Source organism: Cognatishimia activa (assembly GCF_026016445.1).
In the GTDB taxonomy this organism is placed as follows: Bacteria; Pseudomonadota; Alphaproteobacteria; order Rhodobacterales; family Rhodobacteraceae; genus Cognatishimia; species Cognatishimia activa_B.
Window position 1 is genome coordinate 816,523 of the sequence record NZ_CP096147.1, and the last position, 57,671, is coordinate 874,193.

Below are 57,671 nucleotides of genomic sequence, written 5' to 3' on the forward strand. Positions count from 1 at the left end.
TGGCTTTCACGGTGCACACGTTCTGATCGGCACGATCTTCCTGTTCGTCTGCCTGCTGCGCCTGCAGCGTGGTCACTTCACAAAAACCCAGCACGTTGGTTTCGAAGCAGCAGCTTGGTACTGGCACTTCGTTGACGTGGTATGGCTGTTCCTCTTTGCAGCTGTCTACATCTGGGGTCAGTAAGACCACTCAAAAGGTTGCACCTTTTGCTGAGATAAGATTATAGCAAGTCGCGGCGAATATCATTCGCCGCGATTTCGTCTTTCAGGGGCCAGCGCATCGTGCGTCGTTTATTCCTTCCATTGTTCTTTGGCATCGTCGGCACAGCAATTCTGCTGAAGCTGGGCTTTTGGCAGGTGGATAGACTGGCGTGGAAAGAGGCGGAACTTGCGCGCATTGACGCAAAGATCGCTGACGCACCCATTGCCGTTCCTAAAGCACCCACCGAGGCACAGGACGAGTACCTGCCGGTAACTGCGACTGGCCAAACCGGAGCAGAAGAGCTCCATGTTCTTGCATCCAGCAAACAGACGGGCGCGATCTATCGTGTGGTTACGGCCTTTGAAACAACGGATGGACGCCGCCTGCTACTGGACCGAGGGTGGGTCAAACCCTTCGCTAAGGACGACGTGCGCGGGACTGTTTCGGCAACCATTGTCGGCAATCTACTTTGGCCTGACGAGCGCAGCAAACACACGCCTGAAAACGATGTCGCCGGCAACACTTGGTTTGCTCGGGATATTGCCGAAATGGCCGCCATATTGAACACAGAACCTCTGCTTGTCGTCCAGCGCGATATCGTAGAAGGCTCACCCGAAATTACTCCCATGCCGGTGACATCCACCGGTATTCCAAACGATCACCTGCAATACGCCGTGACATGGTTCGGACTGGCTCTGGTCTGGATCGTCATGACGCTGTATTACCTGCGCCGCATGCGCACACGAGAAAAGGTCTAAACGCCGTGAAATACATCTCTACCCGGGGGAATGCCCCAGAACTGAGCTTTGCCGAGGCGATGCTAACCGGTCTTGCACGGGATGGTGGCCTCTATGTGCCAAAGAAGATTCCGACTCTGAACCAAGAAGACATCGCTGCGATGGCAGGTCTTTCCTATGAAGAGATCGCGTTTCGTGTGATGAAGCCTTTCATTGGCGAGAGTTTCACCGACGACGAATTCCAAGGCATCATTGCCCGCGCTTATGAAGGTTTCCGTCACGATGCACGCGCGCCATTGGTGCAGATGGGGCCAAACCACTATCTGTTGGAGCTGTTCCACGGCCCAACGCTGGCCTTCAAAGATTTCGCTATGCAGCTCATTGGTCAGCTATTCCAGTTTGAGCTGGAACGCCGCAAAGAGCGCGTGACTATCGTAGGTGCCACCTCTGGTGACACCGGCTCGGCGGCGATTGAAGCCTTCCGTGGTCTGGACAATGTAGATGTCTTCATTCTCTTCCCGCATGGCCGTGTGTCTGACATCCAGCGCAAGCAGATGACCACGCCTGATGATGCCAACGTGCATGCACTGGCGCTGGAAGGGGACTTCGATGACTGTCAGGCCCGCTTGAAGGACATGTTCAACGACTTTGACTTCCGTGATGGCGTGAAGCTTGCAGGCGTGAACTCCATCAACTGGGCGCGGGTTCTGGCGCAGGTGGTTTATTACTTCTCTTCCGCTGTGTCTCTGGGTGCTCCGCATCGCAAGGTCAGCTTCACCGTGCCAACCGGCAACTTCGGTGACATCTTTGCAGGCTTCATCGCCAAAGAAATGGGTCTGCCGATTGAAAAGCTGGTCATCGCGACCAACCAGAACGACATCCTGCACCGCACTATGGAAACCGGCGCTTGCACAAAGGCTGGCGTGACCCCGTCCATCAGCCCATCCATGGACATCCAGGTCAGCTCCAATTTCGAGCGCGCCTTGTTCTTTGCCTATGACAAAGATGGCGATGCAGTGTCTCAGCTGATGGAAGAATTCAAAGACGGTTCCTTCACCATCAGTCAGGGCGCCATGGAATGGCTACGCGAGCAATTCGCGAGCGGTCGGGCGTCTGAAGAAGAAACCAAAGCCACCATCAAAGCAGAATTCGCAAACACCGGCGAAGTCCTTTGCCCGCACAGCGCGGTTGGCGTAAAAGTTGCAAATGAGCAGCTTTCGGAAACACCTATGATCACTCTGGCAACAGCCCATCCAGCGAAATTCCCGGATGCGGTCGAAGATGCTATGGGCGCACGTCCAGGCCTGCCACCGCATATGGCGGACCTGATGGAGCGTGAAGAGCGTGTCTGCAAAGTGCCAAACCAGCTGGCGCTGCTTGAAACCATTATCAAAGACCGGATTGCCGCACGTTGACAGTTAAACTTCACACACTCTCCAACGGGTTCCGCATTGTGACCGAGCATATGCCCGGTCTGCAATCTGCGTCGATCGGCATCTGGGTGACCGCAGGTGGGCGTCATGAGACGCCTCAGCAGAACGGCATTGCGCACTTTCTGGAGCATATGGCCTTCAAAGGCACAGAACGCCGCAACGCGCTTCAGATCGCTGAGGCCATCGAAGATGTGGGCGGCTATATCAACGCCTACACTAGCCGCGAAGTCACAGCTTACTACGCGCGTGTTCTGAAGAACGATGTGCCACTGGCACTGGATGTCATTGGTGACATCCTCCTGAACCCTGTGTTCGACCAACGCGAGATTGAGGTTGAGCGCGGTGTGATCCTGCAAGAGATCGGGCAGGCGCTGGATACACCCGACGACGTAATCTTTGACTGGCTACAGGAGCGCGCTTACCCGGATCAGCCGATGGGCCGTACCATTCTGGGCCCAGAAGAGCGCGTGAAAGCTTTCGGTCGCGATGACCTCAGCACCTTTGTAGGCCAGCATTACGGCCCAGAGCGCATGGTGCTCGCCGCTGCTGGTGGCGTGGATCACGATGAGATCGTGAAGCTGGCTGAGCAGATGTTTGGCGGTATGAAACCGGGCAATGTCCTTATCGATATGCCAGCACGTTTTGCAGGCGGTGAGTACCGTCAGGAGAAGTCACTGGAGCAGGCGCATTTCGCGCTGGGTCTGGAAAGCCCGGATTATCGCAGCGACGACATTTACACGGCCCAGATTTACTCCGTTGCGCTGGGTGGCGGCATGTCTTCGCGTCTCTTCCAGGAAGTGCGGGAAAAACGTGGTCTTTGCTATACGATCTATGCCTCCACTGGCGCCTATGCCGATAGCGGCATGACGACCATCTATGCTGGCACATCAGGCGAGCAAATCGGCGAACTCGCGGCGATCACCATCGATGAGCTGAAGCGCGCTGCGGATGATATGTCCGAGAAAGAAATCGAACGCGCGCGCGTTCAGATGAAAGCAGGCATGCTGATGGGTCTTGAAAGCCCATCAAGCCGCGCAGAACGCCTCGCGCGCATGGTTGCGATCTGGGGCAGGGTGCCTGGTCTTGAGGAGACAGTTCAGAAAATCGACGCCGTGAGCAATGAGGACGTGCGCAAATTTGCCGAGCATATGGCCGTGCAGGCTCCAGCTGCACTGGCTCTTTACGGCCCTGTGTCTTCTGCGCCCGCTCTGGATCAACTGCAGGAGAGGCGCGCGGCTTGATGCTTCTCACCCGGAAGAAAGTCCGCCTAGAAACCGAACGTCTGACGCTTCGGCCACCGGTGCATTCTGACTTTCGGGAATGGGCTTGGCTGCGCGAAAGCAGTGCGCAGTTTCTGGTGCCATGGGAGCCCGTTTGGGCGCATGATCACCTGAGCCGCAAAAACTTCACCAACCGGGTCTATTGGGCACAGCGCTCGATCAACAGTGGCTCCGCCGTGCCTCTATTCATCGTGGATCGCGCGCAGGACACTTTGCTTGGAGCCATTACGCTGGACAATATTCGTCGCGGCCCTGCACAGTCCGGCACGCTTGGCTATTGGGTGGGCGAGAAATACGCCCGCAATGGATTCATGCGCGAGGCCATCGAGGCTGTGGCGCATTATGCCTTTCACCAGCTTGATCTCAGCCGTCTTGAAGCCGCTTGTCTGCCAGAGAATGCGGCCAGCCGTGGCTTACTTGAAAAGTCCGGGTTCAAATACGAAGGCGTCGCGCAAAGTTACCTTCAGATCAATGGGCGCTGGCGCACCCATGTACTTTATGCCTGCCTGCGCAACGACCGGCGTGGGCGGACAAGCGCTGGCTGATCTCGCAATTCGCTGATTTGTGATATCCTCCTGCGAGGAGGATCGATTATGCGCGCGTTTACTGTCTTTCTACTGTCCCTCTTTTGGGCCCTTCAGGTCTCTGCTCAGGAGCGGCAACCCAGCCACTGCATCGCCATTGCCGATGCCATGCCTGAGGCGAGATATATTCACCGGGCGGCCTTTGATGACCCGGTGGCGCAGGACAGTATCCGCGTTCGATATATCAACCACGCGGCTTTCCTGTTGCTCACCGAGGGCGGTGTGTCGGCGGTGACGGACTTCACTGGCTTTATCGGGACCGCACCTTTTCTGCCTGATATCGTCACCATGAACCATGCGCATGAAAGCCATTGGACACCTTTTCCTGACCCCGCCATCACGCATGCCTTGAAGGGCTGGGGAAATGGCACTGAAGGTGCAGATCATCATTTGACGGTCGGCGATCTTCTGGTGCGCAATGTCCCAACAGATATCCGACGTGGCACCGGCGTTGAGATCAAGGGCAATTCTATCTTCGTCTTTGAAGCTGCGGGGCTTTGTGTTGGCCATTTGGGGCATTTGCATCATGAACCTGACGATGCTCAATACGCTGCGCTGGGGCGCTTGGATGTGGTCATGGCGGCGGTGGATGGCGGACGCACTCTGGACCTGCCTTCGATGAAACGCGTGCTCACGCGACTAAAGGCTTCGGTTGTGATCCCGATGCACTGGTTTGCGACAGGTACGCTCAATCAGTTTCTGGACGATATGTCAGATACCTATGTGATTGAAAACAAAGGGGCACATGCGCTGGAAATCTCGATAGCATCACTACCCGATCGGCCTACCATTGTTGTTTTGCAGCCAAAATACCTGACCGCACCATAAACCACTCGACCTACGCGATGGGCGTGGTAGGCCTTAGCCATGTCTGATCACACTTACATCCTCCTTTTGCGCGGCGTGAACGTGAGTGGTGCGGGAAAACTGCCCATGGCTGAGCTACGCAGTCACCTTGCGAAGGCGGGCTATGAGGGTGCCAAAACCTATATCCAATCTGGCAATATCATTCTGAAAAGTCAGCAAGACCGGGACGAAGTTGGGACGCGTGTTCAAACGCTCATCGACAATGAGTTTGGGTTTAGACCGCCTGTCATTGTGTTGAGCATGAGAGACCTGGAATGCGCCATTCAAAACAATCCATTTGAGGTTGCTGAAAAGAGATTTCTGCACCTGATATTTCTCAGTGAAAATGCGGCTTTGGATGCGGAGGGGCTAACGTCGTTTTGTACAGCAGGCGAAGAGTTCCACCTCGACGGTTCGGTGTTTTATCTTGCGACGCCCAATGGTCATGGTCGATCCAAAGCCGCTGAAAAGCTGGACAAATTCCTGACTGCAGACGTAAAAACAGCGCGCAATCTGAATTCTATTGAGAAGATATTGGCCTTAGCCAAGTCCCTCTAGCGACGCCTACAAGGACAAACATGACGTTGAAACCGGCCGATCAAAGCTTTCTCACTGCGCTTGAGGCTCAATTGCCCGCAGGTTCTTTGAAGGCACCAGAGCCACGCTATCTGGAGGAGCCGAGAGGGCGCGCCAGAGGGCAGGCGGGTGCGGTGGCCCTGCCGAGGTCCGTCGAAGAGGTCAGCACGATCCTGAAGGCCTGCCACGCCGCCAGTGTTGCAGTGGTGCCCTATGGCGGCGGAACCGGGCTTGTGGGGGGGCAGCTCAGTGAAGAGCTGCGGGCCCCTCTAGTAATTTCGCTAGAACGCATGAAGCGGGTCCGGTCGGTCGACGCGCAATCCAACGTCATCGAAGTTGATGCGGGCTGTATCCTTGCGGATATTCATACCGCAGCCGAAGAAGTGGACCGCTTGTTCCCGCTCTCCCTTGCGGCCAAAGGCTCAGCGCAGATTGGGGGCAACCTTGCGACCAATGCAGGGGGCGTGAATGTGCTGCGTTATGGCAACGCGCGTGATTTGTGTCTGGGGCTAGAAGCGGTTCTGCCAAACGGTGACATCTGGCATGGGCTTTCGCCATTGCGGAAAGACAACACGGGCTATGACCTGCGCAATCTATTGATTGGCTCTGAAGGAACGCTTGGCATCATCACGGGTGCTTCGCTCAAGCTTTCCCCGCAGCCTTCCGCGCATGAAACCGCGTTGATGGTGGTGCCAAGCCCAGCGGCTGCTTTGGACCTTTTAGCACTTGCACGTGATATGGTCGGAGAAGCGGTCAGTGCCTTTGAGCTGATGTCAAAACAAGCGCTGGAGTTTCTGGCTGAAAAGATGCCAGAGGTGCGCCAGCCTTTTGCGGAGTTCCCCGAATGGTTCGTGTTGATCGATTTCGGCCTAAGCCGCGCGCAGGCGGGGCAAGCGGCGATGGAAAGTCTTTTCGAAGCGGCTCTGGAACAAGAGCTTGTCAGTGATGGCTTCATTGCATCGTCAGACAAACAGCGCGATGAATTCTGGGAACTGAGGGAAACCATTCCTTTGGCCAATCGCGCCGTCGGTTCGATCAGCAGCCATGATGTGTCATTGCCTTTAGATAGGCTGCCTGAATTCATCGACGCGGGTCAGACGTTGATTTCCAGCTTTGAAGGCCTGCGCCTGAATTGTTTTGGCCACCTCGGAGACGGCAATCTGCATTTCAATGTTTTCCCACCCAAGGGCATAGATAAGAAAGAATTCAGCCACTTACAGTCTGAAGTTAAATCTTCTGTCCACGATCTTGTTGCCCAGTTTGGCGGCTCGTTCAGTGCAGAGCACGGTGTTGGAAGATTGAAGACCGACGATCTGCTGAAATACGGTGATCCAACAAAAATCGCCGCCATGAAAGCCATTAAGGCGGCGTTGGATCCGAAGGGGATTATGAACCCCGGTGCAGTGCTGAAGGCCTAGAGGCCTTCAAACTCGCAAAGCACATTCACGTCCATACCCATCTCTTCGAGCCGCTTGCGACCTCCAAGATCGGGCAGGTCGATGATAAAGCTACAGGCGACAATCTCACCGCCCAGGCGCTCGACCAGCTTGATGCCCGCTTCTGCGGTACCACCAGTCGCAAGCAGGTCATCGACGACAAGGATTTTCTCGCCCGGAGAGATAGCGTCGTCATGCACTTCGACAATCGCTTCGCCGTACTCCAGTTTATAATCCTGTGAAATCGTGGTGCCCGGGAGCTTGCCCTTCTTGCGGATTGGCACAAAGCCCACGCTCAGCTGGTGTGCAATGGCGCCGCCAAGGATGAAGCCACGTGCTTCTAGGCCAACAACTTTGTCGATCCGCTCCCCAGCATAGGGGTGCAGCATCTGATCAATGGCCATCCTAAAACCACGTGGGTCAGCGAATAGGGTGGTCACGTCACGAAACAGAATACCCTCGTGCGGAAAGTCCACAATGGTGCGAATGTAGTCTTTTACGTCGTTGGATTTACGCATCTTTATCCCCGAGATAAGTTTCCTTCGGTTTGACCTATGGCGTTTCTGAAGGCAAGGGCGAAGCTCTGCAGAACTTCGCTTCGTGCGACCACTTCACTGTTTATGAACTGCGACGCAATGTGGCCGTCAAACCGGCCATGGCGATCAAAGTTGCCCCTCCAGCGCGTGTCAGCCACATCTGGATATTCGGACGGCTGATCTGTGACCGCATTGCGTTGGCTCCTAACGCAAAGAGCAGCGCGTTCACTCCAGCAATGCCTACAAAAGTGGCAATCAGAATGGTCGCCTGCGGGGCGAAGGCTGCCTCTGGCTGAATGAACTGCGGGACGAAAGCGATGAAGAAGGTGTTTGATTTCGGGTTCAGCGCGGTCACCATCGCCAGATCACGAAAGACCCGCGCAGGTGGTTGGTCGGCCGGTTTTTCCGCAAGCATCGGTTTGCTGGCAGGGCTGCGTAGCATTTTGATGCCAAGATAAAGCAGATAGAGCGCACCGACCCATTTCAACACCGTGAAGGCGGTGGCTGAAGCGAGAAACAGCGCGCCAAGACCGATCACCGAGCATGTCATGGCGATCAAATCGCCAGCGGCTACACCAAGCGCAGATGCCACCGCAACGCTTCGGCCTTGCGTCATCGCGTAGCTTAGCACCAACAGTACTGTAGGGCCGGGAATAATCAGGAGTGCGGTAGACGCTGCCGCAAAGGCCAGCCAAAGATCAAATGCCATCTGAACCTCTTAAATAAAGTTACCGAAAGCAAAGACAGCCGATTGCGGCAGCGTCAAGAGTGGTTAGCCAAGAACACGGCCCGCGACCGCATCGAGTTTCGCGACAACTTCCGGATCACGGGCATCTGGAGCTGTCAGGATCGCAAACTCCAGAGCCTTGTCACAGCCATGAGGGCAATCTTCGCGCTCGGCGCCCAATAGCTCTGGCAGGCGTTTCACCATATCGCGGGCTTTGTCAGCATTGCCCATCAACGTTTGGATGATCTGGGTGACGTCGACTTCGCCGTGATCCGGGTGCCAGCTATCATAATCTGTGATCATCGCGACAGAAGCGTAGCAAAGCTCTGCTTCGCGCGCGAGTTTCGCCTCAGGCATATTGGTCATGCCGATCACGTCACAGCCCCAGCTTTCACGGTACATTTTGCTTTCCGCCAAGGTGGAGAATTGCGGGCCTTCCATCGCCAGATAGGTGCCGCCGCGGTGCATGTTGATACCTGCTGCCTTTCCGGCGGTTTCGCAGGCATCCGACAGGCGCGGGCAGGTTGGATGTGCGACACTTACGTGAGCGACGCAGCCCGTACCGAAGAAGGATTTTTCGCGTGCAAAAGTGCGGTCAATGAATTGATCTACAACGACAAAATCGCCTGGAGCCATTTCTTCCCGAAACGAGCCGCAGGCGGAAACAGAGATCACATCGGTTACGCCAAGGCGTTTCAAAGCGTCGATATTGGCGCGATAAGGCACTGTGGTTGGCGAGTGCTTATGACCACGGCCATGGCGCGGCAGGAAAGCCATTTTAACGCCATTCAAAGACCCGGTTAGGATCTCATCAGAGGGGGCGCCCCAAGGGGTCTCGACCTTGGTCCAAGTCGCGCCTTCAAGTCCGTCGATATCGTAAATGCCCGAGCCGCCGATCACGGCAATCATTGTGTCTGTCATGACAAATCCTGTCCTGTTGGTTGCCTCATTTGTGGCGAGCAATCTGCCCGGATGCAACCTAATCGATCTTTAAAGTCCGCGATTTTCGCTTTGTTCTGAAAAGTCTGCCATAGCGTCGGAAAACCCATCAAGCGGCCAGGTCAAATCCTGTGGGTTGCCGTTGCGATCGCGGAAGGTAAAGCGGAAGTCCGTGCCGTTTTGCATGGCTTGCAAAAGAACATCGGCGTCATCGCCATCAAAAGTGCAGGACAAACCGGTCAGGCAACCCACACGGCGGGTTCTCCAGATGTCTTCACCTTTGTCTTCGATGCGAAATCCATTTGGGGAAAACAACGTTCCAGGCTCAAGTCCAAAGTCGACTTCTAATCCGTCATCTCCGTTCACGACAAAGAAAAATTGCGCGGCAAATTCTGGGCGAGGGGAGAAAACATCAACATAGCGAAGATAGCACCGCTGCTTCAGCCCGTCAGCTTCTTCGCGTTCATCACAAGATGAAAGGTAAATCCCAAATTGCTCGAAATGCGTCACCTTCCAATTGCTGGCCGTGTCATTGCCCTCTAGGTCCTGAGCTGCCGTAGAGGTCGCCAGGACCATAGTAAGAGCTGTTATCAGGTGTCGCATCGCCGTCTCCGAGTTTTTGCCAAATCTTTGGGCGCAGCTGGGCAACAGAGCAAATCACGTTCGCGCGAAAGGGGCGTGAGGCTTGTGAACTAAGGGGATTTCCGATACGTGGCGGGCAACGAAGCTTCCTCCCGATTGGATTATCCGATGAAACGCGCTGCATTGGCGAATTTCGCCAAGAATATCTCTCCGCCCAACCTGTCGATCATGCAGGATGAGGGCTGGTCCATCCCTCGTGTCCGTACCGAACTGCTCTCTGGTCTGACAGTGGCTTTGGCGCTGGTGCCAGAGGCGGTGGCCTTTGCCTTTGTGGCAGGCGTGCACCCGTTGGTGGGCCTTTATGCAGCCTTCCTGATCGGTCTGATCACGGCGATTTTTGGCGGTCGTCCGGGCATGATCTCTGGCGCGACGGGGGCCTTGGCCGTTGTCATGGTGGCCTTGGTTGCGGAACACGGGGTTGAGTACCTCTTCGCAACCGTGGTTCTGATGGGTATTTTACAGGTCGTTGCGGGGGTGATGCAGTGGGGCAAGTTCATTCGCCTTGTCCCGCATCCGGTGATGCTTGGCTTTGTGAACGGTCTGGCAATTGTGATCTTCCTCGCACAGCTTACACAGTTCAAAGATCCAGCGGATACATCACTTTGGCTGCAAGGTACGCAGCTTATCAGCATGTTGGGGCTTGTAGGTCTGACCATGCTGATCATCTGGGGCCTGCCTAAGATCACCAATGTAATCCCGGCGCCTTTGGCGGGGATCGGTGTCGTTGCACTGCTCGTGATTGGTTTTGGTATCGACGTGCCAACCGTGGGTGATATGGCGTCAATCAAAGGCGATCTGCCACAGTTCCATATCCCGTTTGGTGAAGGCCTTGGTATCTATGGCACGCCTCTGGCACCATTCAACCTAGAGACGCTTCAGATTATCCTGCCATACGCCATCATTCTGGCGGCGATTGGCCTGATCGAAAGCCTTTTGACCCTGAACCTAGTGGGTGAAATCACAGGCAAGCGTGGCGGTGCCTCCCAAGAATGTATCGCGCAGGGCGGGGCAAACATCGTGACCGGTTTCTTCGGCGGTATGGGTGGTTGCGCCATGATTGGTCAGTCGATGATCAATGTGAAATCTGGCGGTCGTACACGGATCGCTGGCATCGTTGCCGCGCTGTTCCTGCTTCTGTTCATCGTGGCCGCGAGCCCGCTGATCGAGCAAATTCCTCTGGCGGCACTCGTCGGTGTGATGTTCATGGTGGTGATCGGTACCTTCGCGTGGAATTCGATCAAGATCATGACCAAAGTGCCTCTGACTGATGCCTTCGTGATTGTGCTGGTGACCGTTGTGACTGTGGCGACCGACCTTGCGATTGCCGTGGTTGTGGGTGTGATTGTCTCTGCATTGGCTTACGCGTGGAATAATGCGCGCCGCATCCATGCGATTGAGCGAGAGTCCGTCACTGACAAAGGCGCGAAGGTTTACGAAATCCAAGGGCCGCTGTTCTTTGGTTCCACAGATGGTTTTGTCGAAATTTTTGACATCGAGAATGACCCTGAGAGCGTCATTGTAGACTTCAAATATAGTCGCGTGGTGGACCAATCTGCCCTGCAGGCCATTGAAGCTGTCGCGAGCAAATACGAGACCGCAGGCAAGAAATTGACCCTGCGCCACCTTAGCCGCGACTGCCATCAGCTGTTGACCAAAGCCGGTCACCTGATGGTCGACAGTCAGGATGACCCGGAATATGGCATTGCCGTGGATTACAGCGTGCGTACAGGTATTTTGGGTAACCACTAAACCCTTCATTATTGATAAATAACAATGGATAAACCGAGGTTATATGACCTCGGTTTTTTGCTTGCCTAAGTGGTTCCGCTGTCGATCTGGACCTTCCTCGCGAATGTGCTGATCTGTCGGCTTATTTGGTTGGGCGTTTCAGCGAGAAGACGGTCTCAACCGCGCTGTAGTCCAAGTATCCGAGCCGTGCGAGGGGCTGATAGCTTGTGACATCAAGCACTCCATCTTTCAGATGCTGATCCTGAATGTGGATACCGGTGACGGAACCAATGATCAGTCGATTGTTAGGACCATCAAGAGTGATGATTTGCTGAAGGCGACATTCCAGACTGGCAGGTGCCTCTAGAACGCGTGGGCAGCTTATGGTCTCACAATCTGATTGGGTCAGGTTCGCCAGCTCGAATTCATCGACATTTTTGCTCGCAGGCGCTGAAGAGGCGTTCATTGCGTCACGCAGATTGCTTGCGACAAGGTTGATGCAGAACTCTCCGGTTGCGCGGATATTTGAAACCGTGTCTTTGCTGTCCTCTTGGTCTGCTTTGGTACCGGTCGATGCAAAAATCACTTGCGGGGGATCATCTGCGATGGCGTTGAAGAAAGAATAGGGCGCTAGGTTGGCGACACCTGCGCCGTCGCGCGTGGATATCCAGGCGATTGGGCGCGGGGCCACTATGGCCTTAAACGGATTGTGTGGCAGGCCATGGCCATTTTCAGGTCTGTAGAACATCGATGATTCCCAAGAATTTGCACCTCATGTTTGCTCATGTCGAAGTCACATGGTAGTGGCGAATTTACCGAAATTCGGTGACGGCAGGAAAGGGCGGGCGCAGGTGTTTCACCTAGCACAGGAAGACAAGGATGATTGGTGGGAGGTTGAGGCCCTTTACGACCTTTGCTTTGCGCCAGGTCGTGAAGCGCTGTCGTCTTATCGTCTAAGAGACGATGTGGATGCCGTTGCCGGATTATCCCTCGTTGCTCGCGATAATGATCAGATTTTGGCCGGTGCTATTCGGTTTTGGCCAGTCCGCATTGGCGCCCATTTGGCGCTGCTTCTTGGTCCTGTAGCTGTGCACCCTACACGACAGGGTGAGGGTCTTGGCGGTTTTCTGATCCGCGAGAGTTTGAATAAAGCCAAAGCCATAGGTTGGGATCGCGTGATTCTAGTCGGAGATGCGCCGTATTATTCCAAGTTTGGTTTTGAGCGGTTGGACAATGTGGTCATGCCACCTCCGACCAACCCAGAGCGTGTGCTGGGTTTCGCACTGTCCGATGGCGCGTGGGATAATGTCACAGGACATGTGGAACGGTATGTTAAGGGTTGAAACATTGATTTGACTTCCCACTTTGAAGTCAAAGGGGGACCTATGCGCGACCAACCGTTTGTCATTGTGGATACTGAAGAAGAGCTGACCCGCTTGGTTGTCCGCTACCAAAACGCCGGAAATGTGGGCATTGAATTGCTCAATCTACTAGGTGCTCAGGCTGATGGTCTGGTTGATGGCTTGCCGCGCCCGGTGCGTGATCGCCTCGAAGGGGCAACTGAAGCCGCACTGAAGCAAGCCATGAAGGCAGCACATGGCTCGCGTCGTATTATCAAACCTGGCCAGCCCAGCTGGTTGCAGAACGCCGTTGCAACGTCCATGGGCGCTGCTGGTGGTATTGGTGGAGTGGGCACAGCTCTGGCGGAGCTTCCGCTGACAACTACGATTCTGTTGCGCACCATACAGGATGTGGCGGAAGAACTAGAATTCGACCCGCTGTCTGAAAACGTGCAATTTGACTGCATTCAGGTTTTTGCTGCTGCTGGTCCATTGACACATGACGACAATGCAGACCTTGGATTTCTGGGCGCACGCATGGCCCTATCGAGCGGTGGCATGCAGAAATTGATGGCGTGGGTTGCCCCGCGTTTGGCTGCAGTCTTTGGACAGAAACTCGCGGCACAGGCTGTCCCGGTGCTTGGAGCAGCTGCCGGGGCTGCAACGAATTACGCGTTTATCAACTACTACAGAGAGATGGCGCATGTGCATTTCGGTCTGCGACGGCTGTCGATTGAAGCGGATCTGGACCACCCTGAGCTGTTAGAACGCTTCCGTAGTCACACCTTGATCACGCAGCAGGATTAAGCCCGCGCGTTGGCGTTTCGCATGTATTCTCGGACAGCCCCGCGAACCGATTGATCCCCACGTTCACGTGCCTCCACGATGATGTCACGCACGTCAGAGATATTGGTGCGTCGCAGGATGCTTTTGACAGGCCCAATCGATGCTGGCCGCATAGACAGAGTGCGTAGGCCCATCGCCGCAAAGCAAACGGCCTCAAGCGGACGCCCGGCATCCTCGCCACAAAAGCTGACAGGCGTGTCGGTGCTACGGCAACGGTTCACAATACCTTCAAGGAAGGTCAGGAAACTGACGTTTAGCGTGTCGTAACGACGGCGCACGCGCTCGTTTTCACGGTCTGCAGCAAAGAAGAATTGCTTTAGGTCGTTCCCACCGATTGAGATGAAATCAACCTCCTCAAAGAATTTCTGAGGCGCAAATCCAAGCGATGGTGTTTCCAGCATCGCGCCCACTTTCAGTTCTTCCGGAAGAGGGTGGCCCAGAATTCTTTCGCGCTCGACCGCTTTGTCCATCTCCGCCTTGGCGGCTTTGTATTCATCATATTGAGCGATAAAGGGAAACATCACCGTCAGTGGACGGCCCGCGGCAGCACGTAGAAGTGCCTGCAGCTGCATGCGCAACACGCCCGGCTTATCCAGACCCACGCGGATCGCGCGCCAGCCGAGGGCAGGGTTAGGCTCATCCTGAGGGGCCATATCAGGCAGGACCTTGTCCGACCCGATGTCCAGGGTTCTGAAGACAACCTGCTTGCCCTTTGCGGAATCCATCACACGTGCATAAAGCTCTGCGAGTTCCGTGCGTCTGGGCATTTGATTGCGGATCAGAAACTGCAGTTCTGTACGGAACAGGCCAACACCTTCTGCGCCCGATCCCTCCAAAGAGGGCAGGTCAGCCATGAGACCCGCATTCATTTTCAGGCTAATTGTGGTGCCATCCAATGTCTCTGCAGGTTTGTCCCGGATGGAGGCATAGCGCACCTGAGCATCCGTGCGCATTGCCATTTTGTCTCGGAACGCGGTCACAACCGATTCATCTGGCCGCAGATGAACAACACCTTCATCCCCATCGACCATAATCTGATCGCCATTCAGGGCTTCGGTTGTGATGCGTTCGGCATGTACGATCAGCGGGATCGCCAGCGCGCGCGCCACAATGGCGGCATGGGATCCAACGGAGCCTTCTTCCAAAACCACACCTTTGAGCTTGCGATCATATTCAAGCAGCTCTGCTGGACCGATATTGCGCGCTACGAGGATGGGGTTGTCTGGCAGTTCTGCGCCTGTGTCTTTGCCTTGACCGGTCAGAATGCGTAGCAGACGGTTTGAAAGGTCATCAAGATCATGCAGCCGATCACGCAAATAGGCATCTGTCGCCTGGGCCATGCGAGAGCGGGCGGTAGATTGCTCTTTTTCAACAGCCGCTTCAGCAGAAAGGCCTTGGCTGATGTCTTGTTCCATACGGCGCAGCCAACCTTTGGAGTTGGCAAACATCCGGTAGGCTTCCAAAACCTGTAATTGGTCCTTATCGCCACCAGCCGCACCTTCAAGCATGCGGTCCACACCGACGCGGAGCTCTTCGATCGCGTTATCAAGCCGTTTCAGCTCGGCTTCAGGATCATCTGCGATTGGGTTTGAGACAACCACACGTGGTTCGTGCAGCCAAACCTGGCCTTCAGCCGCGCCTTCTTGGGCAGTGCCACCTTTGATCAAAACCGACTGCTGGTGCAGAGGCGACAGGGCTGCGCCCTCGCCAACAAATGCACCAAGTTCTGTCATCTCGGCGATCACCATTGCCACAACTTCAAGCGCGTAAACTTCGTCTGATGAGAAATCGCGGGACTGACGAGATTGTACGACTAGAACGCCAAGAGTCTCACCCAGACGCTGAATTGGAATACCGCAGAATGAGCTGTAAATTTCTTCGCCGGTTTCCGGCATAAAGCGGAAACCACGTTCTGATGGCGCATCAGCTGTGTTGATCACCCGACGACGCTTTGCAACGCGACCAACAAGGCCTTCGCCCACACGAAGCCGTGTCTGGTGCACCGCAGCCGGGTTCAAACCTTCGGTCGCACAGAGCTCAAGTGTTTCTGGATCGCGAAATAGATAGATGGAACACACTTCCGTGCCCATGGAGGACGCGATCAAACGTGTGATCTTATCCAAACGGGCCTGACCAGCAGCATCCTCTGCCATTGCTTCACGCAACCGCAAAAGTAGCTTTCGGCTTTCGCTCTCAAAGTTGATCGCCATAAAGGTTTTTCCCAATGTTCCGGAGATTAGTTATAGGGGACGAACTGAATCGTTGGAATACTTAGTTCCCAGACTTGCGTTATAATCGAGACGCTTGATCAGAATTTCGGCAGTCGACCGGTAGGACGCGTTAGATCGCTCGATAATGGCCTCGACTTTAATCTAACTTCCTTGCGACCAAGCGCAATGAAGGGAGCTTCAATCAAACGATGGCAAACTGCCGCTGCCCCAAACGTTGCTAAACTGGATATGAACAGCAGACCAAATTCACCGGAGATGGAGGCGACGAGGTGTCTGACCGGTTCGTGTAAGAGGTATATTGAATAGCTGTAGGTGCCGATCTGTGCGATGAAACTGGATTGATGCAGTCTCGAATTTCGCAAGAACTTAGATCCGCAAGTTACTGAAAAGATAACGTAAGATGTAATCCAGGCGGTTGCATTCGATGCTAGGCTCACCCGTGGATGCTCAAAGAAACCAAATCCAATCATCAATGTCGCAATTGCACATAGAATGAATACCAGATTTGTAAGGATGAACCCGCGTTCCGAGAGCAGACGGTTCTCAAAACAAAACCGAGCAAAGCCAAGAAGCGCGGCATTTAGCATCAAAAGACGCCCGAATGGGAGCCTCTGCTCCAGTCCGACCGAAAGAAGGCTGACCACAATCAGAAAGCCAGAGAAAGCCATACAGGCATAGGCGAGACGTTTTGGTTTAAAACTCATTAAGAGCAGGCAAATCATCCCATACCAGACAAATTCCAAAGATAGGGACCATGACACGCCCAAAAGACCGGGAGAACCTGCGAATTCAAACAGAAGCAGCGCGTTTGTGATGAGATCCCAAAGATGCAACCCATGAACTAACTCTGAATACGGCGTTAGACCAAAGACACCCATCAAAAGCACCACAAGCAAAGTCACCCAGAACATCGGCAATATGCGGAGCAGGCGTCTTATCCAGAAAACCCGCCAATTGGGCGTATTGGCTAAGCTCATCGGGATGACATAACCGCTGATCATGAAGAAAAGCACCACTCCGAAGACACCAGCGCCAAGTTCCAGAAATGGTTTTGAAACCTTAGGAAAGAGGCTTTCCAGATAATGCTGGGCAACCACAGCCAAAACTGCGATGCAGCGAAGACAGTCGAGATAAGGAAGGCGCATGGGGCACTCTGGCGTTTGTCATGTTCAATGCCGCTATGCTCGAAAGATATGGTTAACAAAAAGAAAAGGCCGCTGCGAAGCAACGGCCTTGATTTGTTGGATAATCTGAGGTGAATCAGGCTGCTTTGTCGAGTTCAAATGCGTCATGCAGCGCTTGAACCGCCAGTTCCATGTACTTGCGATCCACCAGAACAGAGATCTTGATCTCGGAGGTGGTGATGACTTTGATATTGATGCCTTCGTCAGAAAGCACTTTGAACATCTTCGCAGCGACACCGGACTGAGAGCGCATGCCAATGCCAACCACAGAAACTTTCGCAACTTCAGTATCTGTAACCAGATCGTCGTAGTTGATCTCTGTTCCTTTGATCGCGCCCATGGCCTTTTCCGCGCGGCTCACCTGATCGACAGGCAGGCTGAAGGTCATGTTTGTGCGGCCATCTTCAGAGATATCCTGAACGATCATATCGACGTTCACGCCCGCATCTGACAGCGTACCAAAGATGATTGCAGCAATACCCGGGCGATCTGCCACGGAGCGTGCAGTCATCTGAACTTCGTCGCGGGAATAGGCCACACCGGCCACAACATTGGATTCCATGATTTCATCCTCATCGCAGACGAGCGTACCAGCCTCGTCAGATTGTTCTTCAAAAGAGCTTAGAACGCGCAGTTTCACTTTATAACGCATCGCCAGTTCAACGGAACGGGTTTGCAGAACTTTCGCTCCCAAAGAGGCCAGTTCAAGCATTTCCTCAAATGCGATCCGGTCGAGTTTCTTGGCTTTCGCGCAGATACGTGGGTCAGTGGTGTAGACACCGTCCACGTCGGTATAGATGTCGCAACGTTCCGCATCAAAGGCCGCCGCAAAGGCAACAGCGGTTGTATCTGAGCCCCCACGTCCCAAAGTCGCAATGCGTCCTTCCGGCGTAAGCCCTTGGAAACCCGCCACAACAGCAACTTTCATACCTTCGCCAAACTTTGCGTTGATATTATCGGTAGGGATTTCTTCAATACGCGCTTGGCTGTGCGCAGAGTTTGTCAGCAGCGGAACCTGCCAGCCTTGCCAGCTGCGGGCCGGAATGTTCATTTCCTGCAAGGTCAATGCCATCAGGCCTGCGGTCACGTTTTCACCAGAGCTAACAACCGCGTCATATTCACGGGCGTCAAACAGAGGCGAGGTTTCATTCACCCAGCCGACCAGCTCGTTGGTTTTCCCAGACATGGCTGAGACAATGACGATCACGTCATAGCCCTTGGCCACTTCCACACCCACGCGTTTGGCTGCGCGGCGAATGCGGTCCAGGTTGGCCACCGAGGTGCCACCAAATTTCATCACCAATGTAGGCATGTGTCGTGTCCTGCCTTTTGCATCTATTCAAGTTAGCGGGCGGTTTACGCGCAGTTGCTGTCGGAAACAAGGATGTGGCAGGTGCTATCAGCTCTCAGATGACGATCTGAGACAAAAAAAATCGGTCCGCAAAGGATTTTACCGTCCAGCCAACCAAGGCTTCCAATTTAGCAGAATTTTCATTGGCCCGGGTCCGCTGAACAGGTCTAGAAAAAGAATCAATAGGCGTGATCTTTACCATCCCACGTACGAAAACAGCCGGTTGTTTCCATTGAAAGCTCGTCAAATCGGGCTATCAATCCATCGGCCGCTTCATCCACGCTGATGTCCCCTTCGGAACCGCCCATATCGGTTCTGACCCAACCTGGATGATAAATGCCAACGGCAATACCGTCGTCGCGCAGGTCCGTTGCTAAATTGCGACCTAGGTTAAGCGCGGCTGCTTTTGAGGCTCGATAGATATAGCTCCCACCCGGAGCACGTGTGTGGCTGGCCATCTGGCTGGAAATAATAACCACCTTCGCGGCGCCTGCCGCGCGCAGATTTGGTAGCAGCGACTGGATTGTTTGGAATACTCCGGTGACATTTGCCGCAAAGCTATCAGCCCAGAGGCCTGCACCATATCCGGTTTCCAGAGTTTCACCTTTGTCGAGGTAAACCCCAGCATTGCAGATCAGGAGATCAATTGGTTTACCATCCAGCTTTTGCACCAGAGCTTTAAAGCTTTCAGGCGCAGTGACATCCAAGGGAAGATAAGGGGCACCTGCGCGAGACGTTCCGAGGGCTTCGGTCGGCATCGCCTCGTATCTAGACAGTATCGCTTGCCCAATCCCGCGATTGGCGCCTGTAATGAGTACAGTCATGAATTCCTCGAATTTGTTTTGAAAATCAGTTGGATTTGCGACCAGGCAAAAATGGCAGAGGCGCAACGGGAACTCCATCCTCAATCAAGCTCTTGGCTTCTTCCGCATTCGCTTCGCCATAGATAGCGCGATCTGGAGCGTCGCCAGTATGAATCGCACGGGCTTCCTTGGCAAAATTTGTGCCAACATAGTCCGAGTTGGACTCGATCTGTTTCTTCAGCTCAACAAGCGCTTGTTCTGCAGCACTCGCAGGTTCTGACAGCGGTGTCGGTGATCGTTCTGATGGTGCAGTTTCTGCCGGAGGTGTTGCTGCAGAGCGGGCTGGGCGTACACGTGGGGCCATAATGGCCTTTTCAACATGGCATGATCCGCAGACCGCGCAAGTCACCATCCCAGTCTGACGCAGCTTGTCGAAAGCTTCGGCATTCTGAAACCAGCTGTCAAATAGGTGCCCTTCAGAGCATTTCAGCGCATATTGGATCATATTAAGGGGTCCGTGTTCACAAGACCTACATATTCTCGCCGTAGAATGGGATCAAGCGGTAGGGCGTCATTCGCTTTCAGAATTGCTATCGAGCGGCAGCCCCATAGCCTCTGGATCAAAGGACTTGATCAGCCGCGCCAATTCTGGCTCACGCACAAGCTTCGCGGCTTTTTTGGGATTGAACCATTTGCGACGGCGCTGACCCACTTCAGGATAAGTCTTCTTAAGTTTGCGCGTAGCAACGGGATAAACGTTTACCAGACAGGGTAGGGTGCCAAATCGAGTGTTCGTCTTATAGTAGGAATAGACGCCAAGGCATTGATCTGAAACTTCGCCTTTAACACCAGCTTCTTCCCAGGCTTCTTGGCCCGCTGAAACGGCAGGGCGTTTACCAAGCATTGGCCAGCCCTTCGGAATGATCCAACGACCGGTTCGACGACTGGTGATAAGCAAGATCTGAAGCTCATCGTTTTTGACACGATACACCAGCGCGCCAAATTGGCTGCGCACCTCGCGTTTCTTCGCTTTTGGTAATTTGATCGGAAGTTGCACTGTCATCCTACCGAATACCGGTCACTGCTCGTTTCTCTTATTTGATGTACCTAAATTATACAATATTCGCAGGTTAGCAAATTGATGATCTATTGCCGTCTCCAGACATGGTTTGTGTGATTGAAGTTTCTGAATGGTTTCCACGCGCGGCGATGGTGGCGGTGCTGCAACCTCAGCCGAACTCAATACGAGCGCTCCGTAGCCCTCTTTTATTTTCCTGGGAAACTGTGGGGCAGGATATGGGATTTCATGGGTGTCGGGCTGAAATTCCGTTCTTATCGGGCTGAAAGGGTCGTGCCTTTACCCGTTATTTCTCGCTTATTTAGAGAATCCATAGTTGGTAATTGAATTTTTCTGGGAATTTTAGGGAAGTTTTGCACCACTCAGGAAATTGGCTTATTTTGTGTAGGTTTTCACCTGTATCACTAAATGAGGTGTCTGTGGGGCGTGGTTATGCGTTTTTCTCAACAAAATAGGGGTGTGATCTTTTGGTTGCGGTCCAATTTTTCCCACGATTTCCCAAAATTCCTGTTGATTTCCATAAATTCCCATGGCATCCCTGTATTCAAGATGAGGACGGGAGTTAAGGGGCGCTAAAGACCCCGAATAATAAAAATCCCAAGTCAGGTTTCATACAGGCCCCGCTTTCATCGAATTAAGAGATCCGGCGCGCGGGCGAGCAGACATCCCCCCAGGTGGCGCGCGCAGCTGGACATACCCCGCAAATGCGGGACGAGGGCGGCGAATTGGGCAGTGGCAGCAGCTCAATTCGCCGTTTCGTTTCTAGCGGGGCGAATTGAAGACGGGACGTAACAGAAGGGCGGGTCAGGACAGTGGCACGCAGATTCAGAGGTGAAAGCCACCACAAGGTGGATACGAAAGGCAGGGTGTCTATCCCGGCCTCTTTTCGCCGTGTGCTTGAATCTTCTGATCCCAACTGGAAATCCGGTGAAACGCCTGAACTTGTGATCGTCTACGGTGACCACCGCCGCAATTACCTAGAATGTTATACTATTGAAGCCATCGAAGAGGTCGATGATAAGATAGACGCGCTTCCACGCGGCTCGATGGAGCGTAAGATGCTGCAACGCCTGTTCCATGGTCAGTCTTTCCCGACATCGGTTGATGAGACAGGCCGTTTGGTTCTGCCGGCCAAGCTGCGTCAGAAAATCGATTTGGATAAAGAAGCCTTCTTTATTGCTGCCGGTGACACCTTCCAGATTTGGAAGCCAGAAACCTATGAGGCAGAGGAGCTTTCCGCCACCGAAGAATGGCTGGATGAGCTGCCCGATGATTTTGATCCGCTGATCTTCCTTGATCAGAAGTCGGAGAGCTAGAGCATGGCTGAGAACGCATCAAATAAGTCCGATGCTCCTCACATTCCCGTTTTGTTACGCCCGCTTTTGTCGGGCGTTTCGCCTGTTTCAGGCACCTGGCTTGATGGCACCTTTGGGGCCGGGGGCTATACCAAGGGTCTGCTGGAGGCAGGAGCAGACAAGGTCATTGGCGTAGACCGTGACCCGCTTGCCTTCCAAATGGCATCAGATTGGATCGGCGATTACGACGGTCGGATTGAGCTGGTGGCTGGTGTCTTCTCAAAGATGGACGACTATGCTCACGATCTGGACGGGGTTGTGCTCGATCTTGGTGTTAGCTCGATGCAGCTTGATCTCGCAGAACGCGGCTTTTCCTTCATGAAAGACGGCCCGCTTGATATGCGTATGAGCCAAGACGGACCTTCTGCGGCTGACATCGTGAACAACGCCGATGAAGCGGAAATTGCGGATATCCTTTTTCATTACGGGGAAGAGCGCGCGAGCCGTCGAATTGCGAAGGCCATCGTAAAGGCACGTGCCACGGAGAAGTTTAGCTCCACGCTGCAACTTGCTGACCTGATTGAGAAAAACCTGCCACGAACCAAGCCGGGCCAGAGTCATGCTGCCACCCGTAGCTTTCAAGGCCTGCGTATCGCAGTGAACGATGAATATGGCGAATTGTTCCGTGGCTTGATGGCCGCAGAACGCGCTTTGAAACCCGGCGGATTACTCGCGGTGGTGACCTTCCATTCGATCGAAGACCGGATGGTGAAGAAATATCTGCAAGCCCGCGCTGGTAAGACTGGCGGTGGCTCGCGTTATGCGCCTGAAGTCCAGCAAGAGGCTCCGGCGTTTGAATTGCTTACCCGCAAGGCTGTCGGCCCGGATGAGCAGGAGCTGTCAGAAAACCCACGGTCGCGGTCTGCCAAACTGCGCATCGCGCGGCGCACCGATGCGCCTGCGGGCTCCGTGGACGGCAAGAAGATTGGCATGCCGATTTTGTCGGCAGCAAAACCCGGTTCCGGGTCGAGGGGAAAAAGGTAATGCGCGGCCTTATGTATGTGCTGACCGTTGTTTCGGTCATTGGTCTGGCCTTTTGGGCCTATCGTGAAAACTACACCACGCAGACAGCGCTGGATGACGCGCAAGAGCTGCAGATCCAAATCGGCGAAGCACGCGACCGTCTGGCGATGCTGCGCGCAGAATGGGCTTACCTGAACCGCCCGGATCGTCTACGTGACCTTGCGGACCTGAACTTTGAACGCCTCCAGCTCCTTCCGCTGCGCCCCGATCAATTTGGCCGTATCGAGCAGGTGGCCTATCCGCCGATTGATGGGATTGTGATCGATAATATTGTCGAAGTCTCCAATCAGGAGGGCTTCTGATGATCCGCAAGCCACTTCGGCCCCTCGCAACCATCATCAACGCCCGCGCGCAGGGGGAAAACCCTGACGCGATTGAAAAAGAAAATATCCGCAAACGCCACGAAGAGATGCGCGATAAGTCTCGCATTCGTGCTGAGGGCCGCTTGCTGGTCCTGGGTGTCGCCTTCCTTGCTGCCTTCTCAGTAATTGGCGTGCGCATGGGCACATTGGCCAGCAGTGAAGCCGCTGAACCACGTGCCAGTGCAAGTGGTGCGCGCATTCTGGCGCAGCGTGCGGATATCGTAGACCGCCAGGGGCGCATACTGGCGACGAACTTAGAGACATTCAGCCTCTACGCGCAGCCGCATCAGATGATCGACAAAGAACGCGTCGCTGAACGTCTGGTTGAGATTTTTCCAGATCTGAAAAAACAACGCCTTCTGAAAGATTTCACTGGCAAGCGTAAGTTCCTGTGGGTGCGCAAGAAATTGTCCCCAGAGCAAAAGCAACTTGTGCATGACATTGGTGATCCGGGGCTGTTGTTTGGTCCGCGTGAAATGCGGCTTTATCCGAACGGCAAACTAGCGGCTCACGTGCTCGGCGGGGCTGGCTTTGGCCGTGAGGGTGTGAACGCAGCTGAGGTGATCGGTGTCGCCGGTGTTGAAAAGACATTTGATGAAGCGCTGCGTGATCCGGCAAACGGTGGTAAGGCCTTAACACTTTCGCTGGACCTTACTGTCCAAACCGCAACAGAGCGCGTGCTTTATGGCGGTATGAAGCTGTTGAATGCCAAAGGTGCTGCCGCTGTTCTGATGGATGTGCAGACTGGGGAGCTTCTTTCTCTGGTCAGCCTGCCAGACTTTGACCCAAATGATCGCCCGCGCCCATTAACCGAAGGGGATGCCGGCGACAGCCCGCTGTTTAATCGAGCCCTTCAGGGTGTCTATGAACTGGGTTCGACCTATAAGATTTTCACTTCAGCCCAGGCGATGGAGCTTGGCTTGGTCAATCCCAACACAATCATTGATACCAAAGGCCCGATGAAAGTCGGCGGCCACCGGATCGGTGAGTTTCAGAACAAAAACTACGGCAAGCTTTCGGTTACGGATATTATCGTCAAAAGCTCCAATCGGGGCACTGGTCGTATGGCTTTGGAAATCGGTCCAAAGCGTCAGCAGGAATTCCTGAAATCTCTCGGCCTCTTTGAGCCAACACCGGTCGAAATGGTCGAGGCCTCAGGTGGTAAGCCTTTGCTTCCTGCAAAATGGACGGACCTCTCAGCGGTGACAGTATCTTACGGCCATGGTCTTTCCAGCACTCCGATGCATCTTGCTACAGCTTATGCCGCTCTGGCCAATGGTGGACGTATGATCAAGCCAACGATTCTGAAACGCGCGACCCCGCAAGAGGGTGTGCGTGTGATGAGTGAGCGAGTTGCCGCCGAAAGCGTGCAGATGCTGCGTAAAGTTGTGACCGAAGGCACGGCGAGTTTTGGTGAGGTTGCTGGCTACCATGTGGCAGGCAAAACCGGTACCGCAGATAAGCCGAAGCCGACCGGTGGGTACTATGAAGATAAGGTTATCAATACCTTCGCCTCCGTCTTTCCAGCCCATGACCCGAAATACGTCTTGGTTGTGACTTTGGATGAACCGGTTGAGACTTCTGGAGATAAGCCGCGCCGAACCGCAGGTTGGACAGCTGTGCCAGTCGCGGCAGAGATTATCGAGCGTGTCGCACCCCTGTTGGGGCTGCGTCCGCAAGTTGAACCTATCGCGCTGACTGATATAACGCTCGCATCACACTAAAGCCGAAAAAAGGGCACCGAATGGCAGCGCAGGCAAAGGCACTTTCTGATTTGGGTCTGACCGCTGCGGCGGGACGCAATCCAACCATCACTGGCATTGCGGTGGACAGCCGTGAAATCAAAGAGGGCTTCCTGTTCGCCGCTCTGCCCGGCACACGCGTACATGGCGCGACCTTCATTCAATTTGCTATCCGCATGGGCGCCACCGCGATCCTGACAGATGCCGAGGGCGCGCGCATTGCTTCCAATGAACTGGAGGCATCTGACGCCGCACTTGTGATCTGCGAGGACCCGCGCCAAGCACTGGCCTACACAGCGGCTCTTTGGTTTGGCAAACAACCACCAGTCGTGGCTGCGGTCACCGGAACAAATGGCAAAACGTCGGTCTCCACATTTCTGCGGATGATCTGGCAGGAGATTGGCCTGCCTTCCGTCAATTTGGGAACAACAGGTGTGGAAGGGGACTTCGAAGCGCCGCTCAATCACACTACCCCTGAACCGATCACTCTGCATCGCACCCTACGGGATGCGGCTGAAGAAGACATTGAGTGTGTTGCCATGGAAGCGAGTTCTCATGGGCTAGAACAGCGTCGCTTGGACGGGGTTCAATTGACAGCTGCTGGGTTCACAAACTTCACGCAGGATCACCTCGACTACCACGATACATTCGATGACTACTTTGATGCCAAGGCTGGCCTCTTTGCGCGTGTTTTGCCGGAAGACGGCACCGCGGTCATAAACATTGATGACATGCGTGGCGCAGACATGGCAGCCATCGCCAAAGGGCGAGGGCAGCAAGTCATCACAGTTGGTCGGCATGCGGCTGATCTGGAACTGCTCGCGCAGCGGTTTGACCCAACGGGGCAAGACATCCGCTTTTCTTTTGCCAACGAAATCTATCAGACCCGCCTCAATCTGATTGGCGGCTTCCAAGCTGAAAACGTGCTTCTTGCAGCGGGCTTGGCCATTGCCTGCGGTGCTGATCCGCGCCGAGTTTTTGAAGTCATCCATGAGCTCAAAACTGTGCGGGGCCGCATGCAACTGGCTGCCACTCGTGAAAACGGCGCGGCGGTTTTTGTGGACTACGCCCATACGCCGGATGCTGTTGCAACCGCTCTTAAGGCCATGCGCCCACATGTGATGGGACGCCTGATTGCCATCGTTGGTGCGGGCGGGGATCGCGATGCCGGCAAACGCCCTTTGATGGGGGCAGCGGCTGCGCAAAACGCTGATATCGTATTCGTGACCGATGACAATCCGCGCTCTGAAGAGCCTTCCGACATTCGGGCCATGGTTCTGGAAGGTGCGCCTCAGGCGATTGAAGTTGGCGATCGCGCAGAAGCTATACTGCGCGGCGTGGATGCGCTCGGCCCGGGAGATGCGCTTTTGATTGCGGGTAAAGGTCATGAAACGGGCCAGATCGTGGGGGACGACGTACTTCCTTTTGATGATGCGGAACAGGCGAGTGTTGCCGTGATGGCGCTTGACGGAGGTCTGGCATGACGCTTTGGACTTCTCAAGACGCCGCAACTGCAACCTCCGGCACATCGACAGCAGACTGGGCTTGCAACGGTGTCTCTATCGACACGCGCACCATTAAGAAGGGGGACTTGTTTGTCGCCCTCAAAGCCGCGCGTGATGGGCATGATTTCGTTGCACAATCCTTAGAAAAGGGCGCAGCAGCGGCCTTGGTGACACATCGACCCGAAGGTATTGCAGAAGATGCGCCGCTTCTGATCGTAAAAGACGTGCTGGTCGCACTCGAAGACCTGGGCAAAGCCGCGCGGGCGCGGATGTCAGGCAAAGTCGTTGCCGTCACCGGGTCTGTTGGCAAAACCTCGACCAAAGAGATGCTGCGCACGGTTCTTAGCGGACAGGGCAAAACCCATGCCTCCGTCGCGAGTTACAACAACCATTGGGGCGTGCCGCTAACTCTGGCCCGCATGCCAAGCGATACGGAATTTGCCATCATCGAGATCGGTATGAACCATCCAGGTGAAATCGCGCCGCTGGTAAAATTTGCCCGACCTCATGTGGCCATCGTGACGACCGTTGCACCTGCGCACCTCGCGGCTTTTGAAAGCCTTGAGGGGATCGCACATGAAAAGGCCTCGATCTTTTCGGGATTGGAATCTGGCGGCACTGCGATTTTTAACGGCGACTTGGACGTCTCTGATATTCTGCGGAAAACAGGAAGTGATCACGCCGAGTCCCTGTTGTCTTTCGGAGAAAAAACCGGCGCTGATTTGCAGCTTTCAAACGTCTCCATCAACGACACGACCACAGTTGGATCAGCTGCGATCAAAGGCGATCAGCTTCTCTTCAAAGTGGCAGTACCTGGCCGTCATTACGCCATGAACGCCATGAGCGTCTTGGCAGCTGTTCACGCTCTAAAGCTCGACATGGCAATCGCGATTGCGGACCTCGGTCAGTGGGCTCCCGGGGCAGGGCGTGGATTGCGTCAGGTGATCGCGCTCGATCCAGCGGACCCGCGCCCAACCATAGAATTGATCGATGATGCTTATAACGCCAATCCTGCTTCTATGGCAGCATCGCTAGAAGTGCTGGCCGCTGCGGAGGTCAAACACGATATCGGCAGGATAAGCAAAGGTCGCCGCATCGCCTACCTCGGCGATATGGGCGAACTTGGCACGTCTGAGGTCGAAATCCACCAGTCTGTGGCTGCTTTGGACGCCATTGATAAAATCGACCGAGTGCACTGCATCGGGCCGTTGATGCGCCATCTATACGACGCGCTTCCTCCTCAGAAACGAGGGCGCTGGTCTGAGGATACAGCGGGCATGATCGACGGTCTGGCAAAGGATCTGGACGCAGGTGATGTGGTGATGGCCAAAGGCTCACTTTACATGGGAATTGGTCGTTTGGTTGACGCCATCAAGAAATTGGGTCATCCCGCTCCGAACGCGAACGAGGGGACATCGTAAATGTTATACTGGCTGACAGCTCTGTCGGATGGCGGAGATCTATTCAACCTGTTCCGCTATATTACTTTCCGGGCGGGTGGTGCGTTTATGACGGCCTTGTTCTTTGGGTTCGTTTTTGGACGCCCGCTGATCAACGTACTGCGCCGCAAGCAGGGCAAGGGCCAGCCAATCCGGGATGATGGTCCAGAAGGACATTTCGTCAAGGCTGGAACGCCAACCATGGGCGGCCTTTTGATCGTTGGCGCATTGCTGACATCGACCCTCATGTGGGCGCGGCTAGACAATGGATTTGTCTGGCTGGTGCTCTTTGTGACCATTGCCTACGCGCTGATTGGTTTTGCGGATGACTTCGCAAAAGTGAGCAAGCAAAACACCAAAGGTGTGTCCAGTAAGCTTCGGTTATTGTTAGGCTTTTTGATCGCGGCGATTGCCAGCTACTGGGCGACAATTCTGCACCCTCAAGAACTGCAATTCCATGTCGCCCTGCCGGTTTTCAAAGACCTACTTTTGAACTTTGGCTTCTTCTTCATTCCTTTCGCGATGTTTGTCATCGTAGGCGCAGCAAACGCTGTGAATTTGACCGACGGACTGGATGGATTGGCGATCATGCCTTCGATGATTGCAGCTGGCGCATTGGGCATCATCGCCTATGCCGTTGGTCGCGTGGACTTTACTGAATATCTCGACGTGCACTATGTGCCGGGCACAGGTGAAATCTTGATCTTCACTGCAGGTCTGATTGGTGGCGGTCTTGGCTTCCTATGGTACAACGCCCCACCAGCTGCGGTGTTTATGGGTGACACAGGCTCATTGGCTCTGGGTGGCGCATTGGGTGCCATTGCCGTTGCGACCAAACACGAATTGGTTCTGGGCATCATCGGTGGCGTCTTTGTGCTTGAAGCGCTTTCTGTGATCATTCAGGTGCTCTATTTCAAACGCACCGGCAAACGCGTCTTCCTGATGGCGCCGATCCATCACCACTATGAGAAAAAGGGCTGGGCGGAACCGCAGATCGTAATCCGCTTCTGGATTATTTCCCTGATCCTCGCGATGATCGGTTTGGCGACACTCAAAGTGCGCTAAAAGATCGACCAGTCCATTTCGCGGGCCAGGCGTTCCAGCGCTTCTGTGCCCAGTTTGGAATTTCCATTCTCATCCAATCCGGGCGACCAGACTGCTATTGAGGCAACGCCCGGAACGATGGCTAGAATGCCCCCACCTACGCCACTTTTCGCGGGCAGACCAACGCGAAAGGCAAAGTCGCCTGAGCCATCATAGTGGCCACATGTCAGCATCAATGCATTCATCCGCCGGACTCTTGGCTGCGACACCAGCCGAGGGCCTTCAGTCCCGCCCATCAGAAAACGGCCAGCACGGGCCAGCTGTGTGGTGGTAAGTTCAATAGCGCACTGGTGGAAATAGGTGCCAAGGGTCATTTCTGGCGCGTTGCGCAGATTGTCGTGCGCCGCCAGAAAATGTGCCAAGGCAAAGTTGCGGTGACCAAGAGATTGTTCTGATCGCGCCACAGCTTCGTTAATGTGGATGTCGCTATCTTCAGCGGCTGCGCGCACGAAGCCAATGATTTCAGCCAGGGCCTGTTTCGGTGCCCGCCCAGCAAGCACTTCATCGGTTGTCACGATGGCACCCGCATTTACAAACGGATTGCGAGGTCGCCCGTTTTCATTTTCCAGCTGCACAATGGAATTGAACGCATTGCCGGAAGGCTCTCTGCCAACACGCTGCCAGAGCTGATCACCGCTGCGACCCAGTGCGATGGCCAGAGTGAACACCTTGGTAATGCTCTGCGCTGAAAACCCGGTAGATATATCGCCTGCGCCAAAGACATTTCCGCCGGCGGTCACAACCGAAATCGCGAAATGCGATGGGGCCACACGCGCCAGCTCAGGAATGTAATCTGCGACATGCCCACGATCTGTCCGACTTTGCATGTCGAGCGCGATCTGGTCCAAGACAGGTTGGATAGGGCTTGGCATATGTAATCTCCTCTGTCGGAGCGTCAGCAGTGACGATTGCCTGGCCATCTGTCAACATCGCCCTGCGGGATACTTTGGTATTCATTTTGGGGATGAATTTGGGGGGAAGAACTGGCACTCTCGGCACAAGTTAAGTAGCAGCAGGCGCAAAGGCTTGGAGGCAAGAGCATGATTCCAGTTCAGGGATATTCGGGGAAGCGCGTTGGCGTTTTGGGACTGGGACGGTCTGGTCTCGCCTCGGCGCGCGCCTTGCGCGAGGGTGGTGCGGTGCCGCTGTGCTGGGATGACAATTCTGCAGCACGCGAAAAAGCGGCAGACGAAGGTTTCGAGATTGTTGAGCTTGGCAAACAGGGCACGATGGATGACATGGCCTGTTTGGTGGTATCGCCGGGAATCCCGCACCTCTATCCGAACCCAAACCCAGTGATCAAAGTAGCGATGCTGGCGGGCGTACCGGTTGATAATGACATCAGCCTGTTCTTTGCGTCTTTTGCAACGCAGGATTGGGATAATTTCGATGTGATGCCTAAGGTTGTCGCGGTCACAGGGTCGAACGGAAAATCTACAACTTCAGCGCTGATCCATCATGTTCTGGAGCAGGCGGGGCGTAACACGCAGCTGGCCGGCAACATTGGCCGGGGTGTTCTGGATATTGATCCAGCAGCGGATGGCGATGTGGTGGTTTTGGAACTTTCAAGTTACCAAACCGATCTTGCGCGCAATCTGACACCGGATGTGGCTGTCTTCACCAACCTTTCGCCAGATCATCTGGATCGTCACGACGGAATGGGCGGGTACTTTGCAGCCAAGCGTCGGCTTTTTGCTGAGGGTGGACCGGACCGGGCAGTCATTGGCATTGATGAAGATGAAGGGCTTTATCTGGCTGGTCAGCTCTCTCAATCTGCGGCGGATGATCGAGTTATTCGAATTTCTGTCGATCAGAAACTGACCGGCCCGGGCTGGCAGGTCTTTGCAAAGAAGGGGTTCCTGTCTGAATACCGCAAGGGGCGCCAGGTTGGATCGATTGATCTGCGTCCCATCAAGGGCTTGCCTGGCGTCCATAATCACCAAAACGCCTGTGCCGCCTATGCGGTTTGCCGGACGCTTGGGTTGGCGCCGCGCGTAATTGAACAGGGTTTTGCGAGCTTTGGTGGTCTGCCACATCGCTCTCAGATCATCGCAGAAGCGGGTGGAGTTACCTATGTGAATGATAGCAAGGCCACCAATGTTGATGCTGCGACGAAGGCGTTGAGCGCTTTCAAAAACATCCGTTGGATTTGTGGTGGCTTTGAAAAGGATGGCGGACTGGACGCCCTGCAAGCCGCTACGGGCAATGTGACCAAGGCCTATGTGATTGGCCGTGAGGCGGCGAATTTTGCGATGCAATTGGGGAAGGTTGAAGCGGAAGTCTGTACATCAATGGACGTGGCCGTCGCAAAAGCTATGGAGGAGGCTTCTGAGGGTGACACTGTACTGCTGGCTCCGGCAGCAGCCAGCTTTGATCAGTATGACAGTTTTGAAAAGCGCGGCGATCATTTTTCGGAATTGGTGAAAGCGGCTTTGGAAGCATAGGGGCTTTGCCCCTCTGAGCTCTGCGCATTCACCCCAAGGTATTTGGACCAAAAAGAAAAGTGGATCAGAGTTTTGCGCGGATCGAGGTGCCGGCTGCATGGCCGGAGCTCCACGCCCATTGGAAATTGAAGCCGCCGAGCCAGCCGGTGACATCGACGGCCTCGCCGATGGCGTAGAGCCCGGACACTGACTTTGCTTCCATAGTTTTTGAAGAAAGCCCATCTGTGTCGATACCGCCAAGCGTCACTTCGGCGGTGCGATAGCCTTCAGTGCCAGCAGGGGTGACCTGCCAATCGGAGAGCGCATCCGCGATGGCACGGAGCCTGGCATCGGATTGGTCAGCAAGGTTGCCGGTGAGTTTAAGGTCTGATGCGAAATGTTCGGCGAGTTTTCCGGGCATCTCATATCCAAGCACTGTCGCAAGTTGCTTTCGGCCATCGGTTTTGCGACGGGCTTTGAGGGCTTCAAACAGGTCTTTATCAGGGAAGAAATCGACAGCTATCGGCTGGCTCTCGCGCCAGTAGCTTGAGATTTGCAGCATCGATGGGCCAGAAAGCCCCCGGTGGGTGAAGAGGATGGCCTCTTCAAAACTGGCACCATTGGCGGACGCGCGCACGGGATGGGCAACTCCTGAGAGGGGTTTGAAACGTCCGTCCGGGAAGGTGAACGGCACGAGGCCCGCGCGGGTCTCAAGGATGTTCAAGCCAAATTGTGTGGCGATGTCATATGCAAGGCCTGTCGCGCCCATTTTGGGAATGGATTTGCCACCTGTGGCCAGAACTAGGTTTTGACAAGACAGGGACTCACGCTGCCCATCGCGCTCTATCTCAACTTCAAACCTGCTGTCGGTTCTGCGTATGCTAAGAATGCTGGTTTTTAAACGCAGCTCTGCGCCTGCTTTTTGCATTTCTGCCAAGAGCATCTGGATGATATCTTTAGCACTTTCATCGCAGAAAAGCTGGCCGAGGGTTTTTTCGTGATAGGCAATCCCATGCTTTTGCACGAGGTCGATGAAATCCCACTGCGTGTAGCGACTGAGCGCGCTTTTGCAGAAATGCGGGTTTTGCGAAAGGAAGTTCTCAGGTCCAGCGTAGATATTCGTGAAATTACAGCGTCCACCCCCCGAGATGCGGATTTTCTCGCCCGGAGCTTTCGCATGATCCAATACCAAAGTGTTTGGTCCGGCGTGAACCGCACACATCATACCAGCAGCGCCAGCGCCCAAAACTATTGTGTTCCACGTCATAGATGCGCTCTGCCTGACATCGCCGAAAGCGTCAAGAGAGAGCAAAATTCCGCTCAGTTTTCGTTGTTACGAAAGCGATAAGAAACTGCTGAGAAACTGTCATGAATCCAAATCAAACAGAGGGCCTCTAACGACCCAGCCAACGCGGAGTATGATTATGCGTGAGCACGATAACGACGACCTTTCCTTTGATGATTTTGACGAGCTGCGCGACCCGCGCCCGGACAACAACGGTTTTGACGCAGTGGTTGAAGCGGCGATCTCTCGTCGTGGCTTCCTTGGTGGCGTACTGGCATTCGGTTCCGGTGCGGCTGCGATGGGCACAACCTTTCTGGCATCCGAAGCGCAGGCTGTGACAGCAAACCGTTTTGGCTTCACACCAATCCCGACATCCACTGAAAACACCATCACATTGCCTGAAGGCTATGAGTGGGAAACTGTTGTGCGCTGGGGTCAGCCATTGTGGTCTGGCGTTGAAGACGTTGATCAGGCAACCGGCGGCACTGCGGAAACCCAGGCGATGTCATTCGGTGACAACACAGACGGTATGGCAGTCTTCGCGAAAGGCGATCGTCAGATCCTGGCTGTGAACAACGAATACATCCAGAACAAAGTCCTGCTGAAAAACCGTGAAGATGGTAAGGCTATCAACGCGGCTGACATCCAGAAGATGAAAAATGCCCACGGCATTTCCATCCTTGAGATCGAAGAAGGTGCGAACGGCTGGGCTCCGGTCCTGGATTCCGAATACAACCGCCGTATCACCATCGACACACCAATGGAACTGACAGGCCCGCTGGCAGGTCATGACATGGTGAAAACCGATGCCGATCCAGAAGGCAAGATCGTTCTTGGCACTTGGAACAACTGCGGCAATGGCGAGACTCCATGGGGCACATATCTGACCTGTGAAGAGAACTTTAACGGCTACTTCGGTTCCGCGGATGAGAACCAAGAGCTGCCGGCAGAGTTCAAGCGTTACGGCATCAAAACCTCTTCTCGCTATGGCTTTGAAAAGTTCGACGCGCGTTTTGATCTATCCAAGAACATCAACGAACCTAACCGTCACGGTTACATCGTTGAAATCGACGCGACAGACCCAACATCCACACCGAAGAAACGCACTGCTCTCGGCCGCTTCAAGCACGAAAACGCCGAAGTTGTTCTGGCCTCTGACGGTCGTGTGGTTGTTTACATGGGCGACGATGAGCGCGGTGAGTTCCTCTACAAATTCGTTTCTGAAGACATGTACGTTGAAGGCGGCGATACCGACGGTCTGCTGTCTGAAGGTCAGCTTTATGTGGCGAAGTTCAACGATGATCTGACTGGTGAATGGCTGGCGCTGACGCCAGAAGCAACTGGCATGACCGAAGCAGAGATCTGCCTGCACACCCGTGTGGCTGGCTCAAAAGTGGGCGCGACGACTATGGACCGTCCAGAGTGGGTGGCTGTGAACCCTCTGCGTGTCGAAGCCTATTGCGCGCTGACCAACAACAAGAACCGTGGCCTCAAGCCAAATGCCGGTGGTGATGAAACTCCAGTCGGCGGTCCGAACCCGCGTGAAGCCAACAAATACGGTCAGATCGTGCGCTGGCGTCCAACTGGTGGCGAGCATACCGATGACGCTTTCACATGGGATCTCTACGTGATGGCGGGCAACCCGAAGGTGCACCCGGAAGGTCCACTGGCAGGGTCTGACAACGTGAACGAAGGCAACATGTTCAACAGCCCGGACGGCATGGTATTTGACAGCAAAGGTCTGCTTTGGATCCAAACCGATGGTAACTTCAAAAACGAAGGTGACTTCGAAGGGCAGGGCAATAACCAAATGCTGATCGGTGATCCGGCAACCGGTGAAATCGTGCGCTTCATGACGGGACCAAACAAATGTGAAGTTACAGGTCTGTGCTTCTCATTGGACCGCCGTACAGCATTTGTTGGCATCCAGCACCCAGCGGCTGACTTCCCAGATGGACCGGGCACATTGCCACGTTCTTGCGTTGTGGCTGTGAAACGCACCGATGGTGGTTTGGTGGGCTAAACCCATTAAGTGACAAAAAGAAAGCCCCGCTGAAATAGCGGGGCTTTTTCATTTGGTGGCTTAAGCCGCTTCAGCGGCGCTGCGCCAAACTGGGAAAGTGTCAGGCAGATCAGGAAGCGTATCGATGCTGGTGGCTTCGACTTCGGGTAGGAGGGCTGAATCCAGTGTTGCTTTCAACGCAGGCCAATCAATGCCCGCGCCGATGAACACCAGTTCTTGACGACGGTCCCCCCAAGGTTCCTGCCAGTTCGACATGATATGCGCCCGTGCTTCAGGATTATCTGGGCGACGTTCTTCAGGAATGGCCGCCCACCAAGTACCCAGAGGGCGCACGCCTGAAAGCGCGCCTGCCATCGAAAACTCAGCTGCCCAATTCGGGCGCGTCGCGATCCAAAAGTGCCCCTTTGCGCGGATCACGCCGGGCAGGTCGCTGTTGAGGATAGCTTTCAGTTTTTCAGGTACAAAGGGTTGGCGCGCACGATAGACAAAACTCGCGACTCCATACTCTTCGGTCTCTGGAACGTGGTCTTCAAATCCGTAGAGCTCCTTTGCCCACATCGGATGCTCATGAGCTTTTTCGAAGTCAAAGAGCCCGGTGTTCAGAATTGCGTCGGCATCGACCACAGAATGGTTGGTTTCAATGATTTTCGCATCGCCATTCAAGCTGCGAATGATTTTGCGCGCGGCGTCGGTCCGCTCTGCGCCCGCATCATCAACTTTGTTGAGGATCACGACATCGGCGAATTCCATCTGGTCGGTCAAAAGATGCACAAGGGTTCGATCATCTTCATCGCCGAGCGTTTCGCCGCGATCGCTCAGGAAGTCGTGGCTTGAGAAGTCATTCAGCAGATTAACGGCGTCTACAACGGTGACCATGGTGTCCAGTCGCGCCACATCAGAGAGGCTTTCTCCGAGTTCGTCGCGGAACTCAAATGTGGTGGCAACCGGCATTGGTTCAGAGATGCCGGTGGATTCAATCAGCAGATAGTCAAATCGACCTTCTTCGGACAGTCGGCGCACTTCGGCGAGAAGGTCATCGCGAAGCGTGCAGCAGATGCAACCGTTGGACATTTCAACAAGCGTTTCATCAGTGCGCGAAAGCTCGGTATCTGCGCGTACGAGGTCGGCGTCGATGTTTACCTCGGACATATCGTTCACGATCACAGCAACGCGTCGACCATCGCGGTTGTTGAGAACGCGGTTGAGCAGTGTTGTCTTTCCAGCTCCCAGAAATCCTGAGAGCACGGTGACGGGGAGGCGGGTGTCATTCATTTTTGAATACCTTTGTAGCGGTCAATCAGCGGTGTTGAAGTGTAATGTTATAATATAACAAATCACAAGAGCGGAGTGATCAGTAGGATCATCAATTTTGCATCATCTCCGTGCTTCCCAAGTGAGTCGCGACCTGATAGAATCACCGCAATGACCCGGAGAACCGGGCGTTTGAGGCATATTGTGGCAGGTTACGATGACAGAAATGGTCTATGGCGCGCTTCCGGCGCGTGACGTTGAGCCGATTCTCCCTAAATGGTGGCGTACACTGGATAAATGGACGATGTCCTGCATCCTGATGCTGTTCGGCATCGGATTGCTTCTGGGGCTCGCCGCCAGCCCGCCGCTGGCCGAGAAAAACGGTTTTGCCCATTTCCACTATGTGATGCGCCAAGGTGTTTTTGGTGGTGCTGCGCTGATGGCGATGTTCGTGACGTCCATGATGAACCCAAAGCTGGTGCGCCGATTGGCGGTTCTTGGGTTTCTAGGAGCCTTTCTGGCGCTGGTTTTCCTGCCGTTCTTCGGAACCGACTTCGGTAAAGGCGCTGTACGCTGGTATTCGCTGGGCTTTGCCTCTGTTCAGCCATCTGAGTTTCTGAAACCGGGCTTCATTGTTGTTGCTGCTTGGTTGATGGCTGCAAGCCAAGAGATCAACGGCCCTCCGGGCAAGCTCTGGTCCTTCATGCTGACCGTGACCATCGCGCTTATTCTGGTGATGCAGCCGGACTTCGGGCAGGCTTGCCTGATCCTATTTGCTTGGGGGGTGATGTACTTCATCGCAGGCGCGCCGATGACGCTGCTTGTCGCCATGATGTGTCTGGTGATTGTAGGCGGCATGGTGGCCTACAATGCGTCTGAACACTTCGCGCGCCGCATTGATGGCTTTCTAAGCGCAGATGTAGATCCAACCACACAGCTGGGCTACGCGACCAATGCGATCCGCGAAGGTGGGTTCTTTGGTGTGGGCGTCGGGGAGGGGCAGGTGAAATGGAGCTTGCCAGATGCGCATACCGATTTCATCATTGCTGTGGCCGCTGAAGAATATGGCTTGATCTTGGTTCTCACGATCATCGCGCTTTACGCGATCATCGTCGTGCGCAGCTTCCTGCGCCTTATGCGCGAGCGTGATACATTCATTCGTCTGGCAGGCACCGGTCTGGCGGCGATGTTTGGTGTGCAGGCCATGATCAACATGGGGGTGGCGGTTCGCCTCCTACCAGCCAAGGGCATGACATTGCCCTTTGTCAGCTATGGCGGTAGTTCATTGATCGCAGGCGGGATTGCAGTGGGCATGCTTTTGGCCTTCACCCGCAGCCGTCCTCAGGGCGAAATCAATGATATTCTACGAGGCCACGTGAGATGACAAAACAACCGCTGCTGGTGATTGCAGCCGGAGGCACCGGGGGCCACATGTTCCCGGCGCAGGCCTTGGCCGAAGCGATGCTGGCCAAGGGCTGGCGCGTCAAGCTTTCGACGGATGCCCGAGGGGCGCGTTACACCGGTGGTTTCCCAGATCAGGTTGAAATTGAAGAGGTTGCTTCGGCAACCTTTGCGCGTGGTGGTCTGGCCGCAAAAGCCATGGTGCCTTTCCGTATTCTCGGCGGCGTTCTGGGGGCTGTCCTGAAGCTGCGCAAAGACCGGCCAATGGTTGTTGTCGGCTTTGGCGGTTACCCCACAATTCCTGCTATGGGAGCGGCGTTCTTGCTGGGTCTCCCACGCATGATTCATGAACAAAATGGGGTACTTGGCCGCGTGAATGAGCTCTTTGCAAAGCGCGTCCATAAAATCGCTTGCGGGACTTGGCCGACCACTTTGCCGGAAGGCATAGAAGGGGAGCACACTGGCAACCCTGTGCGCGCCTCTGTTCTGGAACGCGCTGGAGCGGGCTATATCCCTCCTGGCGATTATCCAATGTCGATCCTGGTGATCGGTGGCTCCCAAGGCGCGCGGATCCTCTCTGATGTGGTGCCGCCCGCGATTGATGCTTTGCCACGTGAAATGCGAAAGCATATTCGCGTCAGCCATCAAGCGCGCGGAGAAGACTTTGACCGGGTGGCGCAATACTATGCGGACCAAGGCATCGATGCAGATGTGCAGGAATTTTTCACCGATATTCCCGAACGTATGAGCGAAGCGCAGCTCGTGATTTCACGCTCCGGTGCATCCTCTGTTGCGGATATATCCGTGATTGGTCGCCCCTCGATTCTGGTACCCTATGGTGCGGCAACTGGTGATCATCAGACCGCCAATGCGCGGGGTCTTGCCGATGCGGGCGCAGCCATCATCATCCCGGAAAACCTGTTTGAAGTCGATGCGCTCTCAGAGCAAATCGCGGCAGTGCTTGGCAATTCAGATGGGGCGCTCAGAATGTCGTTGGCAGCGATTTCTGTTGGCATCCCTGACGCTACAGAGCGTTTGGTTCTGGCCGTCGAAACCCTCGCCAATCAAGATGCTTAAGAAAGAAGAATAACAATGAACGCAGCAGCAACCAAACTCCCTACTGACGTCGGCCCCATCCATTTCGTGGGTATTGGTGGCATCGGCATGTCTGGCATCGCCGAAGTTCTGATCAACCACGGCTACACCGTTCAGGGCTCTGACCTGAAAGATAGCAAGATCACCCAGCGTTTGGCGGAAATGGGCGCGACGGTGTTTATTGGCCAAAAAGCTGAGAACCTGGAGAACGCAGCGGTTGTAGTGATTTCTTCTGCTATCAAACCGGGCAACGCGGAACTCGACGAAGCCCGTCGCCAAGGCCTGCCGGTAGTGCGCCGTGCAGAGATGTTGGCAGAGCTGATGCGTCTGAAATCCAATATCGCGGTTGCCGGTACCCATGGCAAAACCACGACGACAACCATGGTTGCGGCGGTTTTGGACCACGGAGATATCGACCCGACAGTGATCAATGGCGGCATCATTCACGCATACGGTTCCAATGCGCGCGTGGGTGAGGGTGAATGGATGGTGGTAGAGGCTGATGAGTCAGATGGCACCTTCAATCGCCTCCCAGCCACGATTGCTATCGTGACCAATATCGACCCGGAACACATGGAGCACTGGGGTGACTTTGACACGTTGCGGGCGGGTTTCCACGAGTTCGTGTCGAACATCCCATTCTATGGTTTGGCTGTCTGTTGCACAGACCATAATGAGGTGCAGTCGCTCGTCGGGAAAATCACCGACCGTCGCGTTGTGACTTATGGTTTCAACTCTCAAGCGGACGTCCGCGCGACGCAGCCGACTTATAAAGCGGGTGTCGCTCATTTCGATATTCATTTGCAGAACGAAGACCTCGTTATCGAAGGTTGTACGCTCCCAATGCCCGGGGATCACAATGTTTCCAATGCCTTAAGTGCCGTAGCTATTGCGCGGCATTTGGGCATGAAGGGCGAGGAAATCCGTGAGGCGCTGGCCAACTTCGGCGGCGTAAACCGCCGCTTTACCAAGGTTGGCGAAGTGAATGGCGTGTCCATAATCGACGATTACGGTCACCACCCGGTCGAGATCGCGGCCGTGTTGAAAGCTGCGCGTCAGGCCAGTGAAGGTCGTGTGATTGCTGTGCACCAACCCCACCGTTACTCTCGTCTCTCAAGTTTGTTTGATGATTTCTGCACCTGCTTTAATGAAGCGGATGTTGTCGCGATCGCAGAGGTCTTTGCAGCTGGCGAAGATCCAATTCCGGGTGCGGGTCGTGACGATCTGGTTGCGGGTCTGATTGCCCATGGCCACCGTCATGCGCGTGCGATTGTCTCCGAAGACGATCTGGAACGTCTTGTACGTGAACAGGCGACGCCAGGCGATATAGTCGTATGTCTCGGTGCTGGTACCATCAGCAAATGGGCAAATGGTCTGCCCGAACGGCTCGGTCAATAAACTCTTCCCCGAGTTTGACACCCATCAAATATCGTATCCCAAATATCTGCCATAGTTCTCTTGGCAGATAGGAGGGCGAGGCATGGCCGCTCTAAAAAGAAGGGTCGGACTTGGATTGCTGACCGCATATGGTGTCGGCGTCATGGTTGGGGCGGGCATTTATGTGCTTGTTGGATTGGTTGCTGGTGAAGCCGGGAGTTGGGCGCCAGTTTCTTTTTTACTAGCCGGACTAATCGCAGCACCGACTGCGCTGAGCTATTCTGAATTTGCAACGCGCATTCCTGAGGCCGCCGGGGAAGCGGCCTATGCCGAGGCTGGATTTCAATCGCGGCGCTTGGCCGTCTTGGTGGGGCTCGCCATTGTGGCAGTCGGGATCATCTCGGCTGCAGCTGTTCTACGAGGCGGCGTTGGCTACTTGATCTCAATCATCCCAATCAACACGCAAATCGCCATCTTCGCTTTGGGGCTGCTTTTGACACTGGTGGCCATCTGGGGCGTTATGGAGAGCTTGTCTCTGGCTGCGGTGTTTACGGCGATTGAACTCATTGGATTGGCACTGGTGGTCTGGGTTGGGTTTTCTGGTCCCGAAACTCCGCCGAGCGAAGTGTCAAATGTATTTGTATGGGGCGGCGTAGGGGCAGGGGCTGTCCTTGCGTTCTTCGCTTTCATCGGGTTTGAGGACATTGTGAATATGGCTGAGGAGGCCAGAGACCCAACAAGGACGTTGCCGCGTGCGATTCTGTATTCCCTTGTAATCACAACGTTAATTTACGTTCTCGTGGCTGCTGCGGCAGTGCGGGTTGTGCCTCTCGATCTTTTGCGGGGATCTGAGCAGCCTTTAGCGCTGGTCTGGACCACCGTTCGAGGCGGGGACGCCGCTTTCCTTGCTGCCATTGCGGTTTTTGCAGCGCTCAATGGCGTATTGGCACAGATCGTTATGGCAAGCCGCGTGCTTTACGGATTGGGCCGACGCGCCACTTGGCTGTCGGCGTTTGAAAGCGTTTCGGCCAGTAGGCAAACGCCCATTCGGGCGACTGTGTGTGTGGGGGTGGGTGTGATTGCTCTTAGCCTTTCTGTGCCGATTCAGCCATTGGCAGAGGCAACGTCATCTATTTTGCTTGCTGTCTTCGTTTTGGTGAATGCGGCACTGATCCTTGAAAAAAACAGCAACCCGCATGCGGAATTCCGCGTACCAATGCTTGTGCCCGTGTCCGGTTTGGTGTTGGCTATGGGCGCATTAGTCATGAACCTACTTGGGGGTTAGTCAACGATGGACGTTCTTTTTGCGCTGCTTAGCCTCTTCACGGTAGCAGCGATTGCTGCTGCGACGCAGTCGAAGCCCAAAGCTCAACGGGTACGGGTGAAAGCCAAAAAATGAGCGGCTCGATCATAGCGGCGCTGGTTTGGATGATTGTGGTCAATCTTCGAGCCATGTTCCCAAGTAAAGACAATCACTGGAAATTTGCCTATGCGATGATCGCCGTAGGCTTACCTATACTGATCTGGGTCTACCTTGATCATGGTCTGCTGCTGGCTGGTGTGCTCCTTCTTGGGGCGATGTGGGTGATGCGTTGGCCGGTGATCTATCTGACCCGCTGGATTCGCCGTCAGGTCGGCCAATGACCCCGGATATTCTGCTGATCATTGGGGGCACTTTGGCCCTGATGTTGGCGGTTGCAGCCTTTGTTCTAACCCAAAAGAACGCTTGGAAAGCCATTTTACTTCTGGTCGCTCTATTTGGCGGCTTGAACATCGGGGCTTTTATCTGGTCTGAACTGCTTGGTGATCAGTGGAGCAGCTTCCGATTGTTCCTGTTCTGGATCGCGGCTCTGTTGCCCCCGCTTATCGGGATCGGTATTGGAACTCTGGTCGGAGCGCTGGTGAATTGGCGGATTTCAAAGGTTCGTCCAACCTACAAACGCCCAAGTCCAAAAGCGCCAGCGCCTGAAAAAAAGAAAACCAAGCGGCAAAAGCCGCCTCCGAAACCAAGGATCATCGATTAATGAGCACTCTGCCTGAGGTGCGAGGGAAACTAACCCCGAACCGCGATTTGTCTGATTTGACTTGGCTGCGTGTCGGTGGGCCTGCGGACTGGCTGTTTCAGCCTGCAGATATCGAAGATCTGCAGCAGTTTCTTGCGAGCCTCGAACCATCAGTTGATGTGTTCCCCATGGGCGTTGGCAGCAACTTGATCGTGCGTGACGGTGGGCTCCGTGCGGTGGTCATCCGTATGGGGCGGGGGTTCAACCAAATATCAGTCGATGGCAACCGTGTGACAGCGGGTGTTGCAGCGCTTGATGCGCATGTTGCACGCAAGGCGGCAGAGGCTGGTGTCGATCTGACATTCCTGCGAACCATTCCTGGTGCAATCGGCGGTGCGGTTTGCATGAATGCCGGCTGCTATGGCTCTTATATTGCTGATGTTTTTGTTTCTGCCAAAGTTGTGACGCGAAGCGGGGAGTTGGTGGAACTCTCCTCAAGCGATCTGAATTTCCAATATCGTCAGAGCGATCTGCCAGAAGGCTGGGTGCTGGTCGAGGCGACTTTTGAAGGCCCGATAGGCAACCCAGATGAATTGGCGGCGCGTATGCAACACCAGTTGGAAAAACGTGACGCCACACAGCCCACAAAAGAGCGTTCTGCTGGGAGTACATTCCGCAATCCAGCTGGTTTTTCCTCTACAGGTCGAGAGGATGATGTTCACGATCTAAAGGCTTGGAAAGTCATTGATAATGCTGGAATGCGCGGTGCCAAAATTGGCGGTGCGCAGATGAGCGAGAAGCACTCAAACTTCATGATAAACGCTGGTGGCGCAACTGCCGCAGATTTGGAAAACCTTGGCGAAGAAGTGCGAAAAAAGGTTTTCGAGAATAGCGGAATAACGTTAGAGTGGGAAATCAAACGGGTCGGCGAATTTTAACCGATCGGTGACGAAACTCGGCGAGAAATGACTGGGTTCGCAAAAATTTAAAATGGTGGTGGGAACCGGAGAACCGATCTGCTAAGCCATCAAAAAATGCCCAAAAGGGCGAAATAACAAAGGCCGAAAACGGCTGATAATTTGAGGCACTGGAGTGGGTATGTCGAGCAGGGCAACCCCGAAAGTAGCGGTACTGATGGGTGGGCTCTCGGCCGAACGCGAGGTGTCCATGTCCTCAGGGCACGAATGTGCCGCTGCGTTGAGGGAAGGTGGATTTGACGTTGTAGAAGTGATCGCTGATCGCGGCCTGGCGTCTGAACTGCAGAAAATCAAACCGGATGTTGTTTTTAACGCCCTTCATGGTCGCTGGGGTGAAGATGGTTGTGTGCAGGGCATGCTGGAATGGCTGGGCATCCCATACACGCATTCCGGTGTTCTTGCCTCCTCTCTCGCTATGGACAAAGAGCGCACCAAAGCAGCTTATCGCGCGGCTGGTCTGCCGATCGCTGACAGCGTTGTCGCTAACCGCAAAGACATTGAAGATCGCCATATGATGGCGCCACCCTACGTGGTGAAGCCGTATAACGAAGGCTCTTCTGTTGGCATTTATATTGTGCATGAGGCCGCGAACGGTACGCCGAAGCTGGCAGATGACATGCCTGATGAGCTCATGGTTGAGAAATACGTCTCTGGCCGTGAGCTGACCGCGAGCGTGCTGGGTGACAAGGCTTTAACTGTCACGGACATCATCACCGATGGTTGGTACGACTACGACGCCAAATATAAAGAGGGCGGCTCTCGCCACGAAGTTCCGGCCAATATTCCTCAAGAGATTTTTGATGCCTGCATGGATTATGCACTGCGGGCACATAAGGTGCTGGGGTGTAAAGGGCTGAGCCGCACGGATTTCCGCTGGGATGAAGCTAAGGGCCTCGCAGGGCTCATTCTGCTTGAAACCAACACGCAGCCCGGCATGACGCCGACATCTCTAAGCCCGGAGCAGGCGGCAGAATGTGGCATGTCCTTTCCGGACCTGTGCCGCTGGTTGGTGGAGGATGCCTCATGCAACAGGTGAACCAACGCCCTGATCCAGCCCCATCACGCCTGTCATATCGCTATGAGCGGCTGATGCTGACACCCCTGTTCCGCTTCGGAATGCGGGTTGTTTTGCCTTTCAGTGCCGCCGCTTTGGTCACGGCTGTTTGGTTCTCTGATCAGGATCGCCGCGATAACGTGAATATGGTCATCGACGATATCCGCACCAGCATTGTCGAACGCCCTGAGTTCATGGTTCAGGCCATGTCTATTGAAGGCGCAAGCGCTGGGGTTGGCGATGACATTCGTGAAATCCTTCCTGTCGATTTCCCGGTTAGCAGCTTTGATCTTGATCTCGATGAGATGAAAAAGACCGTCGATGGTCTTTCTCCGGTCAAATCAGCAACGCTGCGCGTGAAGCCCGGCGGCGTGTTGCAGGTGATCGTTGAAGAGCGGACGCCCGTTATCCTGTGGCGTATGCCTGATGGGCTGCATCTGGTGGATTCCGAGGGCTTCGTTGTCGCCGAGGGCACGCAGCGTGACCTGCATCCCAAGCTGCCGATCATGGCAGGCGAGGGGGCGGAGCGCGAAACCACTGAAGCGATGCAATTGCTGCAGGCGGCAGGACCGCTGACGGATAGAATGCGCGGGCTTGTGCGCGTGGGTGAGCGCCGCTGGGATCTGGTTCTGGATCGTGATCAACGTATCATGCTGCCAGAACGCGGGGCCGTGCAGGCGCTGGAGCGGGTTGTGGCGCTCAGCCAAGTCCAAGAAATGCTGCAACGCGATTTAAGCGTTGTCGATATGCGCCTGGGTGACAGGCCAACAATAAGAATAGCGGAACGTTCGGTTGAGGCCTGGTGGCGCATCCGAGAAATTCGAGTGGGGCATGAGTAATGTTTGAGTTGTACCAATCCCAGCGCGCCATGCGCGCGATGCGCAAAGCCGCGATGCAACGCGGTGTTGTGGCGGTTCTGGATGTGGGGACATCCAAGATCGCCTGTTTGGTGTTGCGATTTGACGGCGTGGATCATCTGGCGGAGGTCGAGGGCATCGGCTCTTTGGCTGGTCAAAGTGGTTTCCGGGTGATCGGCGCGGCTTCCACGAAATCCCGCGGTGTGAAGTTCGGCGAGATCTCGGCGATGGGCGAAACTGAACGCGCGATCCGCACCGCTGTTCAGGCCGCTCAGAAAATGGCCCAGATCCGTGTGGATCACGTGATTGCCTGTTTCTCAGGCGCTGAGCCGCGTTCTTATGGTCTCGATGGCCGGATCGAACTCGAAGACAATATGGTCACCGAGCAAGACGTGGCTCGTGTTTTGGCAAACTGCGATGTGCCGGCCTATGGTGACGGTCGCGAAGTGTTGCACGCCCATCCCGTGAACTTTGCCCTCGATGCGCGCTCTGGTCTTGCAGATCCACGTGGCCAGATGGGTCAGCAGCTCGCCTGCGACATGCATATGCTGACTGTCGACGCCAATGTCGTGGCCAATGTCGCACATTGTGTGAAACGCTGTGATCTGGAACTCGCAGGGATAGCCAACTCAGCCTATGTGTCGGGGCTTGCGGCCTTGGTGGAGGACGAGCAAGAGTTGGGCGCGGCCTGTATCGATATGGGTGGCGGGTCCACCAGCATCTCGATCTTTATGAAGAAACACATGATCTACGCCGACAGCGTTCGTATGGGCGGTGATCACGTGACAGGTGATATCTCCATGGCGCTGCAGGTGCCCAAAGCCAATGCTGAACGCATTAAGACCTTCTATGGCGGTGTGCACGCGACTGGGATTGATGATCGCGAGATGATCGAAATAGGTGGCGACACAGGCGATTGGGAACATGACCGCCGCACCGTCAGCCGCGCAGAGCTGATCGGCATCATTCGCCCACGCGTCGAGGAAATTCTTGAAGAAACCCGTGCCCGTCTGGATGCGGCTGGGTTCGAACACCTGCCGAGTCAGAAAATCGTGCTGACCGGGGCCGCGAGCCAAATTCCGGGACTTGATACGCTGGCGAGCCGCATTCTGGGCCAGCAGGTCCGTCTGGGGCGCCCAATGCGTGTGCATGGCCTGCCGCAGGCAACAACGGGTCCGGGCTTCAGCGCAGCCGTCGGCATGTGCCTCTTTGCGACCCGACCACAGGATGAATGCTGGGACTTTGACCTGCCGGTTGAACGGCAGGGGGTGAAGTCCTTCCGGCGCGCTGTGCGCTGGTTCAAAGCCAATTGGTGATCGGTTAACGACTGGTTGCGCCAAGAAAGAGATAAAGGAGAGCTTGCCGTCGACAGCTCAAAAATAATCGTTTAGGGTAGGGCGCAAGCGTCGAAACAGACGCACCACGGCAGACCGAGCAGTTTGCCCGAATTGACAGAATGAGTCGCCCGCTCGCATGAGGAATCCTGCGGGCAAGACGCTTTTGTTGTGTCTCTACCTTTCAATTTCCCCAATATCTGCTGCAATCGGCGAAATGCCGCGAATTGTGGCAAAATTCTGGCCATATTTTGTGGGTCATGACGCTTTTTGGCGTGACGGTCCCTGTGGATATCGCTAGTATTGGGCACGAGTAGACGAAAAACACGCGCCGAATGGTGTGGAAATAACGACAGGCGGACGCTCTTATGGCTTTGAACTTGACCTTCCCTGAGCAGGAAGATTTGAAACCCCGTATTACGGTTTTTGGTGTAGGTGGTGCCGGTGGCAACGCGGTCAACAATATGATCGCGAAGGAACTGGAGGGCGTTGAGTTTGTCGTCGCCAACACAGACGCGCAAGCGCTGCAACAAAACCAATCTCAATCTCGTGTCCAGCTTGGTGTGAAAGTCACCGAAGGTCTGGGTGCAGGTGCACGCCCAGCGGTGGGGGCCGCAGCGGCAGAAGAAAGCATCGAACAGATTGTAGACCATCTGGCTGGCGCACACATGTGCTTCATAACAGCAGGTATGGGCGGTGGCACCGGGACAGGTGCAGCGCCGATCATCGCACAGGCAGCACGTGAATTGGGAGTACTTACTGTTGGTGTCGTGACCAAACCGTTCCAGTTTGAAGGTGCAAAGCGGATGCGCCAGGCCGAAGCAGGTGTTGAAGCCCTGCAGAAGGTCGTGGACACGCTGATCATCATTCCGAACCAGAACCTCTTCCGTCTGGCGAATGAGAAAACCACATTCACCGAAGCCTTCGCCATGGCAGACGATGTTCTGTACCAAGGTGTGAAAGGCGTGACCGACCTGATGGTTCGCCCAGGTCTTATCAACCTCGACTTTGCTGACGTTCGCGCCGTGATGGACGAAATGGGCAAAGCGATGATGGGTACCGGCGAAGCAACCGGCGAAGATCGCGCGGTTCAGGCGGCAGAGAAGGCGATTGCCAACCCACTGCTGGACGAGATCTCCCTGCGCGGTGCAAACGGTGTTCTCATCAACATCACTGGTGGCCACGACCTCACCCTGTTCGAGCTGGACGAAGCGGCAAACCGCATTCGTGAAGAAGTCGATCCAGACGCGAACATCATCGTGGGTTCCACTCTGGACACCGATCTGGAAGGCGGTATGCGCGTTTCCGTTGTTGCGACAGGCATCGACGCCTCCACAGTGCAATCCGATATCCCAGTGCCACGTCGTTCTCTGAAAGAGCCGCTAAAGCCTGCGGCCATTGAAGAGCCAGCAGCTCCGGTCGCAGAAGAAGCACCTGCAGTTGAAGAAGCACCCGTTGCAGCCATGACAGAAGAAGAGCCAAGCCTCTTTGGTGACATGGGAACACAGCAAGCAGCTTCTGAAGAGCAAATGGAAGATATCTTTGAAGACCCAGCACCAATTGCTGCACAAGATGATCTGCCACCGCCGGCATACCAGCCTCGCGTTGCTCAGTTCCAACCACGTGTTGACGAATATGAAGAAGAGGCTGAGGCCGCATTTGTAGCGCCTAAAGCGCCGGCTCCAGGCACACCTTCTCCAGAAGCACTGGCACGTCTGCGCACAGCGGTCAGCAAAGCGCCAGCAGCGCCTCAGCCACGTCAGCAAGTTGTCGCAGATGAACCGATGGTTGCAGAAGAGAAGCCACGCTTTGGCATTAACTCTCTGATCAACCGCATGACAGGCAGCGGTCAAGAAGCGGCGGCACCACAGCCTTCGCGCCAGCAGCCGAACCTGCAAGCGGCGCCTGCGCCAGCGGAAGATCCAGAGCAAGAACGCATCGAAATCCCAGCGTTCCTGCGCCGCCAGGCCAACTAATTCCTACAGAATTTCTGAAAAGAGCCGCTCAATTGAGCGGCTCTTTTTTTGTTTAAAATCAGCACTTTCCCGCTTCTTTGGCAAGGAACCGCCCAGCTGAAACCAACATGTTTCAGTCCGTTACAATCTTTGAGTTGAGCATTTGGACTCCACCGCATAGGGCTATTGTGCGCTTTCATAGGCGTGTTGCTATGGGGACATCTTTGCAAAATACTGTCAAATCCACGATCCGTTTTTCCGGAATTGGGCTGCATACGGGGCAACCTGTTCGGATGGAGATCGAACCGGCGTCTGCGGGTTATGGGATTTGGTTTCAGCGCACAGATGTTCTGGAAGGTGACCAGATGGTTCCGGCGCGCTGGGATGTGGTTGAGCAATCCCCGCTTTGCACCAAGATCAAGAACTCTGATGGCGTATCGGTTTCAACGATTGAACACATCATGGCGGCACTGGCTGGCTGTGGCGTACACAACGCGCTGATCAGAATTGATGGCCCAGAAGTGCCGATTATGGATGGCAGCAGTGCTGCATTTGTCAAAACCATCCTGTCTCGCGGGCTCACCGAATTGGCAAGCCCGATCCGCGCGATCAAAGTATTGAAGTCAGTGCGCGTTGAACGCGAAGACGCCTGGGCAGAAATTCATCCGTCGGAAAACTTGGAAATCGATTTTCAGATCGATTTTGCCGATGAGGCCATCGGGTCTCAACATCGCAAGTTGAACATGGCAAACGGCACCTTTGTGCGTGAGCTATGCGATTGCCGCACCTTCTGTAGCCAAGCAGATGTGGATGCGATGTTGGCAAATGGTCTCGCCCTTGGTGGTGTCGCGGGTGAAAATGCCGTTGTATTCGACGGTGCGAAAGTCCAGTCCGGCAAAGGCCTGCGCCGCACAGATGAGCCTGTGCGTCATAAAATGCTCGATGCTTTGGGTGATCTTTATACGGCTGGCCTGCCAATTCTGGGCCGCTATGTGGGGCATCGTTCAGGCCACGCCATGACCAACAAGCTGCTGCGTGCACTTTTGAGTGATCCGGACGCCTTTGTTATTGTAGAATGTTCCGGTGATACTGCGGCGCGTCTGCCGGGTGTCGGCGCAAATATGTCCGAAATGCCAGCTGTCGCTTAAGCATTTCGTGAAAACCCACCAAAGCCATTTTGCCCTACAAAAATCTATGCTAACAGCAGTGGGAACAAACCCAACTTGGGCACTTATTCAAGAAGGTTGAGCAGAATGGCGCGTCGCGACTCTCGTAAGATTGTAGTTGCAGCTCTCTTATCAGCAGCGGTTCTCGCAGGCTGTGGAGGCGGCGGAGGCAATCAACCGTTGTTTGGCGCGGAAGTCCCGTTGGAAAACTACACTGCTGAGCAAATCTTTGGCCGTGGTGAGTTTGAACTCGAACGCAATAAGGCGGACGATGCAGCCTTCTACTTCGCAGAAGTCGAACGTCTCTACCCGTATTCAGAATGGGCCAAACGCGCGTTGATCATGCAGGCTTATTCCTATCATCAGGATACGGACTACGAAAACAGCCGCTCTGCTGCGCAGCGCTACATCGATTTCTATCCGCTGGATGATGATGCAGCCTATGCGCAGTATCTTTTGGCGCTCAGCTATTATGACCAAATCGACGAAGTGGGCCGCGACCAGGGGCTGACGTTCTTGGCATTGCAGTCGTTGCGCAAGGTTATTGAGACCTATCCAGACAGCGAATATGCCCGTTCCTCGGTTTTGAAATTCGATCTGGCCTTTGATCATCTTGCGGCCAAAGAAATGGAAATTGGTCGTTATTATCTGAAACGCGATCAATTTGCGGCCTCTGTGAACCGCTTCCGTGTGGTCGTAGAGGACTTCCAAACCACAACCCACACGCCAGAAGCGCTGCATCGTCTGGTCGAAGCCTATCTTTCCTTGGGGCTGACAGACGAAGCCCAAACCGCAGGCGCGATCTTGGGGCACAACTTCCGCTCAACAGAGTGGTATGAAGACAGCTTCCAGCTTCTGACCAACAACGGCCTGAAGCCGCGCGCCAGAGGTGACGGTTGGCTGGCGTCGATTTATCGTCAGACCATCAAAGGCAAATGGCTATAAGCCCGCTGGACAGGTAGACGCCTGATGCTGCGTGCCCTCGAAATTCGCGATCTTCTGATCATTGACCACCTGGAGTTGGATTTTCAGGCGGGATTGAACGTCCTGACCGGGGAAACCGGTGCTGGTAAGTCGATCTTGCTGGATTCCCTTGGATTTGTGCTGGGTTGGCGTGGGCGCGCTGAACTTGTGCGCTCTGGCGCTGATCAGGGCGAAGTTGTTGCGGAGTTCCATCTGCCAGAAAGCCATCCAGCTCATGCCATTCTTGATGAAGCTGGGCTACCAGGTGGAGAAGAGCTGATCCTGCGGCGGGTCAATCGCAAAGATGGCCGCAAGACAGCCTGGGTTAATGACCGGCGCTGTTCTGGTGAAGTGCTACGCGCTTTGTCTGAAACTCTGATTGAATTGCACGGACAGCACGATGACCGCGGGTTGCTTGACACCAAAGGGCATCGGGCCCTGCTTGATCAATTCGGTGACCTTTCCGGCTTGATTTCTGAAACGCGTGCTCGTTGGTCAGAACTCAGCAAGGCTCGAAAGACCCTGCGCGCTGCCGAGGAGTCCCTAAAGGCTGTGCAGGAAGAAGAAGAGTTTCTGAGGCATGCTGTCAAAGAACTCGACGCGCTTGATCCGCAATCGGGTGAGGAGGGGGAGCTCGACTCCCGCCGTCGTCTGATGCAGGCGGCTGAGAAGGTGAAAGAAGACGTTGGCCGTGCCCACGCCGCGATGGGGTATGACGGCGCTGAAGGTGCTTTGGGTGACGCGCTGCGCTGGCTAGAAGGGGCAGGCGAAGCCGTAGGGGATCAACTGGATGAGCCGCTAACCGCGCTTGGTCGTGCGCTGTCAGAACTCGGAGATGCGATCTCTGGCGTTGAACGTTGTATGGATGCGCTGGATTTCAATCCGCTGGAGCTTGAACAGACCGAAGAACGTCTTTTTGCGATCCGGGGCCTGGCACGGAAACACAATATTGTGCCAGACGAGCTAGGAACCTTTGCCGAAGAACTGCGTGGCAAGATGGTTGCGTTGGATGCCGGTGAAGGTGAAATCGCCGCTTTGAAACAGGCCGTGAGCGCGGCGGAAAAGGCCTATGGCGCGGCTGCCAACACGCTCACCGAAGCGCGCCGGAAGGCTGCTTTACGCCTTGATAAGGCTGTCATGGCTGAACTCGCGCCGCTGAAAATGGAACGCGCCGTTTTCACCACACAGATCGACAAGGAAACTGCAGGCCCAGAAGGCGTGGATGCGGTGTCGTTTACTGTGGCCACCAACCCGGGCGCGCCATCTGGTCCGTTGGCAAAGATCGCTTCTGGTGGCGAACTCAGCCGGTTCTTGCTGGCGTTGAAGGTCTGCCTGACCTCTGAAGATCGCAACACGACGATGATCTTTGATGAGATCGACCGGGGTGTTGGCGGGGCCACCGCTGATGCAGTGGGCCGGAGACTTTCGTCTCTCGCAGAAGGTGGCCAGATTCTTGTTGTGACGCATAGCCCTCAGGTTGCCGCTCTGGGAGCACACCATTGGCGCGTCCAAAAAGACGTCAATGATGGGATCACGCTTTCGACGGTGGTTTCTTTGGATACAGGCGAGCGTGTCGACGAAATCGCGCGCATGATTTCTGGCGATAAGGTCACCGATCAGGCACGCAGCGCGGCTAAGGCGTTGTTGAATGGGTAGTCCGGGCTTCAGCCCGGCTGCGTAAACCTCTCAAAAGCCGGGCTGAAGCCCGGCCTACAGGCCATTTTTTCAGCTTCGTCATAAGAAGTGATGAAACCAAGCCATCCAAGGCTTTTCTCTGACTGAACAAGCGCTTAATGCTGGGGCTTAATCTGCTTACGGAACGCCATGGCACATCCGCTCGGATCCTTTCTGGTTGATAGCGCACGACAAGCCGCTCGTGCCTTCCGTGGTGGCTGGAAAATTCTGATCACCAGAGGGCCAAGCAAGTTCCAATTCTGGTTGATTGCCTTGCTGGTTGGGGTCGCTTCGGGTTTTGCTGCGCTTTTGTTCCGAAAGGCCATCGAATGGCTTCAGAGTACGATTTACGGCACAGAGAACATCAACCGGCTGCATAGTTTCGCAGAAACGCTGCCTTGGTACTGGATCTTATTCATCCCCATCGCAGGCGGGTTGGTTGTCGGTCTTCTGCTGGATCGCTTTTCCAAAGATGCCCGTGCACAAGGCCCTGCAGATGTCATTGAAGGTGCTGCGATCAACAATGGCCGTGTCAGCATCAAAGAAGGGCTGGTCTCTGCCGTTGCCTCTTTGATCACACTCAGTTCTGGTGGTTCAACAGGACGCGAAGGGCCCGTCGTGCATATGGCAGCGGTGATCTCTACATGGGTCAGCGAGAAAATTCAGGCCAACGGTATCACTGGGCGAGATCTCTTGGGCTGCGCTGTGGCCGCTGCCGTTTCTGCCTCCTTTAACGCACCGATTGCCGGGGCGCTCTTTGCTCTTGAAGTTGTTCTACGCCACTTTGCCGTTCATGCCTTTGCCCCCATCGTGATTGCCTCTGTGGCGGGCACGGTTATCAACCGGCTTGAATTTGGCAATGTCACCGAATTTGTCCTGCCCGTCAGCTCAATCGCGTTTTTCCAGGAACTGCCGGCCTTCCTGCTATTGGGAGGTTTGTGTGGTTTTGTCGCCGTTGCCCTGATGTGGACAATCTTCTGGGCCGAAGATATCGGCAATCAGATCATGACCTATACGCCGCTGAAACGCTGGATGCGCCCGGTTGTGTCTGGCGCGATGCTGGGTGTTTTGGCGATAGGTTACCCACACATCATTGGCGTGGGATATGAAACCACCTCTGCCGCGCTGACTGGCGAACTCCTGATGCATGAGGCGATTGTCTTTGTTGTTCTGAAAATCATCGCGGTTGCTGTCACAATGGCTGGCCGGATGGGCGGCGGGGTCTTCTCCCCGGCATTGATGATAGGTGCATTAACAGGACTGGCCTTTGGATTGATCGCTACCTCGATCTTTCCAGAGGTCTCAGGCTCCCATACGCTCTACGCCCTTGCGGGTATGGGAGGCGTTGCTGCTGCGGTTCTGGGGGCGCCGATATCGACCACTTTGATTGTCTTTGAGCTCACAGGCGACTGGCAGACTGGTCTTGCAGTGATGGTCACGGTCTCTATCTCAACCGCTCTTGGTTCGCGGCTAGTGGATCGGTCGTTTTTCCTCACGCAGCTTGAGCGCCGCGGCGTGCATGTCGCAGCAGGCCCGCAGGCCTACCTGCTTGGCACCTGCCATGTGTCCAAACTCATGCGGGACATCGACCCTGACCATGGGGCAACCGATGCTGCTTGCTGGGCGCTGATTGAACGCGGGATTTACACCAATGCAAATGCTACGCTGGAAGGGCTGATGCCGATGTTTGACGATCCAAGCATTCGCTTTGTCCCTGTGGTACGTCTACGCGGTGAAGGCGAAGGGCCAGAGCTTTTGGGTGTGGTGCATGATGTAGATGCCTTTAAAGCTTATAACAAAGCGTTGGCAGAAATCGCGGCGGAAGAGCACTCGTGAATTAAGCTGTTACGCGCCCACGTGTTCGACGCAGATGCGCGAGCCAAAGATGCGCGACAAACGCGGCTCCGTAACACCCAATTAACATCACGTAGATGCTGGTGACGCCAAACCCGCTAAGCAGAGCAAACATCAAAGGTGTCCCCACCAAATTGCCAAGGTTACCCATCTGAGACATGGCCCCATTGGCCAGTGCCTGAGATTTCGCGGACGGATTGAGTTGAGGGATGCTCGCAAAACTTGCCGATTGCACCAGCCCCATAAAGGCAAACATGCCGATGAACATCCATCCAGACAGCGGCAACCATAGCCCGGTCATTGCAAATGCCAAGGCACCAATCAGACCGATCTGGACCACCACGATTGCCGGCAAATAGCGCAGCAACATGGCATTCAGCGTGAAGGAAGAGACAATGCTGGCAATCGGCATGAACGGCACAAGTACTGCCCTTTCAAACTCAGTCAGCATCGGTGGAACGACAGTCATCACCGAAACGAAAGTACAGGTGTAAAACAGCCAGCCCGCAGCAGGGGCGAATTCATAGGGTGAGCTATAGGCTTTCCAATGGCGTCGCAGAAGGTCTGTGAGTTTCGGAAATGTTTCGCGCTGTGCAGCCCCCTTGGGCAGGAACAGCATGACCAGTATGGCAAAGATCAACAAATAGATTGCATGCGCACCAAAGAGAGCAGCTGACCCAAAACTGTTAATCAATACCGGTCCAATGGCCGCGGTCAGTGCATAGCCTACGCCAAAGAACGCGCTCCATAATGTCATCGCCAGATTGCGCCAATTTGCCGGAGCCACAAGGGCCATAAGCGTCGGTGCCGCGACAACAATCGCGAGGTGTGAAAGCCCTTCGAGCAGCCGTGTCAGCAGGAAGACTTTGAGCTCAGGCAATAAAGTTTGCACAGCAGATAGGGTCGCTCCGAGGAACAAGGCCCACATCAGCATCCGGCGAAAACCATAGGAGGCCACCAGAAGCCCTGCGACCAATCCCAGCAAAACTCCGAGGACACTGATCGAAGACAACAGGAGCCCGAGTGCTGTGTCTGACCCCTCATAAATCTCTTGAAGCGCTGGAAAACTAACCGTCACCTTCGCAAATTGCATCGAGGCACCCAACCCAGCACCCCAGAGTATGAGGATCAACAGAAAAGGAGAAACAGGGCGGTCTTGGGGCACAGGGTCACTCAGCGAATGGGGCTTAAAACAAAAAACGGGGCCAGTTGGCCCCGCATGATTGTTGCATGTTCAGGGCGTCAAAGCTGTTCGATCGCGACTTCATCGCTGGCGTAGAAAGCCAGATGGTCTTTGATGCGCGCCACGTCTTCCTTTGGATCCGTATAGGACCAGACAGCATTTTTGATGGTTTTGCTTTTGGTCACAATCGAAAAATAGCTGGCATCGCCTTTGTGTGGGCAGTGAGAGCTGTGATCGCTTTCATCAAGAAAGGCCATCGCGATGTCTTCGCGTGGGAAGTAGATCACCGGTGGATGATCGCCCTCAGTCAATTCCAACGCGTTCGCGGTCTCGCCAAGGACAGCACCGCCAGCTCGCACGGACCATTTCCCCGGAGCCTTGCGGACTGTAATATAGCTGTTCATGTCTTTCTCCTCGATCCTCAATAGTCTTAACGCCCTAAAACAGGGCGACTGTTACAAGAATATGTCAAATCGGTTGTGTCGCTTGCGACAACCAATCCAGGGTCTCCGGTTGGATGCGCGGCGAAAGCCGTTCGAAACACTCTTTATGGTAGGTATTCAGCCAATCCCGCTCGTCTTGGGTCAGCATGTCTGGGACGATCAGGCGCCTGTCTATCGGCGCATAGGTCAACGTGCGGAACTGCAGCATCTGCCGGTGATCGTCGCCACCTTCCAGTGATGGAGCTTCCTCTACCACAACTAAATTTTCAATGCGAATACCAAATTGACCCGGTTTGTAATAGCCTGGTTCGTTCGAAAGGATCATGCCTGGTTCTAGCGGCACATGGCTGACTTTGCTCAGGCGTTGTGGGCCTTCGTGTACACTAAGATAAACCCCAACCCCGTGACCCAAACCATGGTCGAAATCCAGCCCAGCGAGCCACAACGGGCGGCGGCCGAAGGCCTCAATGTCGCGCCCCGCAAGGCCTTTTGGCCACCGCAGTTGTGAGACATTGATCATGCCTTTCAACACCAGTGTGAAGGCGCGTTTTTCTTCATCTCCCACGGGACCAATGGCCAGAGTGCGCGTGATATCTGTGGTGCCATCGGCATATTGCCCACCACTGTCGACCACCATGATCTCGCCGCTTTGCAGGGTACGTGCGGTGTCATGAGTGACACGGTAATGGATCACTGCCCCATGTGGGCCAGCGCCAACAATTGAGTCAAAGCTGATATCTTTCAATTGGTTGGTTGCCGTCCGGCAAGCCTCAAGATACTTCGCAACTTCGATTTCAGAAATGCCGCTTTCGCTGTTGTCGTCAAACCATGAGAGGAAATTGGCCACCGCAGCCCCATCACGCAGATGCGCTTCGGTGGTGCCCGCTAACTCCTTGGCATTTTTGCGTGCTTTTGGCAGCGCGCAGGGTTCAGCGCCATAGTCAATTGTTGTGCCAGCAGCGGTGAGAACCGATGCTACCGCCATCGGGGCGGTGGATTTATCAAGGCGCACGGAACCAGACAGAGCTTTCAACTGGTCGATTAATTCATCAGGCGCATGAACTTCAATGTCTGATTCAAAGTGATCTGCAAGGTCTGCGCACTTCGCGGGATCAATAAACAGCGCTACACGTCCATCGGCATGAAGGATCGCAAAAGCCTGCACAACCGGATTTTTGGGAATGTCTGCGCCGCGGATATTCAGAAGCCAGCAAATACTGTCTGGCAGGGTGATAACAGCAGCAGATGCGCCCGTCGCAGCAATATCGGCACCCAGTCGCTTGCGTTTGACTGCATGGCTTTCACCTGCAAATTCAACAGCTTGTGCGAAAGCCTTAGCGTTGGGCGCATCCGGTTGATCATCCCAAACCGCATCCACTAAATTCTCGACGGGTTGCAGTGTAATGCCTTTGTCAGCAAACACCTCGGTCAGATGCTCGACCTGTTCCACTGTGTGGAGCCAGGGATCGAACCCCAAAATGCCTGAGCCAAGGTTCTCAAGAACCCATTCGCCAAGCTGCACTTCGGGCCAGTCGACCGGCGTAAACACATCTGCCACCTGTTGGCGCACCTGCAGGCGATAGCGGCCATCCACAAAGACACCGGCCTTGTCCTTCAAAACGCAGGCAAACCCGGCAGAGCCCGTAAATCCTGTCAACCAAGACAGACGCTCGTCTCGCGCCGCCACATATTCCCCCTGATGGGCATCTGCACGCGGAACCAGAAAGCCGTCTACGCCGGCCCCAGCCATGGCAGTGCGCAGGGCTTTCAGGCGGGCAGGGCCGTGGGATGGATCAGCAGTGGAGTCAAAAGACTGAAACATAAGTCGCTCACCAGTTTTGAATGTTAGCGATAGAGGTATCGACCTGATGCCAAAGCGTCTAGCCCAATCCCGGCACGCGCATGAAAAACGCGCCGGTGACGTCGCGGCGGGAATCGGAAATATCAGAAAGGCGCAACGGAAGACCCGCCGCTTTGTCTAGCCTTTACGAATGCCCATCACGCGCGCACGTGCACGTGGATCACTGTCAAACAGGCTCGCCAATTGCTCGGTCATGGCACCGGCCAATTGCTCAACATCAGTGATAGTGACAGCGCGCTCATAGTAGCGCGTCACATCGTGACCAATACCAATTGCCAACAGCTCAACCTGCTTGCGCTTTTCCACCATGGCGATCACGTCACGCAGGTGTTTTTCCAGGTAATTCGCCGGGTTAACGGACAAAGTTGAATCATCCACCGGCGCACCATCTGAAATCACCATCAGAATTTTGCGCGCTTCTGGGCGGCCGATCATCCGGCGATGCGCCCATTCCAGCGCCTCC

Annotated in this window: 53 protein-coding genes (2 of these 53 only partly in view); 35 read left to right on the forward strand and 18 right to left on the reverse strand. The window is 54.9% G+C overall.

What is annotated here, in order from left to right:
- The 8 genes from M0D42_RS03965 to M0D42_RS04000 form a co-directional block, all read left to right on the forward strand.
- Window positions 1-184, forward strand: partial view of a cytochrome c oxidase subunit 3 gene (locus tag M0D42_RS03965; RefSeq protein WP_265020310.1) — the end only. The gene continues 617 nt to the left of window position 1, outside the view; 184 of the gene's 801 nt are visible here — the last part of the coding sequence; the start codon falls outside the window, past its left edge; its stop codon occupies window positions 182-184.
- A 98-nt stretch (window positions 185-282) separates the two neighbouring features.
- Window positions 283-960 (forward strand): SURF1 family protein, encoded by a 678-nt coding sequence (locus M0D42_RS03970; RefSeq protein ID WP_265020311.1) that lies wholly within the window; start codon window positions 283-285, stop codon window positions 958-960.
- A gap of 5 nt (window positions 961-965) precedes the next feature.
- Entirely contained in the window at window positions 966-2,354 is a 1,389-nt protein-coding gene (gene thrC / locus M0D42_RS03975) for a threonine synthase (RefSeq protein WP_265020312.1), read from the forward strand.
- Window positions 2,351-3,613, forward strand: coding sequence for a M16 family metallopeptidase (locus M0D42_RS03980; RefSeq protein ID WP_265020313.1), 1,263 nt, complete (start codon window positions 2,351-2,353; stop codon window positions 3,611-3,613). The genes thrC and M0D42_RS03980 overlap by 4 nt, the downstream gene beginning before the upstream one ends.
- Window positions 3,613-4,197 (forward strand): GNAT family N-acetyltransferase, encoded by a 585-nt coding sequence (locus tag M0D42_RS03985; RefSeq protein ID WP_265021092.1) that lies wholly within the window; start codon window positions 3,613-3,615, stop codon window positions 4,195-4,197. Before M0D42_RS03980 ends, M0D42_RS03985 begins: the two co-directional genes overlap by 1 nt.
- 48 nt (window positions 4,198-4,245) lie before the next feature.
- Window positions 4,246-5,064, forward strand: a complete 819-nt coding sequence (locus M0D42_RS03990) for an MBL fold metallo-hydrolase (protein ID WP_265020314.1) — start codon at window positions 4,246-4,248, stop codon at window positions 5,062-5,064.
- A 39-nt stretch (window positions 5,065-5,103) separates the two neighbouring features.
- Window positions 5,104-5,640, forward strand: a complete 537-nt coding sequence (locus M0D42_RS03995) for a DUF1697 domain-containing protein (protein WP_265020315.1) — start codon at window positions 5,104-5,106, stop codon at window positions 5,638-5,640.
- Window positions 5,641-5,660: 20 nt separating this feature from the next.
- Window positions 5,661-7,076 (forward strand): FAD-binding oxidoreductase, encoded by a 1,416-nt coding sequence (locus M0D42_RS04000; protein WP_265020316.1) that lies wholly within the window; start codon window positions 5,661-5,663, stop codon window positions 7,074-7,076.
- Here M0D42_RS04000 and M0D42_RS04005 read toward each other — a convergent pair.
- From M0D42_RS04005 to M0D42_RS04020, 4 genes are all read right to left on the reverse strand, one after another.
- On the reverse strand, window positions 7,073-7,612 hold the full coding sequence (locus M0D42_RS04005) for an adenine phosphoribosyltransferase (RefSeq protein WP_265020317.1): 540 nt from the start codon (window positions 7,610-7,612) through the stop codon (window positions 7,073-7,075). The genes M0D42_RS04000 and M0D42_RS04005 overlap by 4 nt on opposite strands.
- 100 nt (window positions 7,613-7,712) lie before the next feature.
- Complete coding sequence (locus tag M0D42_RS04010; RefSeq protein ID WP_265020318.1) at window positions 7,713-8,339, reverse strand: LysE family translocator; 627 nt, start codon at window positions 8,337-8,339, stop codon at window positions 7,713-7,715.
- Between the two features lie 63 nt (window positions 8,340-8,402).
- A complete protein-coding gene (locus tag M0D42_RS04015) occupies window positions 8,403-9,278 on the reverse strand; it encodes an S-methyl-5'-thioadenosine phosphorylase (RefSeq protein ID WP_265020319.1) in 876 nt (291 codons plus the stop codon).
- Between the two features lie 69 nt (window positions 9,279-9,347).
- Window positions 9,348-9,899: a hypothetical protein gene (locus M0D42_RS04020; RefSeq protein ID WP_265020320.1), complete on the reverse strand. Its 552-nt coding sequence runs from the start codon at window positions 9,897-9,899 to the stop codon at window positions 9,348-9,350.
- A 147-nt stretch (window positions 9,900-10,046) separates the two neighbouring features.
- Here M0D42_RS04020 and M0D42_RS04025 point away from each other — a divergent pair, with 147 nt between their 5' ends.
- Complete coding sequence (locus tag M0D42_RS04025; protein ID WP_265020321.1) at window positions 10,047-11,687, forward strand: SulP family inorganic anion transporter; 1,641 nt, start codon at window positions 10,047-10,049, stop codon at window positions 11,685-11,687.
- Window positions 11,688-11,808: 121 nt separating this feature from the next.
- On the opposite strand, the gene M0D42_RS04030 is transcribed toward M0D42_RS04025, so the two are convergent.
- Window positions 11,809-12,414: a flavin reductase family protein gene (locus M0D42_RS04030; protein ID WP_265020322.1), complete on the reverse strand. Its 606-nt coding sequence runs from the start codon at window positions 12,412-12,414 to the stop codon at window positions 11,809-11,811.
- A gap of 103 nt (window positions 12,415-12,517) precedes the next feature.
- On the opposite strand from M0D42_RS04030, the gene M0D42_RS04035 reads away from it, so the two are divergent.
- Window positions 12,518-13,009: a GNAT family N-acetyltransferase gene (locus M0D42_RS04035; protein ID WP_265020323.1), complete on the forward strand. Its 492-nt coding sequence runs from the start codon at window positions 12,518-12,520 to the stop codon at window positions 13,007-13,009.
- A gap of 42 nt (window positions 13,010-13,051) precedes the next feature.
- Window positions 13,052-13,813 carry an EcsC family protein gene (locus M0D42_RS04040; RefSeq protein ID WP_265020324.1) on the forward strand — a complete coding sequence of 254 codons (762 nt, stop codon included), beginning with the start codon at window positions 13,052-13,054 and terminating at the stop codon, window positions 13,811-13,813.
- Here the strand turns inward: M0D42_RS04040 and ptsP are convergent.
- The 6 genes from ptsP to M0D42_RS04070 all read right to left on the reverse strand — a co-directional run bounded on the left by ptsP (window position 13,810) and on the right by M0D42_RS04070 (window position 20,484).
- Window positions 13,810-16,062: a phosphoenolpyruvate--protein phosphotransferase gene (gene ptsP / locus M0D42_RS04045; protein WP_265020325.1), complete on the reverse strand. Its 2,253-nt coding sequence runs from the start codon at window positions 16,060-16,062 to the stop codon at window positions 13,810-13,812. The genes M0D42_RS04040 and ptsP overlap by 4 nt on opposite strands.
- 98 nt (window positions 16,063-16,160) lie before the next feature.
- On the reverse strand, window positions 16,161-17,228 hold the full coding sequence (locus M0D42_RS04050) for an acyltransferase family protein (protein WP_265020326.1): 1,068 nt from the start codon (window positions 17,226-17,228) through the stop codon (window positions 16,161-16,163).
- 115 nt (window positions 17,229-17,343) lie between these two features.
- Entirely contained in the window at window positions 17,344-18,579 is a 1,236-nt protein-coding gene (locus M0D42_RS04055) for an aspartate kinase (protein ID WP_265020327.1), read from the reverse strand.
- A 218-nt stretch (window positions 18,580-18,797) separates the two neighbouring features.
- Window positions 18,798-19,442: an SDR family NAD(P)-dependent oxidoreductase gene (locus M0D42_RS04060; RefSeq protein WP_265020328.1), complete on the reverse strand. Its 645-nt coding sequence runs from the start codon at window positions 19,440-19,442 to the stop codon at window positions 18,798-18,800.
- A gap of 25 nt (window positions 19,443-19,467) precedes the next feature.
- Entirely contained in the window at window positions 19,468-19,926 is a 459-nt protein-coding gene (locus M0D42_RS04065) for a DUF1178 family protein (RefSeq protein WP_265020329.1), read from the reverse strand.
- Window positions 19,927-19,992: 66 nt separating this feature from the next.
- On the reverse strand, window positions 19,993-20,484 hold the full coding sequence (locus M0D42_RS04070; RefSeq protein ID WP_265020330.1) for an NUDIX hydrolase: 492 nt from the start codon (window positions 20,482-20,484) through the stop codon (window positions 19,993-19,995).
- A gap of 827 nt (window positions 20,485-21,311) precedes the next feature.
- On the opposite strand from M0D42_RS04070, the gene mraZ reads away from it, so the two are divergent.
- The 7 genes from mraZ to mraY are packed head-to-tail and all read left to right on the forward strand — an operon-like array spanning window position 21,312 to window position 28,990.
- Window positions 21,312-21,815: a division/cell wall cluster transcriptional repressor MraZ gene (gene mraZ / locus M0D42_RS04075; protein ID WP_265020331.1), complete on the forward strand. Its 504-nt coding sequence runs from the start codon at window positions 21,312-21,314 to the stop codon at window positions 21,813-21,815.
- A 3-nt stretch (window positions 21,816-21,818) separates the two neighbouring features.
- Window positions 21,819-22,838 carry a 16S rRNA (cytosine(1402)-N(4))-methyltransferase RsmH gene (gene rsmH / locus M0D42_RS04080; protein ID WP_265020332.1) on the forward strand — a complete coding sequence of 340 codons (1,020 nt, stop codon included), beginning with the start codon at window positions 21,819-21,821 and terminating at the stop codon, window positions 22,836-22,838.
- On the forward strand, window positions 22,838-23,179 hold the full coding sequence (ftsL, locus tag M0D42_RS04085; RefSeq protein ID WP_265020333.1) for a cell division protein FtsL: 342 nt from the start codon (window positions 22,838-22,840) through the stop codon (window positions 23,177-23,179). Before rsmH ends, ftsL begins: the two co-directional genes overlap by 1 nt.
- Window positions 23,179-24,963, forward strand: a complete 1,785-nt coding sequence (locus tag M0D42_RS04090) for a peptidoglycan D,D-transpeptidase FtsI family protein (RefSeq protein ID WP_265020334.1) — start codon at window positions 23,179-23,181, stop codon at window positions 24,961-24,963. The genes ftsL and M0D42_RS04090 overlap by 1 nt, the downstream gene beginning before the upstream one ends.
- Before the next feature lie 20 nt (window positions 24,964-24,983).
- A complete protein-coding gene (locus tag M0D42_RS04095; RefSeq protein ID WP_265020335.1) occupies window positions 24,984-26,465 on the forward strand; it encodes a UDP-N-acetylmuramoyl-L-alanyl-D-glutamate--2,6-diaminopimelate ligase in 1,482 nt (493 codons plus the stop codon).
- Window positions 26,462-27,907 (forward strand): UDP-N-acetylmuramoyl-tripeptide--D-alanyl-D-alanine ligase, encoded by a 1,446-nt coding sequence (locus M0D42_RS04100; protein WP_265020336.1) that lies wholly within the window; start codon window positions 26,462-26,464, stop codon window positions 27,905-27,907. Before M0D42_RS04095 ends, M0D42_RS04100 begins: the two co-directional genes overlap by 4 nt.
- Window positions 27,908-28,990 carry a phospho-N-acetylmuramoyl-pentapeptide-transferase gene (mraY, locus tag M0D42_RS04105; protein ID WP_265020337.1) on the forward strand — a complete coding sequence of 361 codons (1,083 nt, stop codon included), beginning with the start codon at window positions 27,908-27,910 and terminating at the stop codon, window positions 28,988-28,990.
- Here mraY and M0D42_RS04110 read toward each other — a convergent pair.
- On the reverse strand, window positions 28,987-29,901 hold the full coding sequence (locus tag M0D42_RS04110; RefSeq protein ID WP_265020338.1) for a glutaminase: 915 nt from the start codon (window positions 29,899-29,901) through the stop codon (window positions 28,987-28,989). The two genes, mraY and M0D42_RS04110, sit on opposite strands and share 4 nt — an antisense overlap.
- 168 nt (window positions 29,902-30,069) lie before the next feature.
- On the opposite strand from M0D42_RS04110, the gene murD reads away from it, so the two are divergent.
- Window positions 30,070-31,473 carry a UDP-N-acetylmuramoyl-L-alanine--D-glutamate ligase gene (gene murD, locus M0D42_RS04115; RefSeq protein ID WP_265020339.1) on the forward strand — a complete coding sequence of 468 codons (1,404 nt, stop codon included), beginning with the start codon at window positions 30,070-30,072 and terminating at the stop codon, window positions 31,471-31,473.
- A gap of 64 nt (window positions 31,474-31,537) precedes the next feature.
- Here murD and M0D42_RS04120 read toward each other — a convergent pair whose 3' ends face one another.
- A complete protein-coding gene (locus M0D42_RS04120) occupies window positions 31,538-32,719 on the reverse strand; it encodes an NAD(P)/FAD-dependent oxidoreductase (protein ID WP_265020340.1) in 1,182 nt (393 codons plus the stop codon).
- 157 nt (window positions 32,720-32,876) lie between these two features.
- Here M0D42_RS04120 and M0D42_RS04125 point away from each other — a divergent pair, with 157 nt between their 5' ends.
- Window positions 32,877-34,760: a PhoX family protein gene (locus M0D42_RS04125; protein ID WP_265020341.1), complete on the forward strand. Its 1,884-nt coding sequence runs from the start codon at window positions 32,877-32,879 to the stop codon at window positions 34,758-34,760.
- Between the two features lie 60 nt (window positions 34,761-34,820).
- Here the strand turns inward: M0D42_RS04125 and M0D42_RS04130 are convergent, their stop codons facing one another.
- Entirely contained in the window at window positions 34,821-36,032 is a 1,212-nt protein-coding gene (locus M0D42_RS04130) for a GTP-binding protein (RefSeq protein ID WP_265020342.1), read from the reverse strand.
- Window positions 36,033-36,228: 196 nt separating this feature from the next.
- Between M0D42_RS04130 and ftsW the strand changes: the two genes are divergently transcribed.
- The 15 genes from ftsW to M0D42_RS04205 all read left to right on the forward strand — a co-directional run bounded on the left by ftsW (window position 36,229) and on the right by M0D42_RS04205 (window position 53,703).
- A complete protein-coding gene (ftsW, locus tag M0D42_RS04135; RefSeq protein WP_265020343.1) occupies window positions 36,229-37,395 on the forward strand; it encodes a putative lipid II flippase FtsW in 1,167 nt (388 codons plus the stop codon).
- On the forward strand, window positions 37,392-38,489 hold the full coding sequence (locus M0D42_RS04140; RefSeq protein WP_265020344.1) for a UDP-N-acetylglucosamine--N-acetylmuramyl-(pentapeptide) pyrophosphoryl-undecaprenol N-acetylglucosamine transferase: 1,098 nt from the start codon (window positions 37,392-37,394) through the stop codon (window positions 38,487-38,489). Before ftsW ends, M0D42_RS04140 begins: the two co-directional genes overlap by 4 nt.
- Window positions 38,490-38,504: 15 nt before the next feature.
- Entirely contained in the window at window positions 38,505-39,905 is a 1,401-nt protein-coding gene (gene murC / locus M0D42_RS04145) for a UDP-N-acetylmuramate--L-alanine ligase (RefSeq protein WP_265020345.1), read from the forward strand.
- An 82-nt stretch (window positions 39,906-39,987) separates the two neighbouring features.
- Entirely contained in the window at window positions 39,988-41,169 is a 1,182-nt protein-coding gene (locus M0D42_RS04150) for an APC family permease (RefSeq protein ID WP_265020346.1), read from the forward strand.
- A gap of 110 nt (window positions 41,170-41,279) precedes the next feature.
- Window positions 41,280-41,528 carry a DUF2484 family protein gene (locus M0D42_RS04155; RefSeq protein WP_265020347.1) on the forward strand — a complete coding sequence of 83 codons (249 nt, stop codon included), beginning with the start codon at window positions 41,280-41,282 and terminating at the stop codon, window positions 41,526-41,528.
- Window positions 41,525-41,908 (forward strand): hypothetical protein, encoded by a 384-nt coding sequence (locus M0D42_RS04160; RefSeq protein WP_265020348.1) that lies wholly within the window; start codon window positions 41,525-41,527, stop codon window positions 41,906-41,908. The genes M0D42_RS04155 and M0D42_RS04160 overlap by 4 nt, the downstream gene beginning before the upstream one ends.
- Window positions 41,908-42,825 (forward strand): UDP-N-acetylmuramate dehydrogenase, encoded by a 918-nt coding sequence (gene murB / locus M0D42_RS04165; protein WP_265020349.1) that lies wholly within the window; start codon window positions 41,908-41,910, stop codon window positions 42,823-42,825. Before M0D42_RS04160 ends, murB begins: the two co-directional genes overlap by 1 nt.
- A 160-nt stretch (window positions 42,826-42,985) precedes the next feature.
- Window positions 42,986-43,900, forward strand: coding sequence for a D-alanine--D-alanine ligase (locus M0D42_RS04170; RefSeq protein WP_265020350.1), 915 nt, complete (start codon window positions 42,986-42,988; stop codon window positions 43,898-43,900).
- Window positions 43,888-44,757: a cell division protein FtsQ/DivIB gene (locus M0D42_RS04175; protein WP_265020351.1), complete on the forward strand. Its 870-nt coding sequence runs from the start codon at window positions 43,888-43,890 to the stop codon at window positions 44,755-44,757. The genes M0D42_RS04170 and M0D42_RS04175 overlap by 13 nt, the downstream gene beginning before the upstream one ends.
- The gene (gene ftsA, locus M0D42_RS04180; protein WP_265020352.1) at window positions 44,757-46,091 is read left to right on the forward strand and encodes a cell division protein FtsA; all 1,335 of its coding nucleotides are present in this window, start codon (window positions 44,757-44,759) and stop codon (window positions 46,089-46,091) included. The genes M0D42_RS04175 and ftsA overlap by 1 nt, the downstream gene beginning before the upstream one ends.
- Before the next feature lie 386 nt (window positions 46,092-46,477).
- A complete protein-coding gene (ftsZ, locus tag M0D42_RS04185) occupies window positions 46,478-48,085 on the forward strand; it encodes a cell division protein FtsZ (RefSeq protein WP_265020353.1) in 1,608 nt (535 codons plus the stop codon).
- 203 nt (window positions 48,086-48,288) lie between these two features.
- On the forward strand, window positions 48,289-49,212 hold the full coding sequence (lpxC, locus tag M0D42_RS04190; protein WP_265020354.1) for a UDP-3-O-acyl-N-acetylglucosamine deacetylase: 924 nt from the start codon (window positions 48,289-48,291) through the stop codon (window positions 49,210-49,212).
- A 105-nt stretch (window positions 49,213-49,317) separates the two neighbouring features.
- A complete protein-coding gene (locus M0D42_RS04195) occupies window positions 49,318-50,175 on the forward strand; it encodes an outer membrane protein assembly factor BamD (RefSeq protein WP_265020355.1) in 858 nt (285 codons plus the stop codon).
- 24 nt (window positions 50,176-50,199) lie between these two features.
- Window positions 50,200-51,849: a DNA repair protein RecN gene (gene recN / locus M0D42_RS04200; protein WP_265020356.1), complete on the forward strand. Its 1,650-nt coding sequence runs from the start codon at window positions 50,200-50,202 to the stop codon at window positions 51,847-51,849.
- Between the two features lie 168 nt (window positions 51,850-52,017).
- Window positions 52,018-53,703 carry a chloride channel protein gene (locus tag M0D42_RS04205; RefSeq protein WP_265020357.1) on the forward strand — a complete coding sequence of 562 codons (1,686 nt, stop codon included), beginning with the start codon at window positions 52,018-52,020 and terminating at the stop codon, window positions 53,701-53,703.
- Window position 53,704: 1 nt separating this feature from the next.
- On the opposite strand, the gene M0D42_RS04210 is transcribed toward M0D42_RS04205, so the two are convergent.
- The 4 genes from M0D42_RS04210 to cobT all read right to left on the reverse strand — a co-directional run.
- Entirely contained in the window at window positions 53,705-54,886 is a 1,182-nt protein-coding gene (locus tag M0D42_RS04210) for an MFS transporter (RefSeq protein ID WP_265020358.1), read from the reverse strand.
- A gap of 77 nt (window positions 54,887-54,963) precedes the next feature.
- On the reverse strand, window positions 54,964-55,308 hold the full coding sequence (locus M0D42_RS04215) for a DUF427 domain-containing protein (protein ID WP_265020359.1): 345 nt from the start codon (window positions 55,306-55,308) through the stop codon (window positions 54,964-54,966).
- A 64-nt stretch (window positions 55,309-55,372) separates the two neighbouring features.
- A complete protein-coding gene (locus tag M0D42_RS04220) occupies window positions 55,373-57,169 on the reverse strand; it encodes an aminopeptidase P family protein (protein ID WP_265020360.1) in 1,797 nt (598 codons plus the stop codon).
- 156 nt (window positions 57,170-57,325) lie between these two features.
- On the reverse strand, window positions 57,326-57,671 hold the 3' end of the coding sequence (gene cobT / locus M0D42_RS04225; RefSeq protein ID WP_265020361.1) for a cobaltochelatase subunit CobT. 1,532 nt of this gene lie beyond the right edge of the window; only the last 346 of its 1,878 coding nucleotides appear in the window; the start codon falls outside the window, past its right edge — the gene reads right to left on this strand; it ends in the stop codon at window positions 57,326-57,328.

Bases quoted from the DNA above. Each gene is read 5' to 3' on its own strand.
- M0D42_RS03985 (WP_265021092.1), top strand. From the start codon at position 3,613: ATGCTTCTCACCCGGAAGAAAGTCCGCCTAGAAACCGAACGTCTGACG.
- M0D42_RS03990 (WP_265020314.1), top strand. From the start codon at position 4,246: ATGCGCGCGTTTACTGTCTTTCTACTGTCCCTCTTTTGGGCCCTTCAG.
- M0D42_RS03995 (WP_265020315.1), top strand. From the start codon at position 5,104: ATGTCTGATCACACTTACATCCTCCTTTTGCGCGGCGTGAACGTGAGT.
- M0D42_RS04000 (WP_265020316.1), top strand. From the start codon at position 5,661: ATGACGTTGAAACCGGCCGATCAAAGCTTTCTCACTGCGCTTGAGGCT.
- M0D42_RS04005 (WP_265020317.1), bottom strand. From the start codon at position 7,612: ATGCGTAAATCCAACGACGTAAAAGACTACATTCGCACCATTGTGGAC.
- M0D42_RS04010 (WP_265020318.1), bottom strand. From the start codon at position 8,339: ATGGCATTTGATCTTTGGCTGGCCTTTGCGGCAGCGTCTACCGCACTC.
- M0D42_RS04015 (WP_265020319.1), bottom strand. From the start codon at position 9,278: ATGACAGACACAATGATTGCCGTGATCGGCGGCTCGGGCATTTACGAT.
- M0D42_RS04020 (WP_265020320.1), bottom strand. From the start codon at position 9,899: ATGCGACACCTGATAACAGCTCTTACTATGGTCCTGGCGACCTCTACG.
- M0D42_RS04025 (WP_265020321.1), top strand. From the start codon at position 10,047: ATGAAACGCGCTGCATTGGCGAATTTCGCCAAGAATATCTCTCCGCCC.
- M0D42_RS04030 (WP_265020322.1), bottom strand. From the start codon at position 12,414: ATGTTCTACAGACCTGAAAATGGCCATGGCCTGCCACACAATCCGTTT.
- M0D42_RS04040 (WP_265020324.1), top strand. From the start codon at position 13,052: ATGCGCGACCAACCGTTTGTCATTGTGGATACTGAAGAAGAGCTGACC.
- ptsP (WP_265020325.1), bottom strand. From the start codon at position 16,062: ATGGCGATCAACTTTGAGAGCGAAAGCCGAAAGCTACTTTTGCGGTTG.
- M0D42_RS04050 (WP_265020326.1), bottom strand. From the start codon at position 17,228: ATGCGCCTTCCTTATCTCGACTGTCTTCGCTGCATCGCAGTTTTGGCT.
- M0D42_RS04055 (WP_265020327.1), bottom strand. From the start codon at position 18,579: ATGCCTACATTGGTGATGAAATTTGGTGGCACCTCGGTGGCCAACCTG.
- M0D42_RS04060 (WP_265020328.1), bottom strand. From the start codon at position 19,442: ATGACTGTACTCATTACAGGCGCCAATCGCGGGATTGGGCAAGCGATA.
- M0D42_RS04065 (WP_265020329.1), bottom strand. From the start codon at position 19,926: ATGATCCAATATGCGCTGAAATGCTCTGAAGGGCACCTATTTGACAGC.
- M0D42_RS04070 (WP_265020330.1), bottom strand. From the start codon at position 20,484: ATGACAGTGCAACTTCCGATCAAATTACCAAAAGCGAAGAAACGCGAG.
- rsmH (WP_265020332.1), top strand. From the start codon at position 21,819: ATGGCTGAGAACGCATCAAATAAGTCCGATGCTCCTCACATTCCCGTT.
- ftsL (WP_265020333.1), top strand. From the start codon at position 22,838: ATGCGCGGCCTTATGTATGTGCTGACCGTTGTTTCGGTCATTGGTCTG.
- M0D42_RS04090 (WP_265020334.1), top strand. From the start codon at position 23,179: ATGATCCGCAAGCCACTTCGGCCCCTCGCAACCATCATCAACGCCCGC.
- M0D42_RS04095 (WP_265020335.1), top strand. From the start codon at position 24,984: ATGGCAGCGCAGGCAAAGGCACTTTCTGATTTGGGTCTGACCGCTGCG.
- M0D42_RS04100 (WP_265020336.1), top strand. From the start codon at position 26,462: ATGACGCTTTGGACTTCTCAAGACGCCGCAACTGCAACCTCCGGCACA.
- mraY (WP_265020337.1), top strand. From the start codon at position 27,908: ATGTTATACTGGCTGACAGCTCTGTCGGATGGCGGAGATCTATTCAAC.
- M0D42_RS04110 (WP_265020338.1), bottom strand. From the start codon at position 29,901: ATGCCAAGCCCTATCCAACCTGTCTTGGACCAGATCGCGCTCGACATG.
- murD (WP_265020339.1), top strand. From the start codon at position 30,070: ATGATTCCAGTTCAGGGATATTCGGGGAAGCGCGTTGGCGTTTTGGGA.
- M0D42_RS04120 (WP_265020340.1), bottom strand. From the start codon at position 32,719: ATGACGTGGAACACAATAGTTTTGGGCGCTGGCGCTGCTGGTATGATG.
- M0D42_RS04125 (WP_265020341.1), top strand. From the start codon at position 32,877: ATGCGTGAGCACGATAACGACGACCTTTCCTTTGATGATTTTGACGAG.
- M0D42_RS04130 (WP_265020342.1), bottom strand. From the start codon at position 36,032: ATGAATGACACCCGCCTCCCCGTCACCGTGCTCTCAGGATTTCTGGGA.
- ftsW (WP_265020343.1), top strand. From the start codon at position 36,229: ATGACAGAAATGGTCTATGGCGCGCTTCCGGCGCGTGACGTTGAGCCG.
- M0D42_RS04140 (WP_265020344.1), top strand. From the start codon at position 37,392: ATGACAAAACAACCGCTGCTGGTGATTGCAGCCGGAGGCACCGGGGGC.
- murC (WP_265020345.1), top strand. From the start codon at position 38,505: ATGAACGCAGCAGCAACCAAACTCCCTACTGACGTCGGCCCCATCCAT.
- M0D42_RS04150 (WP_265020346.1), top strand. From the start codon at position 39,988: ATGGCCGCTCTAAAAAGAAGGGTCGGACTTGGATTGCTGACCGCATAT.
- M0D42_RS04155 (WP_265020347.1), top strand. From the start codon at position 41,280: ATGAGCGGCTCGATCATAGCGGCGCTGGTTTGGATGATTGTGGTCAAT.
- M0D42_RS04160 (WP_265020348.1), top strand. From the start codon at position 41,525: ATGACCCCGGATATTCTGCTGATCATTGGGGGCACTTTGGCCCTGATG.
- murB (WP_265020349.1), top strand. From the start codon at position 41,908: ATGAGCACTCTGCCTGAGGTGCGAGGGAAACTAACCCCGAACCGCGAT.
- M0D42_RS04170 (WP_265020350.1), top strand. From the start codon at position 42,986: ATGTCGAGCAGGGCAACCCCGAAAGTAGCGGTACTGATGGGTGGGCTC.
- M0D42_RS04175 (WP_265020351.1), top strand. From the start codon at position 43,888: ATGCAACAGGTGAACCAACGCCCTGATCCAGCCCCATCACGCCTGTCA.
- ftsA (WP_265020352.1), top strand. From the start codon at position 44,757: ATGTTTGAGTTGTACCAATCCCAGCGCGCCATGCGCGCGATGCGCAAA.
- ftsZ (WP_265020353.1), top strand. From the start codon at position 46,478: ATGGCTTTGAACTTGACCTTCCCTGAGCAGGAAGATTTGAAACCCCGT.
- M0D42_RS04195 (WP_265020355.1), top strand. From the start codon at position 49,318: ATGGCGCGTCGCGACTCTCGTAAGATTGTAGTTGCAGCTCTCTTATCA.
- recN (WP_265020356.1), top strand. From the start codon at position 50,200: ATGCTGCGTGCCCTCGAAATTCGCGATCTTCTGATCATTGACCACCTG.
- M0D42_RS04205 (WP_265020357.1), top strand. From the start codon at position 52,018: ATGGCACATCCGCTCGGATCCTTTCTGGTTGATAGCGCACGACAAGCC.
- M0D42_RS04215 (WP_265020359.1), bottom strand. From the start codon at position 55,308: ATGAACAGCTATATTACAGTCCGCAAGGCTCCGGGGAAATGGTCCGTG.
- M0D42_RS04220 (WP_265020360.1), bottom strand. From the start codon at position 57,169: ATGTTTCAGTCTTTTGACTCCACTGCTGATCCATCCCACGGCCCTGCC.